This window comes from Effusibacillus sp. SKA8 (assembly GCF_058273125.1).
The window spans coordinates 1-57,671 of the sequence record NZ_JBZCSF010000002.1; the positions used below are offsets into that span (position 1 = coordinate 1).

General features: G+C 53.3%; 55 protein-coding genes, 3 tRNA genes and 1 pseudogene (1 of these 59 running past the window's edge). 12 read left to right on the top strand and 47 right to left on the bottom strand.

The genetic code is table 11. The annotated features are described in order from the left end of the window. The 3 genes and pseudogenes from AC4ED1_RS02220 to AC4ED1_RS02230 form a co-directional block, all read right to left on the bottom strand. The coding region (locus AC4ED1_RS02220; protein ID WP_490936080.1) for a hypothetical protein at positions 1 to 85 on the bottom strand (85 nt) is incomplete at its 3' end. Positions 86 to 126: 41 nt separating this feature from the next. Further along, entirely contained in the window at positions 127 to 411 is a 285-nt protein-coding gene (locus AC4ED1_RS02225) for a hypothetical protein (protein ID WP_490935781.1), read from the bottom strand. A 106-nt stretch (positions 412 to 517) separates the two neighbouring features. Then, positions 518 to 1,678: pseudogene (locus AC4ED1_RS02230) on the bottom strand (iron-containing alcohol dehydrogenase). Between the two features lie 212 nt (positions 1,679 to 1,890). Here AC4ED1_RS02230 and adhP point away from each other — a divergent pair. Beyond that, entirely contained in the window at positions 1,891 to 2,904 is a 1,014-nt protein-coding gene (adhP, locus tag AC4ED1_RS02235) for an alcohol dehydrogenase AdhP (protein ID WP_490935782.1), read from the top strand. Positions 2,905 to 3,064: 160 nt separating this feature from the next. On the opposite strand, the gene thpR is transcribed toward adhP, so the two are convergent. Beyond that, the gene (gene thpR / locus AC4ED1_RS02240; protein WP_490935783.1) at positions 3,065 to 3,619 is read right to left on the bottom strand and encodes an RNA 2',3'-cyclic phosphodiesterase; all 555 of its coding nucleotides are present in this window, start codon (positions 3,617 to 3,619) and stop codon (positions 3,065 to 3,067) included. Between the two features lie 244 nt (positions 3,620 to 3,863). Between thpR and AC4ED1_RS02245 the strand changes: the two genes are divergently transcribed. Next, positions 3,864 to 4,619 (top strand): tRNA threonylcarbamoyladenosine dehydratase, encoded by a 756-nt coding sequence (locus AC4ED1_RS02245; RefSeq protein WP_490935784.1) that lies wholly within the window; start codon positions 3,864 to 3,866, stop codon positions 4,617 to 4,619. An 88-nt stretch (positions 4,620 to 4,707) separates the two neighbouring features. Here the strand turns inward: AC4ED1_RS02245 and AC4ED1_RS02250 are convergent, their stop codons facing one another. Together AC4ED1_RS02250 and AC4ED1_RS02255 are read right to left on the bottom strand one after the other, a co-directional pair. Further along, a complete protein-coding gene (locus tag AC4ED1_RS02250; protein ID WP_490935785.1) occupies positions 4,708 to 5,040 on the bottom strand; it encodes a hypothetical protein in 333 nt (110 codons plus the stop codon). Between the two features lie 139 nt (positions 5,041 to 5,179). Next, the gene (locus AC4ED1_RS02255) at positions 5,180 to 6,286 is read right to left on the bottom strand and encodes a ParM/StbA family protein (protein WP_490935786.1); all 1,107 of its coding nucleotides are present in this window, start codon (positions 6,284 to 6,286) and stop codon (positions 5,180 to 5,182) included. 220 nt (positions 6,287 to 6,506) lie between these two features. Between AC4ED1_RS02255 and AC4ED1_RS02260 the strand changes: the two genes are divergently transcribed. The 5 genes from AC4ED1_RS02260 (at position 6,507) to queC (ending at position 9,826) form a co-directional block, all read left to right on the top strand. Then, positions 6,507 to 7,439: a M23 family metallopeptidase gene (locus AC4ED1_RS02260; protein WP_490935787.1), complete on the top strand. Its 933-nt coding sequence runs from the start codon at positions 6,507 to 6,509 to the stop codon at positions 7,437 to 7,439. A 13-nt stretch (positions 7,440 to 7,452) separates the two neighbouring features. Continuing rightward, positions 7,453 to 7,953 (top strand): bactofilin family protein, encoded by a 501-nt coding sequence (locus AC4ED1_RS02265; RefSeq protein WP_490935788.1) that lies wholly within the window; start codon positions 7,453 to 7,455, stop codon positions 7,951 to 7,953. A gap of 96 nt (positions 7,954 to 8,049) precedes the next feature. Further along, the gene (queD, locus tag AC4ED1_RS02270; RefSeq protein ID WP_490935789.1) at positions 8,050 to 8,475 is read left to right on the top strand and encodes a 6-carboxytetrahydropterin synthase QueD; all 426 of its coding nucleotides are present in this window, start codon (positions 8,050 to 8,052) and stop codon (positions 8,473 to 8,475) included. Next, positions 8,462 to 9,118, top strand: a complete 657-nt coding sequence (locus AC4ED1_RS02275) for a radical SAM protein (RefSeq protein ID WP_490935790.1) — start codon at positions 8,462 to 8,464, stop codon at positions 9,116 to 9,118. Before queD ends, AC4ED1_RS02275 begins: the two co-directional genes overlap by 14 nt. 3 nt (positions 9,119 to 9,121) lie before the next feature. Then, on the top strand, positions 9,122 to 9,826 hold the full coding sequence (queC, locus tag AC4ED1_RS02280; RefSeq protein WP_490935791.1) for a 7-cyano-7-deazaguanine synthase QueC: 705 nt from the start codon (positions 9,122 to 9,124) through the stop codon (positions 9,824 to 9,826). A 79-nt stretch (positions 9,827 to 9,905) separates the two neighbouring features. On the opposite strand, the gene murC is transcribed toward queC, so the two are convergent. The 5 genes from murC to AC4ED1_RS02305 form a co-directional block, all read right to left on the bottom strand. Further along, on the bottom strand, positions 9,906 to 11,249 hold the full coding sequence (gene murC / locus AC4ED1_RS02285; protein ID WP_490935792.1) for a UDP-N-acetylmuramate--L-alanine ligase: 1,344 nt from the start codon (positions 11,247 to 11,249) through the stop codon (positions 9,906 to 9,908). A gap of 321 nt (positions 11,250 to 11,570) precedes the next feature. After that, on the bottom strand, positions 11,571 to 12,854 hold the full coding sequence (gene yfmH / locus AC4ED1_RS02290) for an EF-P 5-aminopentanol modification-associated protein YfmH (protein ID WP_490935793.1): 1,284 nt from the start codon (positions 12,852 to 12,854) through the stop codon (positions 11,571 to 11,573). Beyond that, a complete protein-coding gene (gene yfmF / locus AC4ED1_RS02295) occupies positions 12,847 to 14,133 on the bottom strand; it encodes an EF-P 5-aminopentanol modification-associated protein YfmF (protein WP_490935794.1) in 1,287 nt (428 codons plus the stop codon). Before yfmF ends, yfmH begins: the two co-directional genes overlap by 8 nt. Before the next feature lie 222 nt (positions 14,134 to 14,355). After that, entirely contained in the window at positions 14,356 to 14,589 is a 234-nt protein-coding gene (locus AC4ED1_RS02300) for a hypothetical protein (RefSeq protein WP_490935795.1), read from the bottom strand. A gap of 353 nt (positions 14,590 to 14,942) precedes the next feature. Then, the gene (locus AC4ED1_RS02305) at positions 14,943 to 15,230 is read right to left on the bottom strand and encodes a hypothetical protein (protein WP_490935796.1); all 288 of its coding nucleotides are present in this window, start codon (positions 15,228 to 15,230) and stop codon (positions 14,943 to 14,945) included. Between the two features lie 218 nt (positions 15,231 to 15,448). Between AC4ED1_RS02305 and AC4ED1_RS02310 the strand changes: the two genes are divergently transcribed. Next, a complete protein-coding gene (locus tag AC4ED1_RS02310) occupies positions 15,449 to 16,369 on the top strand; it encodes a selenium metabolism-associated LysR family transcriptional regulator (RefSeq protein WP_490935797.1) in 921 nt (306 codons plus the stop codon). A 56-nt stretch (positions 16,370 to 16,425) separates the two neighbouring features. Here the strand turns inward: AC4ED1_RS02310 and AC4ED1_RS02315 are convergent. The 5 genes from AC4ED1_RS02315 to AC4ED1_RS02335 all read right to left on the bottom strand — a co-directional run bounded on the left by AC4ED1_RS02315 (position 16,426) and on the right by AC4ED1_RS02335 (position 19,222). Further along, positions 16,426 to 16,516, bottom strand: a tRNA-Ser gene (locus AC4ED1_RS02315). A gap of 86 nt (positions 16,517 to 16,602) precedes the next feature. Beyond that, positions 16,603 to 16,677, bottom strand: a tRNA-Val gene (locus tag AC4ED1_RS02320). A gap of 219 nt (positions 16,678 to 16,896) precedes the next feature. Then, positions 16,897 to 16,983, bottom strand: a tRNA-Leu gene (locus tag AC4ED1_RS02325). Between the two features lie 100 nt (positions 16,984 to 17,083). Continuing rightward, complete coding sequence (locus tag AC4ED1_RS02330; RefSeq protein WP_490935798.1) at positions 17,084 to 18,082, bottom strand: 2-hydroxyacid dehydrogenase; 999 nt, start codon at positions 18,080 to 18,082, stop codon at positions 17,084 to 17,086. 54 nt (positions 18,083 to 18,136) lie between these two features. After that, positions 18,137 to 19,222, bottom strand: a complete 1,086-nt coding sequence (locus tag AC4ED1_RS02335; RefSeq protein WP_490935799.1) for an HD-GYP domain-containing protein — start codon at positions 19,220 to 19,222, stop codon at positions 18,137 to 18,139. Between the two features lie 153 nt (positions 19,223 to 19,375). On the opposite strand from AC4ED1_RS02335, the gene AC4ED1_RS02340 reads away from it, so the two are divergent. Beyond that, on the top strand, positions 19,376 to 19,591 hold the full coding sequence (locus AC4ED1_RS02340; protein WP_490935800.1) for a hypothetical protein: 216 nt from the start codon (positions 19,376 to 19,378) through the stop codon (positions 19,589 to 19,591). Between the two features lie 43 nt (positions 19,592 to 19,634). Beyond that, positions 19,635 to 20,285, top strand: coding sequence for a hypothetical protein (locus tag AC4ED1_RS02345; RefSeq protein ID WP_490935801.1), 651 nt, complete (start codon positions 19,635 to 19,637; stop codon positions 20,283 to 20,285). A gap of 1 nt (position 20,286) precedes the next feature. Here the strand turns inward: AC4ED1_RS02345 and nfsA are convergent, their stop codons facing one another. The 10 genes from nfsA to AC4ED1_RS02395 form a co-directional block, all read right to left on the bottom strand. Next, positions 20,287 to 21,024 carry an oxygen-insensitive NADPH nitroreductase gene (nfsA, locus tag AC4ED1_RS02350; protein WP_490935802.1) on the bottom strand — a complete coding sequence of 246 codons (738 nt, stop codon included), beginning with the start codon at positions 21,022 to 21,024 and terminating at the stop codon, positions 20,287 to 20,289. 97 nt (positions 21,025 to 21,121) lie between these two features. Then, entirely contained in the window at positions 21,122 to 21,406 is a 285-nt protein-coding gene (locus tag AC4ED1_RS02355; RefSeq protein WP_490935803.1) for a hypothetical protein, read from the bottom strand. Between the two features lie 147 nt (positions 21,407 to 21,553). Continuing rightward, positions 21,554 to 24,859, bottom strand: coding sequence for a fused isobutyryl-CoA mutase/GTPase IcmF (gene icmF / locus AC4ED1_RS02360; protein ID WP_490935804.1), 3,306 nt, complete (start codon positions 24,857 to 24,859; stop codon positions 21,554 to 21,556). Positions 24,860 to 24,953: 94 nt separating this feature from the next. Continuing rightward, positions 24,954 to 25,601: a TetR/AcrR family transcriptional regulator gene (locus AC4ED1_RS02365; RefSeq protein ID WP_490936081.1), complete on the bottom strand. Its 648-nt coding sequence runs from the start codon at positions 25,599 to 25,601 to the stop codon at positions 24,954 to 24,956. Positions 25,602 to 25,846: 245 nt separating this feature from the next. Then, on the bottom strand, positions 25,847 to 26,059 hold the full coding sequence (locus AC4ED1_RS02370) for a YqgQ family protein (protein ID WP_490935805.1): 213 nt from the start codon (positions 26,057 to 26,059) through the stop codon (positions 25,847 to 25,849). A 135-nt stretch (positions 26,060 to 26,194) separates the two neighbouring features. After that, positions 26,195 to 26,896, bottom strand: a complete 702-nt coding sequence (locus tag AC4ED1_RS02375) for an ABC transporter ATP-binding protein (protein ID WP_490935806.1) — start codon at positions 26,894 to 26,896, stop codon at positions 26,195 to 26,197. Positions 26,897 to 26,902: 6 nt separating this feature from the next. Next, positions 26,903 to 27,676, bottom strand: a complete 774-nt coding sequence (locus AC4ED1_RS02380) for an ABC transporter ATP-binding protein (RefSeq protein WP_490935807.1) — start codon at positions 27,674 to 27,676, stop codon at positions 26,903 to 26,905. Then, positions 27,654 to 28,610 (bottom strand): branched-chain amino acid ABC transporter permease, encoded by a 957-nt coding sequence (locus tag AC4ED1_RS02385; RefSeq protein ID WP_490935808.1) that lies wholly within the window; start codon positions 28,608 to 28,610, stop codon positions 27,654 to 27,656. Before AC4ED1_RS02385 ends, AC4ED1_RS02380 begins: the two co-directional genes overlap by 23 nt. A 9-nt stretch (positions 28,611 to 28,619) precedes the next feature. Continuing rightward, the gene (locus tag AC4ED1_RS02390; RefSeq protein WP_490935809.1) at positions 28,620 to 29,522 is read right to left on the bottom strand and encodes a branched-chain amino acid ABC transporter permease; all 903 of its coding nucleotides are present in this window, start codon (positions 29,520 to 29,522) and stop codon (positions 28,620 to 28,622) included. A 63-nt stretch (positions 29,523 to 29,585) separates the two neighbouring features. Beyond that, positions 29,586 to 30,773 (bottom strand): ABC transporter substrate-binding protein, encoded by a 1,188-nt coding sequence (locus AC4ED1_RS02395; RefSeq protein ID WP_490935810.1) that lies wholly within the window; start codon positions 30,771 to 30,773, stop codon positions 29,586 to 29,588. 265 nt (positions 30,774 to 31,038) lie between these two features. Between AC4ED1_RS02395 and menA the strand changes: the two genes are divergently transcribed. Continuing rightward, a complete protein-coding gene (gene menA / locus AC4ED1_RS02400; RefSeq protein WP_490935811.1) occupies positions 31,039 to 31,944 on the top strand; it encodes a 1,4-dihydroxy-2-naphthoate octaprenyltransferase in 906 nt (301 codons plus the stop codon). 24 nt (positions 31,945 to 31,968) lie between these two features. Here the strand turns inward: menA and AC4ED1_RS02405 are convergent, their stop codons facing one another. From AC4ED1_RS02405 to AC4ED1_RS02475, 15 genes are all read right to left on the bottom strand, one after another. After that, complete coding sequence (locus AC4ED1_RS02405; protein WP_490935812.1) at positions 31,969 to 32,451, bottom strand: hypothetical protein; 483 nt, start codon at positions 32,449 to 32,451, stop codon at positions 31,969 to 31,971. 90 nt (positions 32,452 to 32,541) lie between these two features. Continuing rightward, entirely contained in the window at positions 32,542 to 34,314 is a 1,773-nt protein-coding gene (locus AC4ED1_RS02410; protein ID WP_490935813.1) for an acyl-CoA dehydrogenase FadE, read from the bottom strand. 16 nt (positions 34,315 to 34,330) lie between these two features. Then, the gene (locus AC4ED1_RS02415; protein WP_490935814.1) at positions 34,331 to 35,506 is read right to left on the bottom strand and encodes an acetyl-CoA C-acetyltransferase; all 1,176 of its coding nucleotides are present in this window, start codon (positions 35,504 to 35,506) and stop codon (positions 34,331 to 34,333) included. Positions 35,507 to 35,625: 119 nt separating this feature from the next. After that, positions 35,626 to 38,016: a 3-hydroxyacyl-CoA dehydrogenase/enoyl-CoA hydratase family protein gene (locus tag AC4ED1_RS02420; RefSeq protein WP_490935815.1), complete on the bottom strand. Its 2,391-nt coding sequence runs from the start codon at positions 38,014 to 38,016 to the stop codon at positions 35,626 to 35,628. 286 nt (positions 38,017 to 38,302) lie between these two features. Continuing rightward, positions 38,303 to 41,746 carry a pyruvate carboxylase gene (locus AC4ED1_RS02425; RefSeq protein WP_490935816.1) on the bottom strand — a complete coding sequence of 1,148 codons (3,444 nt, stop codon included), beginning with the start codon at positions 41,744 to 41,746 and terminating at the stop codon, positions 38,303 to 38,305. A 94-nt stretch (positions 41,747 to 41,840) separates the two neighbouring features. Next, a complete protein-coding gene (locus AC4ED1_RS02430) occupies positions 41,841 to 43,220 on the bottom strand; it encodes a glucose-6-phosphate isomerase (RefSeq protein ID WP_490935817.1) in 1,380 nt (459 codons plus the stop codon). 190 nt (positions 43,221 to 43,410) lie between these two features. After that, on the bottom strand, positions 43,411 to 43,830 hold the full coding sequence (arsC, locus tag AC4ED1_RS02435) for an arsenate reductase (thioredoxin) (protein WP_490935818.1): 420 nt from the start codon (positions 43,828 to 43,830) through the stop codon (positions 43,411 to 43,413). Positions 43,831 to 43,836: 6 nt separating this feature from the next. Next, positions 43,837 to 44,886 carry an ACR3 family arsenite efflux transporter gene (gene arsB / locus AC4ED1_RS02440; protein WP_490935819.1) on the bottom strand — a complete coding sequence of 350 codons (1,050 nt, stop codon included), beginning with the start codon at positions 44,884 to 44,886 and terminating at the stop codon, positions 43,837 to 43,839. Between the two features lie 22 nt (positions 44,887 to 44,908). Beyond that, entirely contained in the window at positions 44,909 to 45,232 is a 324-nt protein-coding gene (locus AC4ED1_RS02445; RefSeq protein ID WP_490935820.1) for an ArsR/SmtB family transcription factor, read from the bottom strand. 44 nt (positions 45,233 to 45,276) lie between these two features. Beyond that, the gene (locus AC4ED1_RS02450; protein ID WP_490935821.1) at positions 45,277 to 45,582 is read right to left on the bottom strand and encodes an AzlC family ABC transporter permease; all 306 of its coding nucleotides are present in this window, start codon (positions 45,580 to 45,582) and stop codon (positions 45,277 to 45,279) included. Continuing rightward, positions 45,560 to 47,371, bottom strand: a complete 1,812-nt coding sequence (locus AC4ED1_RS02455; RefSeq protein WP_490935822.1) for a GAF domain-containing protein — start codon at positions 47,369 to 47,371, stop codon at positions 45,560 to 45,562. The genes AC4ED1_RS02450 and AC4ED1_RS02455 overlap by 23 nt, the downstream gene beginning before the upstream one ends. 54 nt (positions 47,372 to 47,425) lie before the next feature. Continuing rightward, positions 47,426 to 49,003, bottom strand: a complete 1,578-nt coding sequence (locus tag AC4ED1_RS02460; RefSeq protein ID WP_490935823.1) for a flagellar assembly protein A — start codon at positions 49,001 to 49,003, stop codon at positions 47,426 to 47,428. A 139-nt stretch (positions 49,004 to 49,142) separates the two neighbouring features. Continuing rightward, positions 49,143 to 49,541 carry an adenosylmethionine decarboxylase gene (gene speD / locus AC4ED1_RS02465; RefSeq protein WP_490935824.1) on the bottom strand — a complete coding sequence of 133 codons (399 nt, stop codon included), beginning with the start codon at positions 49,539 to 49,541 and terminating at the stop codon, positions 49,143 to 49,145. Positions 49,542 to 49,960: 419 nt separating this feature from the next. Beyond that, a complete protein-coding gene (locus tag AC4ED1_RS02470) occupies positions 49,961 to 50,494 on the bottom strand; it encodes a PadR family transcriptional regulator (protein WP_490935825.1) in 534 nt (177 codons plus the stop codon). Positions 50,495 to 50,506: 12 nt separating this feature from the next. Next, entirely contained in the window at positions 50,507 to 52,036 is a 1,530-nt protein-coding gene (locus AC4ED1_RS02475) for an MDR family MFS transporter (protein WP_490935826.1), read from the bottom strand. Positions 52,037 to 52,216: 180 nt separating this feature from the next. Between AC4ED1_RS02475 and AC4ED1_RS02480 the strand changes: the two genes are divergently transcribed. Further along, complete coding sequence (locus AC4ED1_RS02480) at positions 52,217 to 52,414, top strand: cold shock domain-containing protein (RefSeq protein WP_490935827.1); 198 nt, start codon at positions 52,217 to 52,219, stop codon at positions 52,412 to 52,414. Between the two features lie 145 nt (positions 52,415 to 52,559). Here the strand turns inward: AC4ED1_RS02480 and AC4ED1_RS02485 are convergent, their stop codons facing one another. From AC4ED1_RS02485 to AC4ED1_RS02510, 6 genes are all read right to left on the bottom strand, one after another. Continuing rightward, a complete protein-coding gene (locus AC4ED1_RS02485; protein WP_490935828.1) occupies positions 52,560 to 53,462 on the bottom strand; it encodes a hypothetical protein in 903 nt (300 codons plus the stop codon). 190 nt (positions 53,463 to 53,652) lie between these two features. Continuing rightward, entirely contained in the window at positions 53,653 to 53,934 is a 282-nt protein-coding gene (locus AC4ED1_RS02490; protein WP_490935829.1) for a ferredoxin family protein, read from the bottom strand. Beyond that, positions 53,931 to 55,235, bottom strand: a complete 1,305-nt coding sequence (locus AC4ED1_RS02495) for an FAD-dependent oxidoreductase (protein WP_490935830.1) — start codon at positions 55,233 to 55,235, stop codon at positions 53,931 to 53,933. Before AC4ED1_RS02495 ends, AC4ED1_RS02490 begins: the two co-directional genes overlap by 4 nt. After that, complete coding sequence (locus AC4ED1_RS02500) at positions 55,232 to 56,338, bottom strand: electron transfer flavoprotein subunit alpha/FixB family protein (protein ID WP_490935831.1); 1,107 nt, start codon at positions 56,336 to 56,338, stop codon at positions 55,232 to 55,234. The genes AC4ED1_RS02495 and AC4ED1_RS02500 overlap by 4 nt, the downstream gene beginning before the upstream one ends. 17 nt (positions 56,339 to 56,355) lie before the next feature. After that, positions 56,356 to 57,201: an electron transfer flavoprotein subunit beta/FixA family protein gene (locus tag AC4ED1_RS02505; RefSeq protein WP_490935832.1), complete on the bottom strand. Its 846-nt coding sequence runs from the start codon at positions 57,199 to 57,201 to the stop codon at positions 56,356 to 56,358. Positions 57,202 to 57,443: 242 nt separating this feature from the next. Next, positions 57,444 to 57,671, bottom strand: partial view of a hypothetical protein gene (locus AC4ED1_RS02510; RefSeq protein ID WP_490935833.1) — the 3' portion only. It continues 201 nt past the right edge of the window; 228 of the gene's 429 nt are visible here — the last part of the coding sequence; its start codon lies off the right edge, out of view; its stop codon occupies positions 57,444 to 57,446.

Consider the following 57,671-nt stretch of genomic DNA (forward strand, 5'->3'; position numbering starts at 1 on the left):
TTTGGATAATTTTCTTGCTCCGCAAGCCGCATTGGTAAATATCGGCCAGCATTTTGCCGGGACGTCCCGTTTTGATTTCCCGCATGAGCAGTTGGACATTTCCCAAAATCGCAGTCAAGGGGCTGTTTAATTCATGGGCGATTCCCCCGCCATTTCTCCCAGGACGGTCAGTTTTGCCGATTGGATCAACTGGGCCTCGATTTTGACCTTTTCGCTGATATCCTTAAAAAGCAGGATGTTCTCGATCGAGACCCGCACATGTTCTCCGATGCCCTTGTAAAATTGGAGTTCTTTTTCGGGATACCCGACTTTATCCCGGTTCAAGAGAGTCAGAAAGCCGAACACTTTGCCCGCCTGATTCCGCAGGCAAACCGAGGTTCCGTGAGCGTCCGGCACCTCTTTTTGCAGCAATTGGTCGAATTCATTTCCTCCACCATATCGTTCAGTTCACTGTAATAGCTTCTGCGCGAAGAGTGGATGCCCGCCGGTTTGTCGATCAACTCCCGTTTGCCCCGCATCAGAATCCGCCCCCCAGCACTTTCCGGAACAACAGCTTCACCTCTTCCGCCGACATATCGCGCGGATTCGTGACCATACAAGCGTCGTGCACCGCATTGTGGCTCAGGAGATCGATTTGCTCTTCCTGCAGGCAGAGATTTTCCAGGGAACCGGGAATGTCGAGATCCCGCGCCAGATCTTTCACCGCTTTGATCGCCAATTTCGCCGCATCCGTCAGGCTGAGACCGTTCACGTCTTCGCCGAAAGCGGCGGCGATATTTTTGTACTTTTCGGGAGAGGCGATCAGATTGAACTCCAGCACATACGGCAGGAGGATCGCATTGAGTTCGCCATGCGGCAGGTCCAGCAAACCGCCCAACTGATGGGACATCGCATGCACCGCCCCTAAAATTGCGTTGGAGAAAGCGATTCCCGCCTACAGGCTGGCCATCGCCATCGCCTCTTTCGCTTCCCGGTTGTATTGACTTGCCACAGACGGTCTGAGATATTGGGCGATTAACCGGATCGCATTCAACGAGTGCCCTTCCGTCAGGGGGGTGGCTGCCAGCGAGATGTACGATTCGATTGCGTGCGTCAGGACATCCATTCCGGTATTCGCCGTCAACCGGCTGTCTTTTGTCATTAGCGTCCGGGGATCGATAATCGCAATATCCGGAATTAACGACTTGGAGACAATGGTCATTTTGACTTTCCGTGTGGAATCGACGATGATCGAGAACTGGGACACTTCAGAGCCGGAACCTGCGGTTGTCGGAGCCATTACCATCGGCGGAAGCGGACGTGCAACAAGATCCACTCCTTCGTATTGATGGATCGTTCCTCCGTTGGTCCCGAGCAGGGCGATCGACTTTGCCGCATCCATCGCGCTGCCTCCGCCGATCCCGATCACCGCGTTGCAACCGCTTTCACGATAGGCGGCAGCACCCGCATCCACTTCATAATCCTTCGGATTCGAAGTCACATCCGTCCATAGGTACCAGTCCAGCTTGCACTGTTTCAGGTAATGAACGGCTTGTTCCACCCAACCGGCGTTTACGATACCCGGATCGGAGACGACAAAGACCTTTTTTGCCCCCAACCGAAGCACGCTCTCCCCGATTTGACTCAGCGAATTGGTTCCGAAAATGATCTCCGGTGCCATGAATTTTGTAATCCCCACGGTTTCTCCTCCTCAGTTCTTACTTTACAGCGCCGGAAAAATTTGCTGAAGGCCGAAAAAACGTCCCATCAGCCGAATTTTCGTCGCAAAAGTCGTAAATTTGTCTTTCCAAAACGTTCACATATTGTTTTTCTACTCTTCTTAAAATTGGCACAAATTTTGCTAGCAGTAAATAAGCGGTTCAAAATTTTTTATCAAGGGGGAGCAGAAAAATGAAAGCTGCAGTTGTCAATCAGTTTCACCAACCGCTGGAAGTGAAGGAGGTGCCGATTCCGGAGATCGGCCACGGGGAGATCCTGGTCCGGATCAAAGCTTGCGGCGTTTGCCACACCGACCTGCACGCCGCGCACGGGGATTGGCCGGTCAAGCCCAAGCTGCCGTTGATTCCCGGCCATGAAGGAGTCGGGGTTGTGGAAAAAGTCGGTCCGGGCGTTACTTCGCTGAAAGTGGGAGACCGTGTCGGAATTCCGTGGCTTTACTCCGCTTGCGGCGAATGCGAGTACTGCCTGACCGGCTGGGAAACTCTCTGCAAAAACCAACTGAACGCCGGGTATTCGGTTGACGGCGGATACGCGGAATATTGCAAGGCGCCTGCCGCCTACGTGGCCAAGATTCCGGACGGATTGAGTTTTGAAGAAGCCGCTCCGATCTTCTGTGCCGGCGTCACCACCTACAAAGCCCTCAAGGTGGCGGATGCCAAATCGGGCGACTGGGTCGCGATCTACGGCATTGGCGGACTCGGCCATGTCGCGCTGCAATACGCAAAGGCAATGGGATTCAACGTAATCGCGGTTGACATCCAGGACGAAAAGCTGGAACTGGCAAAACGTTTGGGCGCCGATCTTGCTATTAACGGAAAATCGGTTGATCCCGCCGAGGAAATCCAGAAGCAAGTGGGCGGTGCCCAGTCGGCAGTCAGCGTCGCGGTAACCCCGAAAGCGTTCGAGCAGGCATACCGTTCCGTAAAACGCGGCGGTACCCTTGTGGTGGTAGGTCTTCCGACCGGGGAAATTCCGATTCCGATCTTTGACACCGTCTTGAACGGGGTTACGGTCAAAGGTTCGATTGTGGGCACCAGAAAAGACCTGCAGGAAGCCCTGGAATTCGCAGCCCGCGGCAAAGTCAAAACGATTATCGAGACCCATCCGCTGGAAAAGATCAACGAAGTTTTTGACCGTATGGAAAAGGGACAAATCAACGGCCGGATCGTTTTGATGCTGGAATGACAGACCGTTGGAGCCGGCAGATTGTGGGAGGAATCACCATGCGGCCGGGAAAAGGGCTCGGCGTCACGCATGTGTTGGACAACGGGCCGCATAAAACCGCAACTTATCAACAGGGGCTGTCCCATGACTTTGGGGACGGCCCCTCTTTCCCTCTTTTTTGTCAATCTTGCTCCAATAACACTTCATGCACCACCGGGTAGTGCGCCCCCGCCGGGTCCGGCACCGATTCGAACAGACAGATCCGGTCAACCCACCAAGTCGCATCCCGCAAGATTGCGCCCGCATCGACATTCACGCCGTGAAATGAGCTTATGTCTCCCGTTCGGGCCAGCGTAATATGCGGAATGAACTTGGGTTTGGCGAACTTCTCCGCTCCCAGCGGCCGAAACGCCCGCCGCAGTTCGCTTTGCAATGCGGCCAATTTTTCCATTTCCCCGTCCACGCCGCACCAGACAACCCGGGCGTTGGGGAACGCGCCGATTCCTTTTGCCGTCAATTCAAAACGCGAATAACGCGGCACGATTTCCTCCAGACAGCGAATTGCCTGCGCCAACCCGTCATGATCCAACCCGCCGAGAAAATGGGTCGTGATATGAAGCCGCTCCGGACCGTACCACCGCTTTACCGGAACCTGCGACGCAAGCAGCTTTTCAAGCATGGCCAGTTTTTCTCCAATCGGGATGGGCACCTGAATGCCCGCAAAAAAACGTCTCACTCGGGATCGCTCCGTTTGCTCGCTTCGGTCTTCCTGGCTGGGGTGTATTTTGGGCAATTGCGCCAGTTCGCTCCCTCTTCTCGGCGCATACAGTATACGTACATATTCAATTTATTTTGAGGGATACAGTCTCCCTTTCGCCTTGAGCCGCAGCAACGGTGGCAAAGGCTCTTTTTTTGTCCAGTCAGATTTATGGTATGATGGAGGTTGCAAACGCAATTCCGAACAAAAGGGGTACGGCTTTATGTTACACAGGTTTTCGCGAACGGAACTTGTCATTGGTCCGGAGGGGCTCGAAAAAATGAAAAATTCAACGGTCTGCGTTCTCGGCATGGGAGGCGTCGGCTCCTACGCGGCAGAAGCACTTGCGCGAACGGGAGTCGGGAAGCTGATTCTGGTCGACAAAGACGTGGTTGACATCACAAACATCAACCGGCAAATTCCCGCTCTCACCCATACGGTCGGCATGTCGAAAACAAAGGTGATGGCCGAACGGGTGAAACAAATCAACCCCGAGTGCGAGGTCGCCGCACTGGACATGTTTTTTAACGAGGAAACAAAGGAGGAAATCTTTTCCCACAAACCCGATTACGTTGTCGACGCGATCGACACCATCACCGCAAAAATCCTGCTGATCGTCGAATGCAAGCGGCGCCGCATTCCGATCGTCTCTTCGATGGGGGCGGCCAACAAAATCGACCCGACACGCTTCAGAGTCGTCGACATCTCGAAAACCCAAGTGGACCCGATTGCCAAAATCATCCGCCGCAAACTGAAAGATTACGGTATTACAAAAGGGGTTCCGGTAGTTTGTTCAACCGAACAGCCCGCCAAACCGCGGGAGGATGTCCGGCAGCAAATCGTTTCGCCGGAAGTGGAACAGGGCCACGCGCCCCGAAAAGCGAAACAGCCGCCCGCCTCGATCGCGTTTGTGCCGCCGGTCGCCGGGATGATCCTCGCTTCCGTCGTGGTGCGGGATCTGCTGGGGTACAAATTTTGAAGAGGGACCAACGCCGGGGCTGTCTGTCAAGACGCGGACGGCCCCCGGAATTGCCGGAACCTGCCGTCGCGGACAAGAAGTCGGCGGATCACTGTTTTGCCATTTCCAGTTCCTCTTCGATTGCCGCCAAGCGGTTCCGATGCGAATTCAAACGTTTTTCAGTTAATGTTTGCTGGGCTTCAATCCGTTCAACAGTCGATTTTACTTCAGAGATCTCGCGTTTGATTTCTCCGATTTCACGTTTCATTTCTCCCATCTCGCGTTTGATTTCTCCGATTTCACGTTTCATTTCTCCCATTTCACGTTTGATTTCTCCAATTTCGCGATTCACACGGGACAGGTCTTTGCGAATCTCGTCAAGCTGACTTGTAATTCCCTGGGCAAATTCGCCTAATACTTTTCGCAGCGTTTCCTCGTTCATACTGGACACACCCCGTTTCTGTTTCCTTTTTTTCAAGTATACCACAACCAGGATTTGTTGGGCTGCGGGACAGAAGAAAAACGAAACAGGTGCACCCGGTTTCTACGGTACACCTTTCTGTCTGAAAAAAACAGGAAATTTACCAGTTGATGCCGCCGTTGCGATTGATCATGTCTTCCACCAGGCCCTGATTCTTTAACATCTTCAGGTAACCGGCCGCGTTTTGCCATTCGCTGTCGCCAACAAAGCGCAACGGAAGTTTGCCGTTTGTAATCTCCTCGATGTAAGGCCGCAGAGCGGCGGCGCCGCCGCCCAACACGTAGAACGCTTGTGCATCCGGATATTTTGCCCACCGTTTGTGAATCAGGTCCACGACGCGAATCGCCGCACGCCGGAAATGCTCGTCGACGATTGGTTTGATGTCCGCCCGGCGTTCCCCCACCAGGTTGATCAGATAGCTCGCCTCACGGATGCGCTTGACCAGCTTCGCCCGGCTTTGAAAGTTGTAGCCAAATTTTTCGTACACATCCTGCCGGATGGCGTCCAGATAAGAAGCGATGCCGAAATATTCGCCGTGGCTGAAACGGTTGTCCGGCTGCAGCTTCTTCATGATCGGAAAATCGGTCGTCAAGGAGCCGATTTCACAGACTCCCACCGTTCCGTAGTAAGCCGTTTCATCCTTGACGCTAAGGTCGTCGTTGGTTGCGATGTTGAGAACCGCCGCCGCCCCTTCGATGCCAACCGTCACTTTTTTGATGATCACCCGCACCGTGCGCCCGCGGTATTTCGGAGTGGAAACGAATTTCACTTCATGTTCTCCCTCAAGCCGCTGGATCAGCGCCTCCTTGTACCTTGCAAACTGGCGGATCGGCAAGCCGGTGCCGACGACATACTCCGCCACCAACGGATTTTCCGCAAACGATTCGGAGCGGGACAAAGCCGCCACGGCAAGGGCAACCAGCGTCACGATCAACGCCTGCTCCGATTCCACTTTATTTTCGATCTCGCTCATTTCGAGGTTGTCTTCGTCTTCAACCGCCAATTCGCCGACAAAATAGTGCTTCCAGCCGCCTGTCAAAGAACGGCTGAACACTTCCACGTCAAGTGCTTCCAGGACGTTGTCCTCTTCTCGCAACAGATTCCTCGGGCTTCCCGGAGCCACGATATTGGGGATCGTCAACCGTCCGCCATCCATAACCAGTTTGATGCTGTCATTTCCGATATCGAGTCCTACGGACCTGACCACAAGATCACGTCTCCTTCACCCAATGTAAACCTGTCTCGCACGTCTCCGCACTTCGATCTCCTCAACATTATTCGACCGCAAATACGGAAATCCTTCCCGATTCGCAAAGAAAACCCATAGGCCTATAGTCCTGTTTTCACTTTCTGGCAGGAAAAAGTTGCTGCTTGTCGAATTAAACTAGTCGGGTCCTGACAAATTTTTCTCGAGGCAGTGGCAGAGCATGAAGAGACAACTTTGGAAACCGTTCACCCTCATGGTGGTTCCCCATTCGGGCAAAGAGGTGCGTTCACTGTCCATATCGAAATCCCTCATGATCGCTTTTGCGGCGATCGTTTTGGCATTTGGGGCGGGAGGAGGGTATTTTGTGTACAAATTTGCCGAATACCGCCGTTCCTCCCAAGAATTCGACGCTTACAAAGCGGAGACCGAACAAATCCGCCGGGAATACGATTCCATGGCGGGCACGGCAGAAACGGTCAAAAAAAAGCTGGAGGTTCTGCAACAGCTTGAAAACGACCTGCGTTCCAAAAACGGGCTGCCGCCGGTATCCGTCCCGCAAAACGGCGGCGACGGACAAGGCGGGGTGCTGCAGAGCCGCAGTGGCCTTAAACGGCAGCATCTGATTTTGAACAAGGAAGCGGTCGCAAAGCTCGAACAGGATGCGGATCAGCTGATTCAAAGCGTGCAGCAAACGGTGGACGCCGTCGACAGACAGGATGCAAAGCGCAAAGCGGAGGAACGGCAAAAGCAGGAACAAGTCGCCCACACGCCGGACGTTTGGCCGACGGGCTCCCGCACCGTCACATCCGATTTCGGATACCGGAAGGACCCGTTTGACGGAGTCTATTCCCTGCACACCGGCCTTGACATCGGCGGAAGCTACGGTTCTGCGGTCAACGCGACGGCAGATGGCATCGTAACGACTGCGGGCTGGGACGGCGGTTACGGAATCAGCGTTGTCATCGACCACGGCAACGGCATTCACACCCGGTACGGTCATCTGTCCGCAGTCGCGGTAAAAGTCGGGCAAACCGTGAAAAAAGGCGAGACAATCGGCCAAATGGGAAACACCGGCCGCAGTACGGGGACCCATCTGCATTACGAAGTGATCAGGAACGGGATTCCCGTTAATCCGATTCATTATCTCCCCTGAGGAGGAAGCGACCATGTTTAAAAAAGGATCGCCGGTCACCGGCGGAAAAGTGGATACGTTGATCGGCGCCGGCACCACAATCGAAGGAAAGGTGCAGGCGACCGGCATCCTCCGGGTGGAAGGCCGCATCCGCGGCGAAGTGGTGTCGGAAGGCGACGTCATCGTCGGCGAAAAAGGGGAAATCCGCGCCAACATCAAAGCGCGCCATGTTACGATCGCCGGCAAAGTCGCCGGCAACATCAGCGCTTCGGGGCGCATGCACCTGATGGCGACCGGTTCCCTGCAAGGCGATGTGGACGCGGTCACGGTGGCGATCGAGGAAGGGGCGTATTTCAAGGGAACTTGCCGGATGGCCGAATCCTCTTCCGGCAAGGACCGCTACAGCGAGCCGGAGCCGCCGAAACCCTTGCAGCCTTCCGAGTCGGTCACATCGGGCACCACAGCGTTTTTTCACTCTTACACCACCGACAAAAAAGAGAACATCCGTCCCTTGGCGGATGCCCCTCAATGGTAGGACTCTCGCGTTGAGAGTTCTTTGTTTTTGGGATATGATATAAAATGGATCAGCGTACCGGACGGACACAAATCCCGCCACGAGAGGAGGGGCACCATGAACCACTCGCAGCCTTACCACACGAAGCAAGTTTCCGTGACCAAACTCTTCACGTTCGACTCCGCCCACCGGCTGGATGACTATATCGGAAAATGCGCCAATCTGCACGGCCACACCTACAAACTGGAAGTGGAGGTCAAAGGGCGGACGGACCACCGCGGCATTGTCATCGATTTCATCGATCTCAAAAAAATTGTCAACGAGCAAATCATTGCCAAATACGACCACCAATTCTTGAACGACCTCATGCCGTTTCACACGACGGCGGAAAATATAGCCGTCTTCTTCTTCGAGATCATCGACACGTATCTGAAGCGGCTGGATTCCGCCCGAGACATCCGGTTGCAGCGGGTCCGGCTTTGGGAAACGCCTGCCTCCTACGCGGAGATCACGCGGGAGGAGTTTGAACGTGAAAGTGAATGAGATTTTTCTCTCGATCCAGGGGGAGTCGAGTTCCATCGGCCTGCCGACCGTGTTCGTCCGGTTTACCGGTTGCAACCTGCGCTGCACCTACTGCGACACCCAATATGCCTACTATGAGGGAGAGCCGGACACACCGGAAGGCATCATGGAGAAAATCCGCTCTTTCGGCGTCAAACGGGTCTGCCTGACGGGCGGGGAACCGTTGCTGCAACCCCGTGCGGAATTGCAGTGGCTTTTGGATCTGCTGGCAAACGAACAATATGAGGTATCGATCGAAACGGACGGCTCCATCGACATCTTCAAATTCCGCCTGCACGACCGGCAGCGCTTCATTCTCGACATGAAGGTCCCGTCTTCCGGCATGTCGGACAGAATGGATTTTGAGAATTTGCGGCGAGTCGTGCCGGAACGGGACGAGATCAAATTTGTCACGGGAAACCGGGAAGACTACGAATGGGCGAAGAACTTGATCCGGAAATACGATTTGGATCCCGGCAAGGGGTACCGCCTGATTTTTTCTCCCGTCTTCGGGGATCTGCCTTACCGGCAGTTGGTCGAATGGCTGTTGGAAGACCGGATCGACGCCCGGTTTCAGGTCCAACTGCACAAGATCGTCTGGGATCCGAATTTGCGAGGGGTGTAAACCATGTCGGAAGCGAAAAAAGCGGTCGTCATCTTATCCGGGGGCCTTGATTCCACCACCTGCATGGCGGTGGCGCGGGACGCGGGATACGAGGTGTGGCCGCTGACCTTTTTCTACGGCCAAAAGCATTCGATTGAATTGGAGTCGGCAAAGAGGGTCGCCGCCCATTACGGCTGTGAAAACCGCCATTTGATCGCGGATTTGAACGGCATCATCAGCGGTTCCGCCTTGACGGACGCAGACAAAGAAATCCCTGTCGGGCGAACGGAACAGGAGATCCGTTTCGGGATTCCGGCCACGTACGTGCCGGCCCGCAATATTATCTTTCTTTCGATCGCCCTCTCCTACGCCGAAGCGATGGGCGCGGAGGCGATCTATATCGGGGTGAACGCGCTGGATTATTCCGGGTACCCGGATTGCCGCCCCGAATTCATCCAGGCGTTTCAGGAAGTCATCAACAAAGGAACTGTGGCGGGCGCCCACGGACACGGCATCCGCATCGAAGTGCCATTGCAGAATCTGACAAAGGCGGAAATCGTCAAACTCGGCATAAAACTGAACGCTCCTCTGGAACTGACGCATTCCTGCTATCTGGGAACGGAACCGGCCTGCGGCGTTTGCGATTCCTGCCAGCTTCGCATCAGAGGTTTCAAGGAAGCGGGCGTGAAAGATCCGGTGAAATACGCGATCGAAATCGACTGGCCATGACGGAAACGCGGCGCTGCAATGGTTTCTGTCAACAAACCGACAAGCCTCCTGACCGCTCATCGGCAGGAGGCTTGTTCATTTACGAGGACAGCCTCAGCTTTTGCAGCACCTTTTCCCCTTCTTTGTAGATATCACCGGCTCCCATCGTCAGGAACACATGATCGTCGCTGACACGGCTCATTTCCTCAAGCCACTGAAGCAGTTCCGACTTGGGAATGTAAGTGACGCGCGGGTGATGTTTTTTCGTCTCTTCGACGAGGTCGGAGATATCGATCAATTTTTCTTTTTCCCGTTCGGAAGCGAAAATATCGGTCAAAACGACCAAATCGGCCGCTTGAAAGGATTGGGCAAACTCGCTTAACAGCCGTTTGGTTCTCGTATACGTATGCGGCTGGAAAATCGACACGACGTTTGCGTTTGGAAAATTTTCTTTCACCGCATGCAGAGTCACGCGAATTTCAGTCGGATGATGCGCATAGTCATCGTACACGAGATGTCTGTTGATTTGTCCTTTTAGTTCGAGGCGTCGTTTCACCCCGATGTAATGGAGCAGCGTTTCCTGCATAATCTGGAAAGGAATATTATAGTACAAGCCCACCGACACCATCGCCAAAGCGTTTTGAATATTGTGCTCTCCCAGGAGCGGAGTCGTCATGTCCCCCAGATGTTCTCCATGCACATACACTTTGAACTGGCCAGGGCCTTTTTTCACTGCGTAGATGTCGTTTTCCTCCGACAATCCATAAGTGATAATCCGGCAGGACGCCGACAGATTGCGGGCCAAATTGTCGCCGCAGACAATCAGGGCACCGTCTTCCGGAAGCCGGTTTGCGCACTCCTGGAACGCTTCAAACGTATCTTGTATGTCCTGATAATAATCCGGATGGTCAAAATCGATGTTGGTAACCACCATCACCTTTCCCTTATAATGCAGGAAATGACGTTTGTATTCACACGCTTCGACAACCAGTTGTCGGCCGTTGCCGGACCGGGCGTTATTTTTCAGGGTTTCGATGTAAGAGCCTACCACGATCGTCGGATCCATTCCGGCGTTGACCAGGAGAGACCCCACCAGTCCGGTAGTGGTTGTCTTTCCGTGGGTGCCCGTGACAAGTATCGATTCGTATTCATTTGTCAGTTCCCCGAGCAGCATCGGATATGTAAGTATCGGAATTTCAAGTTCCAGGGCTTTTCTGAGTTCCACATGGTTGTTTCCGTAAGCGGCGGATGCGCATACAATGTCGACGTTCCGGACGTTGTCCTCGTGAAAGGGGAGCGCTTCAATTCCCGCTGCCGACAACAATGTATCGGTAAAAAACGTTTCTGCCACGTCGCTGCCCGTTACAATGTGACCTTTGCGTTTGAAGATTTGAGCGAGCGAACTCATGCCTGAACCTTTTACGCCTGTAAAATGGATCCGCATTCCCTTGTCCTCCACCAATCCTAAATCTCTGTGTTTTGATCATCTCTGTACTTAGTTTGCCCTTCCCAAACCGAATTTACAAGGGTCTTTTTTCCCGAAGTCGAGGTTTGCCGGGTTCTTTGAGCCGGTAATTTATAGCAGAATCCGATTGGGTGTCCGCTCTTACAGTGCTCGAAGACTCTCTGGTATTTTGGGCCATGCCAGCCTTCTTCCGGGAAAATTCCCGCTCTTCCAATCCCTTGGCGACTGTCGGAATGTCCGAGATCATACCGCGGCGCCCCGCCCCTATATATTATACCGGACAGCCGTCCCTTGCTCCTCTTATTTCGGCAAAACGAGCGAAACAGTCTGCGCTTTCGGCTCGAAGTGCTCCGCCAAACGCCGGTTGACCTGCTCATGAGTCAGTCCTTGCAAAACCGAAACCGATTCGAAAAAGTCCGCGCCTTTAAACCTGTAGGCGGTGAAATTGCGTGCGATGTAACGCGGCGAATCCATCCCTTCAAGGAACTTGCCGATCATTTTTTTGCGGCTGACCTCGAACGCTCGCTGCGGGATGCCCTGTTGCCGCACTTTAGCCAGTTCCTGATTGACGATTTCCAGCAAGCGGTCCGGATCTTTCGAGTTGCCTCCGATAACGGAAAATCCGTAATCCGGCGTCACTTCATACTCCCAGGAAAAACCTTTGTCGATTAACCCTTCATTGAAGAGGCGGTTAAACAAATCGGCGCTTTTGGAAAACAGCGTGTCGAAACCGACAGCCGTCGCCAACTCCCGGACAAGCAGTTCCCGCCCCGATATGGCGGGATTCACTTCTTTAAATCCAAACAGGCAGCGCGGAATCGATACGGACAGTCTCACTTCCACCCTCGGCTGCGCCGCTGCCGCCGGTTCCCGCGGGAAAATGCGCTTGATTTCCGCTTGTGGGGAAAATGTTTTGCGGGCCTGATTGTCCGCTATCAATTTGACGACTTCCTCCGGGACGAACGGGCCAACCGCAAAAACCAGCATGTTGCCGGGGTGGTAAAACGTCCTGTAACAATCCATCAACGTTTCTTTTGTGATCTTGGAAATGCTCTCGACCGTTCCGGCGATGTCGATGCGAATCGGATGTTCTTTAAAAAGGCCCTGCAATACCCCGAAATAGGAACGCCAATCCGGGTCGTCATCGTACATGCGAATTTCCTGGCCGATAATCCCCTTTTCCTTTTCCACGTTTTCGTCGGTCAGATACGGGCTTTGGACAAAATCGATCAGCGTCTCCAGATTCTCGTTCAGGTAACCGGTGGCGGAGAACAGATAGGTTGTCATGTCAAAGGACGTGAACGCGTTGGCGGAAGCACCATATTTGGCAAAGCGTTGAAACACGTCCCCATCCGCTTCCTCGAACATCTTGTGTTCAAGAAAATGGGCGATTCCGTCCGGCACCGTGATCGGATTTGCTTGGCCGGGCACGATGAATGTCCTGTCGATGGAGCCGTATTTTGTGGTAAATGTTGCATATGCCTGATTGAATTCCGGTTTGGGCATAACGTAAATATTGAGACCGTTTTCCAACCGCTCGTGATAGAGGGTTTCCTGCAACTGTTCGTAACGGATTTCACGCATCGGCGGCTCCCCCTTCCTTGTCGCGCAAAAAATAGATCGTGTCAAGATGCACCCGGTCGGCAATCCGGACCACATCTTCCTTTGTTACTTTTTGCACAAGATCGATCAATTCTTCCATCGTCCATTGCCGTCCCGAGACAAGACCGCCGGTATGGAAATCGACCAGACCTTCCGGCGAATCCTGCAAGGTCCGGAACGAATTGACCAACCCGCTTTTTGTGAAAGCCAGCTCTTCGTCGCGGATCTGGCCCGACTTCATTTCTTCCAGTTGCCGCTTGATAATGGCAAGCGCCTTTTCGTAATGTTCAATCTGAATGCCGGACTGGATATACAACAGCCCCTTGTAAGATTCCAGCCGGCTCGACGCGTAGTAGGCAAGCGACGCCTTTTCCCGCACGTTCGTAAACAGTTTCGAATGGGGGAATCCGCCGAGAATTCCGTTATACACCAACAAAGCCGGATACATGTCATCGGCATGGGTGACTCCGGTACGCAAACCGATATTTAATTTCCCCTGGTTGACGTCAAGCCGTTCGACGATTTCCTTGACACGGCCCGGAACCACAGCGGTTTGTGTCGGCCGGAGATCGGTTTTGCGGACGCGGTCAGGCTTCAAATACTTTTGAACGAAAGCGATCACCGCATTGCGCTCCACGTTGCCAACCACATAGATATGCATCGGCGCGGCCGTTACCATATCGCGATAGGCAGCAAACAAAGTTTTGCCGTCGATCCGATCGAGGTCGGATTTGCGCCCGAGTTTCGGAATTGCGAACCGTTCGCCTTTTGTCATTTCCTCCAAGCAACGCTCGGCGGCATACATGATCTTGTCGTCGAGTACCGAGTCGATGCGCTTGGCGTGCTGTTCCTTTTCCTTTTCGACAAAATCGGGTTTAAAGCCGCCCGCTTCCTCGACGGGCCTGAACAATACGTCAGACAGCAAAGCGAACCCTTTTTCCAGGAGCGGTTCCGTGTGTGCCAGATATTTCTCGCTGACCGTCTTGAACTGGAACTCCACAATCTGCCGTTCCCCTTTTTTCGAAACGGCCCCGGCAAAAGCCGCCCCGTACAGATCGGCTAACGCAAGTTGAATCGATTCGGCGGTCGGATAATGCCGCGACCCGCGCATCAGGACATGGGGGATCATCGCCTGCTGTGTCGCTTTCCCTTCCTCCAAATCTGTATGAAACGTGACAACGATTGTATTCAACTTGAATTTGGCTGTCGGAAGAATGTGCAAATGGATTCCGCCGACGGTTTCCGAAACAAAAGTCTGCAATTGCCTACACCTGCCTCTGCAAGAAAATCGCACTTCCGCTTTTACAATGCTAGTATCGGGTTGTGTTTGCACGCAAATACGCAATCTGCGGATTTCCATTTTTAACCTCGTTTTTACTATACAACAATTGTCACCTGAAAATAAAGAAATCCGGCATTCGCCTGGGCCGCAAAATCAAAAACAAAAGCCCGCCGTTTGACGGCAGGCTCCAATTTCCGTATGTCAGCCGCGGCGCAATTGGCTTCTTACGGCCGCTTGCGCAATATCAAAGTCAACGCGTGTGATGATCGTCGACTCGCGGATCCAATTCTGCACTTCACGACTCATCGTTGGAGATACGTATTTGGGAGTTCCGTACTTTTCGACCAGTTCCCGCTTGGACATGGCATGTTTTTGCATGCAATGGTTATTGGTCAGGATCTCCATCAGTTCCCCACATACTGGACACTGAAACATAATCATTCCTCCTAATGGCCTGCCGCTCCAACGGAGCCGGCCGAATCAAGGTAGTTGGTCCCGGTCTTGCCTGTGGTGCTGTTTTACGATGAGATAAAATAAAAATATTTAATTGTTGCCTAAAAGTTTACTTTAAAATCCGCGTACGGGCAAGGGACTCTAGGCTGAATTTTACAAAAAACGAAACCTTTCAAGCGACGGTTCCTGGGACTTGGGACACACCTCCCGAGTCCTTCTCTGTTTACCGTATGAAAATGACGCCCGTCCCATTCCCTTCATCTGCCAACGCAAAAAAGAAAAAAGCGCCGAATCGCCTGTTTCGGAAAACGACGCGGCGCCGCCAAGTCATGAATTTATTTTTTCAATTTGGCCGGCAGATCCATCAGATACTTAATGAAAATTGCCGCCGCCGACGCGTAATACGCGATCGCCAGAAGCCATCCCGTCGGGTCGAGCGGCATCATGTAGGCAAGGATCAATAATGGCAGAACGCTGTGCAAAATGCCAGACCTCAGGAAGTTGGCGAATGTTTTGACATCAAAAGAATTCGACATGAGTGCGCGATACACGCCCAGCAGAACATTGAGTCCGATGGCAGCCAGCACCAGCCAGAGAGCATACAGCATATACCCGGATACCATGCAAAGTTCCTCCCTTTAAAAAATGCAAGTAGCTGCTTTGTTAACAATTTATGAACACAGGGGGGAATGTTCGATAGGCGATCGCGGATTTTTTAACTTGGCAATTCGTCAGCGGCTGATGAATTCCTGCATCTATAATTTGCGTGCTTGCATGTGCTTTCATCCCGAATGTAGTACAATGAAAAAAACGAGGCCGACGGATCGAGGTGCGTGCTCCCTTGCAATTTCAACTTTTGGTTTTCGTGACGGTTGTCGAGAAAAAAAACTTCTCCCGGGCGGCGGAGGCGTTGAATTTGACCCAGCCGGCCGTGTCGCAGCAGATTCATTCGCTGGAAGAAGATTACGGTGTAAAATTGTTTGAACGCAACAGCAAGCGGGTGGAGATGACGCGGGCCGGTGAAATTCTGTATCGCTACGCGGTGGAGATCCTGAAGCTGCACCAGGAAGCCCGGCAGGCGATCAGCGATCTGCTGGGGCGGGTTACAGGCAAACTGATCATCGGAGCTTCCTTGACGATCGGAGAATATGTGCTGCCGCGGCTGCTTTCCGTTTTCACCAAGCAATTTCCGGCCGTGGAAGTGGCGGTTTCGATCGGAAATACCGAAGTGATTGCCGACCATGCGCTGAGCAGCCGGATTGACGTCGGGCTGGTGGAAGGACCTGTCAGCCCGACCAATTTAATCATCACCCCATTTTTGGAAGATGAGATGGTGTTGATTGTGCCTGCGAACCACCGTTTGGCATCCAGCCGGGAGGCAGACGTATCCGACTTGGTCGACGAAATCTTTATCGTGCGGGAGGCAGGGTCGGGAACCAGGTTTGTGGTCGAGGAAGTGTTCCGGACACTGGACATCCGGCCGAAACGGGAAATCCAGTTCGGCTCCACCCAGGCCATCAAGGAAGCCGTAGAGGCGGGCCTTGGTGTGGCTTTCATATCCAAGTGGAGCATCCAAAAGGAGTTGAAGCTCGGCACGCTGTCCGCCATCAGGGTGAAAGGTCACTCTTTCCCGCGCCCCTTCTCCCTGATTTGGAAAAAAGAACAGTTCCAATCCCGGGCAATGAAAGAATTCGCGAAGTTGACTGTTTCCTCCGACTTCCTGTCTTCCTTGGAAGCTCCGGCCCAGGGATCCAGCCGGTAAAAAGCGTAAAAATGCAAAAGGAAAAGTACCCCGTATGCATGGGGTACTTTTCCTTTTGGCGGAGAGGGTGGGATTCGAACCCACGAGACGGTTTCCCGCCTACACGATTTCGAGTCGTGCTCCTTCGACCAGCTCGGACACCTCTCCACTTCCCGGAATGTGACATTACGCCCGATGTTATGCTGCCTAAGCGAACTCCAGACGCTTTTCAGGCCCAAAAATCCGGGAATGTATGGTGCGGCTAATAGGAATTGAACCTATGGCCCCCACCGTGTCAAGGTGGTGCTCTCCCTCTGAGCTATAGCCGCATCGTATTTCGTTGTCTCTTTTGCCAACTGCCGGTCAAGCCGTTCCGACAACGAAGATAATAGCATACAAAAGCACAGTACCGCAAGAGGAAATATCGCCCGTCCGTGCAAAATGCAAAGAAAAGTTTCTGAAAAGCACAAAAGCTCTCCGCGCTACCGCTGGTGCAGAACGGGGGAGAACTTTGACAGATAAAGCTCATTGAACGAACGCGCGAGCCATGGTGCGGTCGAGAGGACTCGAACCTCCACGGGGGTTAGCCCACTGGAACCTGAATCCAGCGCGTCTGCCAATTCCGCCACGACCGCCCGCAAAAACCTGACGGATGTCATCATACTACGATTTGGCCGGAATTTCAAGACGCCCACTGGCAGTATGCCGCTTCCGTAAAGACAATTTCTTGTATTTTCAATCCGTTTCGCCGTTTTGCGAATAGACCTGCGGATTCGCGCAGTACGGCACTCTTGCACCCGCCAAGCCCGCCGCAAGATTCTCGGCCGCTACCGTCGCCATTTTGATGCGGGTCGCGATACTGGCGCTTCCGATATGGGGGAGCGCCGTGACATTCGGCAGCGACAACAAAGGGTGATCCGGGCTGATCGGCTCCGCCTCGAACACATCAAGTCCGGCAGCCCATATCCTGCCTTGCTTCAGCGCGTTATACAATGCCTTTTCGTCCACGTTCCTGCCTCTGGACGTATTGATAAAAACCGCGTTGGGCTTCATCAAGGCCAACTCCCTTTCCCCGATCATCCGATGGGTATCCGGGGTGGAAGGGGTTAACAAAACGACGTAATCCGATTCCCGCAGCAAATCGTCAAGCGACCGGTACTCCGCATTCAACCGCGCCTCCACCTCCGGCCGACGGTTCCGGTTGTGATACAAAATTTTCATCGAGAAGCCGGCGGCTCTTTTTGCCACGCCTTCTCCGATTCTGCCCATGCCGACAATTCCGATCGTTGCACCGTAAACATCCTGACCGGTCAACAGCATCGGCCCCCAACTTTTCCACTTGCCGCCCCGGATAAAGTCAGCCGCTTCGACGATTCTGCGGGCGGTAGCCAGCAGCAAAGCAAACGTCAAATCGGCTGTCGTCTCCGTCAATACGTCCGGCGTGTGGCCAACGGGAATCCCTCTTGCCGTCGCCTCACGGATGTCGATATTGTCGAAACCGACCGCCATCGTGCTGACCACCCGCAAGAGAGGGGCATGAGCGAACACTTCCTTGTCGATTCTGTCGGTGACATTGGTGAAGACCGCAGTTGCGTCTTTTACCTGTTCCAGCAACACCTCCCGGGGAATCGGCTCTTCTTCCGAATCCCACAGATAAATCTCCCCATTTGTTTCCAGCATTTCTAGTGTCTGTTTCGGAATACGCCGCGTGACTACGATCTTGTCTTTTTTCATACTGCTTTCTCCCCGATCAGCCGATTTTTATTTCAACAGACAATTGCAAACATTTTATAGCGCATCTTCACATTCCGTAATCATGATCGACAGATGTGATGACAGATCCACCTCGTACGGGATGACATTTTCTCCTTTTGGGTTTTTGAGAACGCGGACAATCGGGCGGTGCGGGTGTTTGGAATTCACATCGACCACAATGCCGGTTTCGCCGGTGCTCAAAGTGACCATCATTCCGACAGGATAAATTACGATATGGTTGCGAAATGTCGTCATCAAGTCGATGTCATATTTATCGGAGGAAGCAAATAAAATATCCAGCGCCTCGTGGGGCAGGTACGCTTTGCGATAGACGCGGTTCGCGATCAAAGCGTCGTACGTGTCCGCCAAACCCACTATTTTTCCGTAATGATGGATTTCGTTTCCTTTTAGGCCACGGGGGTAACCCGAACCGTCGAGGCGTTCATGATGCTGCAGTGCGCAATGGGCGGACAAGAGAGGAATATCAGGCTGTTCCCGCAAAATGTCATATCCGAACGTCGTATGTTTCTTGATTTCTTCATATTCCTCCGGTGTCAGCTTACCGGGTTTTTCGAGAATCTCCAAAGAAATAAGCGTCTTTCCCACATCGTGGAGCATCGCACCAATCCCCAGTTCGATCAATTGGTTGCGGTTCAACCCCACCGCCATGCCAAGCGCCGCCGAATAGATCCCCACATTCACCGAATGGGTGTACAAATAGTTGCTGGTGGTGTAGATTCCCGACAAATGAATCATCAGCTTCTGCCTATTTTGCAACTCGTGCAAAATATCCTCAAAGGCCTTGCGGAACTCGGTTCCCAACTTCGACAGGGAAAAGGTCCGGTTCCATTTTTTCGACTCAATCATTCTGGAAAACGCGTTATACACGATTTGCGTCGCCCGCTGGCGAGCTTCGTCCGACACCAGTTCCTCGGCCACAATGTCGTCCGTCCGCGGATCCGATACATAAACCGTATGAACTCCCAACTCCTGCAGGCGTTTAATCATGCCAGCCGTTAATTCGACATTGGCGCCGACCAAAATCTGCCCTGTCTCGGTATATACGGGTCTGCCGAGTTTGTCACCCGGCTTCAGAAAAGCTGTCTGCGTAATGTGCATGCCGTGTCCACCTTCAAGTTGCTGAGATCAGGCTCCTCCTTTTTTCCACATATTCGACATCCTGTTCCCTTCTCCTGCAAAATTGGCACGCACATCTCCGCCACTCCGTTCATATGGATAACTAAAATTGAAGAAAAGAAGGGACAGGGGAATATGGCTGGCAAACCGCAGGCAAAAACAGGCGCCAAACCAGGAGCCAAGAAGAAAAAGAAAGCAGAAGCGGAACGCCAACCGCAAATGAAAATCGTGACCCTCGATGCTTGCGTCGCATGTACGACCCAGTGCCGGCGAGGGATCCGGTATATCGCAAAAATGAGCCAGCCCGGCGCGGTCGGATTCGGCGTTCCCTGCATTCTTACATTGAAATAAACATACGCTTACCGTATCATGGGTTCGAGGAGGGTCACAACCGATGTGGAAAACCATTCTCGACCTGTTTACATATCCCGGCAAGACCCTCGATCGGGTCCTCGCCGAAAAAAATTACATGCGTGCAAACGGCATCTTTTTTTTGACAATGGTGACAGTAAGCCTCTCCGCCGTTCTGTCGCTGTATCTGATGCAACAGGAAGCCGTTCCGGTCAGCCCGTGGTTGATCACATGCGTCGCCATCGGTCCCATCGGCGGGCTGTTATTCGCGCGGTTCCTGTTTCGGTCGCTTGTGAAACTCGGACTCTTGATCGTGGCAAACCGCAGTTATCCCCGGGACCCCGGTGAGCGGAGCGAGCGATCCCGCGAATTGTACCTGCTCTACCCGTATCACACGGCAGGTTTAATGATTCCCGCGATCCTGCTGCCCCTGGTGCTTGCGCCAACCGCCCACGATTCGCTTCACCTGCTGGCGAAACTGGTGCTGATCATCGGATTCGTACTGCTCTCTCTGGGCGTTTTCGCGTTTCAAATCACAGTTATGGTGTTAATTGTAAAGCGTGTGTACCGCGTTACGACGGCACAAGCCTTTTGGGGACCCTTGCTCGCCTACTTCCTGTTCGCGGTCCTGTTGGCGATTGTCGGCATTGCGGCCGCACTGGTGTTTTCGTTCAGCTTTCAACTGTTGGTCTGACTCAGTCAAAACAGAACCCCTGTTCTTCCAGAAAAGAACGCATGTGCGGCCGAACCGGCTGCCGGTACTTGTCGGCCACTTCTTTTGACCACGTTGTATCGCGCTTGCCTTTCGTCCGTTCCAGGTAATAGTCCCGCATAATCCGGTCGTATTTTTCGATGTGCCGCCTCACTTGACTCGTATCATACGCATTGTGATGGTAAATCGCTTCTGTGCCGAGGCGCGGCCGTATCCCCGGATCGTGCCCGGGAACTCCCACGCACATTCCAAAGACCGGGTACACCAGTTCGGGCAGTTTCAGCAATTTTGTCACTTCCCCGGGATTGTTGCGGATTCCCCCGATGTAGACGATTCCAAGCCCCATTGATTCCGCCGCGACCGCCGCATTTTGCGCGGCCAAGGCCACATCCACGGTCGCTACGATAAAATTTTCCAGCATCCCGTGCACCATTTCCGTTTCTTGCATGGAACACGCTTCCCGGAGACGGTACAGATCCGCGCACCAGACGAGAAACAGCGGACACTGTTCGACATAAGCCTGGTTGCCGACAAGGATCGCCAACTCTTTTTTGAGATCAGGATCGGTCACGCCAATCACGCTGTAAGCTTGTACATTGCTGGATGTCGACGCCATCTGCGCGGAGCGCACAATTGCCTCGATTTGTTCGGGAGCAAGCGGCTCGGTCTTATATGTGCGGATCGAACGGTGCCGCTGCAGCAGATCGATTGTCGGATTCATGTCGTCAAACCTCCTGTCTCGGATTCGTACCCAAGTCCTCCAAAAATGAATTGTATGTGTCCTGAATCACGTCTTCCACGTTGTATTGTTTGCCCGCTCATTTTGGATTTTGTTCGGCGGCTGCTTCCGGCCGGGCATCCAGACGGACCAATCGGTTTCCCTCCACGTATCCGGCCAGAGTGACGCCTTGCAAATCCTCGAGGCGACTCACCTGAAAACGGTTCAGCAGGTTCTGAATCAATTCCTGATTGGTTGAATGAATCAGGCAATAGTCGTATCGCCATCCGGATGTGGATCGTGCGTATACACGGTAGGAGACCGGTTCCCCGGTCGCTGAAAGTTCAGGGACGATCCGTTCAATCACAAGCAGGCGGAGCACCATGAACTTCATCCCCCTTCAGGATCCGCTAAACTATCCATCTTGTTCTCTTATTGTATAATTTTTTTAACGGAACAAAAAGGTGCCGAAAGCACTAATGTTTCCGTTAAACCTTAATAAGAAAAGCCCGCATGGCGCGGGCCGTTTGGCTTACAAATTTCGCCGGTACTGTCCCCCCACCTCGTACAGCGCCCGGGTAATCTGCCCCAACGAGCAGTATTTGACGGTTTCCATCAACTCTTCAAAAATGTTGCCGCCATCCTGCGCAACTTTCTGCAAACGCTTCAGCATCTCCGGCGCCTTGTCCCGGTGTTTCGCCTGAAATTCCCGCAGATTGGCGATCTGCAGTTCTTTCTCTTCCTTGGTCGCGCGGGCCAGTTCGATCTTCGGAGGCTCATAGTCTTCCGCCAGACTTGTCGGATTTTCGAAGGTATTCACCCCGATGATCGGCAGTTCTCCACTGTGCTTCAACTGCTCGTAATACATCGACTCTTCCTGGATTTTCCCGCGCTGGTACTGTGTCTCCATCGCACCCAGCACGCCGCCGCGGTCGTTGATCCGCTGAAACTCCGCCAATACCGCTTCTTCCACCAGATCGGTCAGCTCTTCAATGATAAACGATCCCTGCAGCGGATTTTCGTTTTTGGCCAATCCGAACTCCTTCGCGATAATCATCTGGATGGCCATTGCCCGCCGGACAGACTCTTCCGTCGGCGTCGTGATCGCCTCGTCATACGCGTTGGTGTGGAGGCTGTTGCAATTGTCGTAGATCGCAATCAGCGCTTGCAGCGTGGTGCGGATGTCGTTAAAGTCGATCTCCTGCGCATGCAGGGAACGCCCCGACGTTTGGATGTGGTACTTCAGCTTCTGCGAACGCTCGTTGCCGCCGTATTTGTATTTAATGACCGTCGCCCAGATGCGGCGTGCCACCCGGCCCATCACCGAATATTCCGGATCCATGCCGTTTGAGAAGAAGAACGACAGATTCGGCGCAAAATCGTCAATGTGCATGCCGCGGCTCAGGTAGTATTCGACGTACGTAAACGCATTGGACAGCGTAAAAGCCAACTGGGAGATCGGGTTCGCTCCCGCTTCCGCAATGTGATAGCCGGAAATCGAGACGGAATAGTAGTTGCGCACTTTGTGGTCGATAAAGTATTGCTGGATGTCTCCCATCATCCGCAGCGCGAACTCGGTGGAAAAGATACAGGTGTTCTGCCCCTGATCCTCCTTCAAAATATCCGCCTGGACGGTGCCGCGAACGTTCGACAGGGTATCGGCTTTGATCTTTTCGTACTCTTCGGTGCTCGGCTGCCGGCCGTTTTCCCGGGCGAACTTCTCGACCTGCTGGTCGATGGCGGTGTTCATATACATCGCCAGGATAATCGGAGCCGGCCCGTTGATCGTCATCGAAACCGAAGTCGACGGATGACAGAGATCAAACCCGGCGTAAAGTTTTTTCATATCATCAAGCGTGCAGACAGACACGCCCGATTCGCCGATTTTCCCGTAGATGTCCGGCCGGTAGTCCGGGTCGTGGCCGTACAGCGTCACCGAATCGAATGCGGTGGACAGCCGTTTGGCGCTGTCATTTTTGGACAGATAGTGAAAACGGCGGTTCGTCCGCTCCGGAGTTCCCTCGCCGGCAAACTGCCGCTTCGGATCTTCGCCTTCCCGTTTGAAGGGAAACACGCCGGCGGTGTACGGGAATTCGCCGGGAACGTTTTCTTTCAGGCTCCATTTCAGGATTTCGCCCCAATCCGCAAACTCGGGCAACGACACTTTCGGAATCCTCAACCCGGATAACGAGGTGGTGTACAGCTTGGTGCGGATCTCCTTGTCCCGCACCCTGGTTACGAATTCGTCCCGGCGGTACGCTTCCTTCAGCGCCGGCCAATTTTCCAGTATCCGTTTGCATTCCGGGTGCAGCTGGCCTTCAAAATGAGCGATCTGTTGATCGAGTGACCGCAGCAATCCGGCGTCCGCCCCGGCCTTGGCCAGCGTCTCTTTTGCGCCGTTTAACTGGTACAGTTTGCGGGCGATGGCGACTTGCTCGTCGGTAAATTTTTTGTAATTTCGCACCGTGTTGACGATCTCGGCGAGATACATCGTCCGCTCCGGCGGTACAATGTAGTTTTTCCGGCTTTTGGTCTCCGTGATTTCCAGCGAGGATTTCCAGTCGGTACCGCACTTGCGGTTAATCGTGTCGATCAGGGCGCGGTAAAACACGTTGGTTCCCGGATCGTTAAACTGGCTCGCAATGGTGCCGTACACCGGCAGTTCCTCGTCTTTGACATGGAACAGATTATGATTGCGCTGGTACTGCTTCCTGACGTCCCGCAGCGCATCCTCCGAGCCTTTCCGCTCAAATTTGTTGATGGCGATCAAATCCGCGTAATCGAGCATGTCGATTTTTTCAAGCTGGGAGGGGGCTCCGTATTCGGAAGTCATGACATAGACCGCAACATCGGACACTTCCGTGATTCCCGCATCTCCCTGGCCAATTCCCGACGTTTCCACAAGAATCAGGTCGAATCCGGCCGCCTTGACCACGTTGATCGCGTCGGCAATGGCGGAAGAAAGCTCCGTCCTGGACTTGCGGGTCGCCAGCGAACGCATGAACACCCGCGGACTGTTGATCGAATTCATCCGGATCCGGTCTCCCAGCAGCGCGCCACCGGACTTCTGCTTGGACGGATCAACCGACAGGATGGAGACCGTTTTGTCGGGAAAGTCATTCAGAAAACGGCGAACCAGTTCGTCCGTCAAAGAAGATTTTCCGGCGCCACCGGTTCCCGTGATCCCGACGACGGGAACGTTGCAGACTCTCTCTTTTACGGCAGACAGAACCGCTTCGGCTGCAGGCGCGGATTGCGTGACGCCTTGCCCCGACAGCGGAGCCCTGTCCGCGTCGCCGTCCTTCGCCCTGACCGCTTCTTCCGCCAGTGTAATCAACCGGGCAATCGCCCGCGTGTTTTTCTCCCGCAGCCGCTCGACTTCGTCACGCAGTTCGCGGACTGTCGGAAAATCGCTCAACTGCAGCATGTGGTTGATAATTCCCTGCAGTCCCATGCGCCGCCCGTCGTCGGGCGAATAGATTTTGGCGATGCCGTACGCTTCCAGCTCGCGGATCTCGTCGGGTACGATCACCCCGCCGCCGCCGCCGAAGATCTTAATGTGGCCAGCCCCTTTTTCCTGCAGCAGATCATACATGTACTTAAAATATTCCATATGTCCGCCCTGGTAGGAACTGACCGCAATGCCTTGAACGTCTTCCTGGATCGCCGCGTTGACGACTTCTTCGACGGAGCGGTTGTGTCCGAGATGAATCACTTCCGCTCCCGAAGCCTGCAGGATCCGCCGCATGATATTGATCGAAGCGTCGTGTCCGTCAAACAGGCTGGATGCGGTGACAAAACGGATTTTGTACTTCGGACGATAAACGGTTGTTTCCATAAAACTCCCTCCTGTTTCAACCGAACGATCGGTTGTGAAATGCCGTTGCTTTGCCTTTCAGCGGCCGGCCGCGAGCAGTGCAAACGCCTCAAAGTCAGTTCAGTACATTCCCGTTAACGGGCTGCATCCCCTTCAGGATTAAAGAGGTTTGATGTTCGATATATTCCTCCAACGTGTAGTGTCGGCTGAGGACCCAGCGCCGGAATGCCCACATCTGCCCCAACACGACAATGTTGTGCGCCATCAGCTTGACGTATCCCGGCTCAAGGGACAGCGAGCCATCCTTGATTCCGCGCTCCAAAATCCGTTCAAAGCGGCTGGTGATTTCGTCTTCTTTTGCCAGGACGTAGCGCAGCATGTCGGGCGGAAGGGATTTCATCTCCTGATAGAGCATGAGTACGTGATCCTGCATGCCATCCATCACGCGAAAGAAGTCGCGGATCGCGTTGACCAGCGTTTCCCGCCCCGTCCGGCCATGCGTCATTTCTTCGTCCAGTTTTTGCTCCACGTCGGAGTGAATAAAGTCGCAGACCAGATACAAAACGTCTTCCTTCGACTGGATATACTCGTAAAGCGTTCCGATCCCAAGTCCGCTTTCCCGGGCGATCTCGCGGGTCGTCGTCTTGTGAAACCCCTTTTCGATAAACAAATCGACGGCGGCCCGTATAATCTGCCCCCTGCGAATTTTCACAAGTTCCTGATCCTTCACCAGAGAAGGTATCGGTTTCGTTTTGTTGGTCACTCGAACTCCCTCTTCCCGTCTCGACGATTTTGCAGTCAAAAAGGTTTCTCCCGCGTCGAATCAACGCCGCACCATTTCGACCGAGCGCTCGTTCAGGTCGATGATATAATAGTACTCCCTCTCCCGAACATCCGTCAATCATTTTTTCGAACATAAAGTATCTTGCCGGAAAAAGCACGCTGCCAAGAATCGAAACACTTCGTTTCGACAGGGTACTTTCCCATTGCCCAAATTTGTTTTCGGATTCATTTCCGGGATTTTCGCCTCCAATGCCGGGACATCACTTGTTTAATGATCATGTGTGCTCTCATGTACTCTTCATCCTCAATCAACTTCATCTCATACAGGTCTTCGAGTTCCGATTCCATCAAAGCGGCGTCGTCGAGTTCATTGCCCGTATACACGAAAATCCCGAATCGCTTCAGCAACTCCCGGACTTCATACAGAGATGTTTGCATGTTTCCTTGTCCTTTCGTTTCGACCCCTAGTTGTACACATGTCGATAGGATAAAATTTGGGTTTATAAAAAATACCCTGCACGCAGCAGAGCATTTTCCCGGGACAATTGGCAACCGTTGGCCGCAAACACGGTCTCAGGCTCCCAGATACGCTTGTTTGACTTCTTCCGATTCCGCCAATTCCGCGGCGTTTCCGGACAGAACGATCTTGCCCGTCTCCAATACATAGGCGCGATGGGCAATCTTCAACGCTTGATTGGCATTCTGCTCCACGAGCAGGACGGTTGTGCCCGCTTGGTTAATCTCCCGAATGATCCGGAAGATCTCCTGCACCAGGAGCGGAGCCAACCCCATCGACGGTTCGTCAAGCAAAAGGAGTTTCGGTCGCGCCATCAACGCCCGGCCGATGGCCAGCATCTGCTGTTCGCCGCCCGACAAGGTTCCCGCCTGCTGTTTCCTTCGTTCCAACAAACGCGGAAACCGCTCGTACACTTTTTCCAGATCCGTTTTGATTTCCTTGTCGCTGCGCAGGAACGCTCCCAGTTCAAGATTCTCCTCCACCGACATGTTGGCAAACACGCGCCGTCCCTCGGGACAATGAATCAAACCCGCTTTTACGATCAACTGTGCCGGATTTCCCGCAATCGGTTTTCCCAAAAATTCGATCGTCCCCGCCTTCGGCTTCAAAAGACCGGACAATGTCTTCAACAGTGTGGATTTGCCGGCGCCGTTCGCGCCGATCAAAGTCACGATCTCGCCCTGGCTGACCGTCAGGCTGACCCCTTTCAGCGCATGAATCGCCCCATAATACACGTTCAGATTCTCCACCTTCAGCATTCGGGCCTACACCTCCTGTCCCAGGTACGCTTCAATCACTTTCGGATCGGACTTGATTTCGGCCGGCGTTCCGTGGGCGATCAACAGCCCGCGGTCCAACACATAAATCCGTTCGCAAACTCCCATCACCAGCGACATGTCATGTTCGATCAGCAGAATCGTCAGATCGAACTCCTGCTGGATCCAGCGGATCAAATTCATCAAATTCTGGGTTTCCTGCGGGTTCATGCCGGCAGCCGGTTCGTCCAGCAGCAGCAGTTTCGGCCGCGCGGCCAATGCGCGGGCAATCTCCAGCCGGCGCTGTTCCCCGTATGGCAAGTTTTTCGCAAGCTCGTCTTTTTTGCCGTCCAACTTGAAGATCTTCAAAAACTCGAGCGCCTTTTCGGCAATCTCCGCTTCGCCTTTGAAATGGGCCGGCAGCCGCAAAATGGACGAGAAAACGGAATGTTTCGCATGTTGGTGATAGGCGACCTTGACATTGTCTATGACCGACAGATCGCCGAACAGACGGATGTTCTGGAAAGTCCGGGCAATTCCCCTTTGGGTGATTTGGTAAGGCTTGAGTCCTCCGACAGACTCGCCGTTCAGGATGATTTTCCCTTCCGAAGGCTCATATACGCCGGTCAAAAGATTGAATACCGTCGTTTTGCCGGCGCCGTTCGGCCCGATCAACCCGACCAGTTCCCCTTTGCGGATTTGCATTGAAACATCGGATACCGCTTTTAACCCTCCGAAGGAACGGCTCACCTGTTGAACATCAAGCAGAAGTGGTTGTGTCATGGTGATCCCTCCGCTTTGTCAGAAAGCTGAACGAGAACTCGCGCGTTCCCATGATTCCGCTCGGCCGGAAGATCATGATCAGAATCAGCAGCGCCGAATAGATGATCATCCGGAGTTCCGGGTAATCCGCCAGCAGGGTGAACAACATCGTCAGCACAATCGCGCCGACAATCGCCCCCGATGTGCTGCCCAATCCCCCGAGTACGACAATCACGAGGATTTCAAACGACTTGATAAAATTGAAACTACCCGGGGTGATAATGTAGAACATATGAGCGGACAGTCCGCCCGCCACACCGGCAAAAAAGGCGCCAATCACAAACGCCATCACTTTGTACTTCGTGGTATTGATCCCCATCGCCTCGGCCGCAATCTCGTTCTCGCGGACGGAGATACAAGCCCGTCCGTGGGTGGAATTGACAAAGTTATTGATGACAACAACCGTAACAAGCGTCCAGACAAAGACCCAGGTCCAATCGGTTTCTTTCGGGATGCCGCTCAAACCGGCCGCGCCGCCGACGTACTCGGTGTTGATCCAGACAATCCGGATGATTTCACCGAAACCGAGAGTGGCAATCGCAAGGTAGTCGCCTTTTAAGCGCAGCGACGGAATCCCGATCACCAGACCTGCCGTCGCGGCCGCCAGCCCGCCAAGAATCAAAGCCGCTACGAACGGCATACGATAGTCCAATGTCAGAATCGCCGAGATGTAAGCCCCGATCGACATAAAGCCGGCGTGTCCGATGGAGAACTGCCCGGTGAACCCGTTGATCAGGTTCAGGGAGACCCCCAGGATGATATTGATGCAAATCAATATCAATGTCGTTTCGGTTTGATCACTCAGTACGCCGGTTTGCAGCAACACCTGGCACAACGCGTAAATCAGGATACTGACAACGATTCCGATCCAGAAACTCTTGTTTTGTACGCGCACGGGTGCCACCTACACTTTCTCGCGAACATTTTTGCCAAACAAGCCGGAAGGTTTAAAGATCAGGATCAATATCAGGATGGCAAACGCCACTCCGTCACGCCACAACGAATATCCGAAGGAAGACACTCCGGTCTCGATCACACCCAGCAACAAGCCGCCGACCATCGCCCCCGGAATGATGCCGATTCCGCCGAGAACTGCCGCGATAAACGCTTTTAGGCCGGGGATCACGCCCATGAACGGGTCGACCGAGTTGTAGGTCATGCCAAAAATCACGCCGGCTGCCGCCGCCAGCGCGGAGCCAATCGCAAAGGTTGCGGAAATCGTCGTGTCGACGTTGATTCCCATCAGGCGGGCCGCTTCCAGATCGTAAGACACCGCACGCATGGCCTTCCCGATTTTCGTCCGGTGAACAATGAATTGCAAAATCAACATCAAACCGATTGTAACCAACAAAATCATGATTTGGTTGGAGTCAATCTGAATCCCCCAAATATTGTACTTCGTTTTTTCGATGATTTCCGGGAACCCTTTGACCTGCGGCCCCACGAAAAAGACGCCGCTGTATTCAAGCAGGAAGGAGACGCCGATGGCGGTAATCAAAGCGGCAATGCGGGTTGCATTTCGCAGCGGTTTATAAGCGGTGCGTTCGATTACGACCCCCAGCACGGCGCTTGCCGCCATCGCCACCAGCAAGGCGATCAGAAAAATCCCGATTTTGCTTTGCATCCCTTCCGCCTCAAGCGCCTGTACGGTGAACAGCCCGACAAACGCCCCGACCATGAACACGTCGCCGTGGGCAAAGTTGATCAGCTTGATGATTCCGTATACCATCGTGTATCCAAGTGCGATGAGAGCGTAGATGCTACCGACCGATATTCCGTTGATGAGCTGCTGGACAACGTAGTCCATACGGGCCCCTACCCCTCTTTCTTGTCAGTATAAACGGGGGACACAGGGTCCCCCGCCTTCCTCCTAAGGATTGACCTTCGTTTTGAACGTTTGCTTGCCGTCCTTCATTTCGATAATAACGGCGGATTTGACAGGATTATGTTTCTCGTCAAAGGTGATTACACCGGAAGCGCCTTTGTAATCCTTGATCGAAGCCAACGCATCCTTGATCTTGACGGGATCCGTGCTGTTCGCTTTCTTGATCGCTTCCGCAATCAGCTTCACGCTGTCGTAGCCGAGAATTGCGAATCCATCCGGCGTCTTGTTGTACTCCTTCTTAAACGCTTCAACAAACGACTGCACTTCAGGCGTTTTGTCGTCTGCCGCATAGTGATTGGTAAAGAAAGTGTTGTTCAGGTTGTCGTTGCCCGCAATTTTGCCCAGTTCCGGGCTGTCCCAGCCGTCGCCGCCAAGGAACGGCACCTTGATTCCCAATTCACGGCCTTGCTTGACAATCTTGCCCACTTCTTCATAGTAACCCGGCACATAGACCACATCCGGATTCTTGTCTTTCATGCGGGTCAATACCGCTTTGAAGTCGGTGTCACGTTTCTGGTAGTTCTCTTCCGCCACAATCTGGCCGCCGTTTTTGGTGAACTGTTCTTTAAAAGATTTCGCCAAACCTTTGGAATAATCGTTGGAAGAGTCAACGTAAATCGCCGCAGTTTTCGCTTTCAGGTCGTTTGACGCGAATTTGGCCGCCACAGTGCCTTGGAACGGGTCGATGAAGCAGGCGCGGAAAGCGAATTCGTTGACCTTGCCGCTTCTTTCGTCAACCGTAACTTTTTCGGCAGTACCCGACGGCGAAATGAACGGCACCTTTTTCGCGGTTACTTCCGGAATCATGGCAACCGACTTACCGGAGGTCGCCGCCCCAACGATCGCAACCACATTTTGTGAAAGCAGTTTTTGCGCGGCGCGGATCGATTCCTCGTCCTTGGAAGCGTTGTCCGCTTCAATCAATTCCAACTTTTTCCCCAACACTCCGCCTGCCTCGTTGATTTGCTTGACGGCGAGTTTCGCTCCGTCGCGGGCGGAAGAACCGTAGGACGCCACGTCACCGGTCAATTCCAGATTGGCGCCGATTTTGATGGTGTCCCCGGTGGCGGCTCCCCCGTTCGTGTTATTTGCCGCCGGCTTGTTGCCACACCCTGTAAGCGTGCCGAGCGCCAGGGTCATAATGGCTGTTGCAGCAATCCATTTTTTCTTCAAATTTGACTACCCCTTTCATCGTTTGGTCTTTCTCTGATCCTGCCAGTAAAAATCTCAATTATCCTAGGATTCATAGTACATGATCGGCGAAAAACAATCACCTTTTATTTTTTTCTATTATTAGAATTTAGAGTCAAAATTCACTTTAAATCTTACGATTGCTCATAAAGGAAACTGATCGGTTTAAAATTCAAAAAAGAGAATTGTATGAGGAGATTGTACATAGTATGATGGGGTTAGGACGGCTTGGAAAGGATGTCTGGTTTTGGAGAATCGACAGGTCAATCGGTTTCAGGTCTGGTTTCAGGCGGTTCGTTTCCCTTCGATGACCGCGAGTTTGATTCCCGTCATGTTGGGGGGCGCTTTTGCCGTAATGGATCGTGCCTTCCAAAGCATCCCGTTTTTGCTGGCTTTGCTTGGCAGTATGCTGATCCAAGCCGGGACGAACTTGTTTAACGATTACTTCGATTACAGATCCGGCGTGGACCGACCCGGTTCGCTGTCGCAAAGCGTTATCCAACAAGGATGGCTGACTGCCGCCCAAATGTACCGGGGCGGCATTGTCTGTTTTGCCCTTGCCGGCGGGATCGGCCTTTATCTGGCGGCTAAGGTTGGCAACGCGGTATTGGGGTTCGGATTACTCGGATTTTTTCTCGGATATTTTTATACAGGCGGGCCGTTTCCGTTCGCGTACCGCGCGCTGGGTGAATTGGTCGTTCTGTTGACAATGGGGCCACTGTTGGTGCTGGCCACTTACTTCGTGCAGGTGGGAATGCTCCGCTGGACCGTGTTTTTGGGGGCCGTGCCCGTCGGTCTATTGGCAACCGTCATCCTTCACGCCAACAATTTGCGGGACAGGGAACTCGACCCGGCAACGGGCAAGACCACATGGGCCAACCTGCTCTCCGAAAAAGGGGCCAAACAGGTATTGGCCGCACTCGTCGCGCTGGCGTATGTGATTCAGACAATACTGGTGGCCACCGGCATGCTGCCCACACTCTCCCTGATTAGCCTCTTGTCTCTCCCGCTGGCCATCACGGTCATTCGCCGGACCTGGCAAAGCACAACCCCGCTCGAAATGAATCTGGTACTGGGACTCGCCGTGTTGCTGCATCTTCTGTATGGAATGGCTTATACGCTGGGGCTGTTCAGTTCGGTGCTGTTAACGTAAAAATTTGGAAAACCGCTGAAGGATTCAGCGGTTTTTTTGCAGCTTTTTGCGATCCGGTTCCGACAGCAACGACAAGTACTGTTCAGGAATCGGCTCGCCTTTTTTCAACAGTTCCAGCACTTCGACCAAATATTGATAGGATTGTCCGTTGTACACCGTTTGCCCGTTTGGCGGCACAGCTTTCGGCAACTGCGGTTGGCGTTCCCGCCCTTGCATGGAAAGTTCCTTGTCCGGCGCTTTGGATTCACCATCCGGCGGTTGTTGCGAAGGGGCTTCCGCCGACTGCTTCGGCGCACCCTCGGAAGACCGCCCTTCGGCGGCCGCCTGCGTCTCTGCTTCCCCCAGCACCACATACGCGGTGCCCAGCACGGTGACTACGGAGAAACAAGACTGGACAATCCAGATTTTGGTTATTCCGTTTTTCCCTTCAGATCGCATCTGGATGAACGTCACCGTCATCGATACGATCATCAAAACGATTGCGACCAACAGCAGGATCGGCAACATGGAAAGATCACCACGAACGAAACGAATTTTTTCGGGTATGATTTCGGGTATGATTATTATTCGCCGGCGTTCTTTCCGATTCCTGCCCCGTCAGTTCACATATTTTTCGGCTTCGATCACCTTCGCCGCAATCTCGCGCTTCAGCGCCACCGTGTTGACCGGGTTGTAACGGACGAGTTTCTTGAAAATCGCCAACTGGGTCCGCAGCATGTCGCCTTCTTCCATAGCCGCCAGGGTTTCGCGGCCCAGCCCCTCGATCCGCCCAAACGCTTCGTTGGTGTAAACGCGGGTCATGGCCACCTTCAGCCGCGCCGCTTCCGCATCTTTGGCAAGCGCCTTTTTGGCGCGAAGCAACGCCGATTCGATCACGTAAATTTCAATCATCATATCCGCCAAATTAGCAAGGATTTCCTGCTCTTGCTCGATCTTTTGCTGATACTTCTGAACCGCCAGCCCTCCCACCATGAGAAACGCTTTGCGGGCCTGTTCCAGCATCAATTCTTCCGCTCCAAGCGGAGATTCGTCCGGCATCTGCGGCGTCAGGCTCATCAGTTCCGACTGCAGTTTTTGGGCGGCCTGCAGCAACGGAATGTCGCCCTTCATCGCTTTTCGGAGCAACTGGCCGGGAATCAACAGGCGGTTGATTTCGTTCGTCCCTTCAAAAATCCGGTTGATTCTCGAATCCCGGTACATCTGCTCAATCGGATACTCCTGAATGAAGCCGGCGCCGCCGTGGATCTGAACACCCTCATCCACAACGCTGTCCAGCGCCTCGGAGCCAAACACCTTGGCGATCGAACATTCGATTGCGTACTCCTCGATCAGTTTCGCTGCGGTTCGCCCTTTATCGTCGGGATCGGCAAAATCGGCAAACGCGTCTTCATAAAGCCCGCCGATGCGATAGATCAGCGATTCCAGCACGTAGGTTTTGATGTTCATGTCGGCCAATTTTGCGCCAATCAACGGAAACGAAGAGATGGGACGGCCGAACTGTCGGCGTTCGTTGGCATATTGCGCAGACAGTTCGATCGCCTGCTTGCAGGAACCGACACACCCGTTGCCCAGCTTGTAACGTCCGAGGTTCAGAATGTTGAAAGCGATAACGTGCCCGCGGCCTGCTTCCCCCAACAGGTTCTCAACCGGCACCCGGACGTCTTCCAGCATCAATTGGCGGGTGGAAGAACCTTTGATCCCCATTTTCTTCTCCTCGACGCCGGTGGACACCCCCGGAAACGTCCTCTCCACGATAAAAGCGGAGAACTTCTCGCCGTCAATCTTCGCGTATACCACGAACACATCGGCAAAACCGGCATTTGTAATGAATTGCTTGGTGCCGTTCAAAATGTAATGGCTGCCGTCTGCGGACAGTCTGGCGGTGGTTTTGGCGGCCAGCGCGTCAGAGCCGGAACCCGGCTCGGTCAACGCGTAAGCGGCAATCCATTCCCCGGTCGCCAATTTCGGAAGGTACTTCGCTTTTTGTTCCTTCGTGCCGAAATAGACGATCGGCAACGACCCAATCCCGACATGGGCGCCATGGGAAAGGGCAAACGAACCGGCGCGGACAAAGTTTTCGGTGATCAGGCTGGAGGAGATTTTGTCGAGGCTGAGTCCGCCGTACTCCTCCGGCACGTCAGCGCCCAAAAGCCCCAGTTCCCCCGCTTTCTTCAGAAGTTTGACCGTCAATTCAAGGTCCAATTGTTCAAGTTTTTCCCGGTGCGGTGCGACTTCCCCCGCGATAAAATCCGCCGTGGTTTTCGCGATCATTTTCTGTTCGTCGCTGAAATCTTCCGGTGTGAACACGTCGTTTGCGTTCGTTTGTTCGATGATGAAACTGCCGCCCTTGATTCTGTTTTTGGTTGTCATGATAATGACCCCTCCTTTACACGATTTCGAATACGCCTGCAGCGCCCATTCCGCCGCCGATGCACATCGACACAACCCCGTATCTGCCGCCCCGGCGGCGCAATTCGTTGATCAGGGACACGGTTAGCTTCGTTCCGGTGCATCCGAGCGGATGCCCAAGCGCAATCGCTCCGCCGTTGACGTTCACTTTCTCCACATCCAATTCCAGATGGCGGATGACGTAAACCGCCTGCGAAGCAAACGCTTCGTTGATTTCAAACAGATCGACATCCTCTTTCGAAATCCCCGCCAGCTTCAACGCTTTCGGAATCGCGGCAATCGGCCCCACGCCCATGATGTCCGGGTCGACCCCGCCGACCGCAAAGGAACGGAACACCGCCAGCGGTTTCAGGCCAAGCGAGACCGCTTTTTCGGCCGACATCACCATTACGGCCGCCGCACCGTCGGACGTCTGGGAAGAATTCCCCGCCGTGACGGACCCCTGCACGTGAAAAACGGGCTTCAGCTTGGCAAGCGTGTCCATGGTTGTCTCAGGGCGAACTCCTTCATCGGTGTCGAAGATGAACTCTTTTACCGCAACCTTTCCGTCTTCGAACGATTTGATCCGCACCTTGACCGGGATGATCTCGTCTTTGAACAATCCGTCCCGGATCGCAGCCGCCGCCCGCTGGTGAGAACGAACCGCAAACGCGTCCTGGTCTTCCCGGGTTACGTTGAAGCGCCTCGCCACTTGCTCGGCGGTATGCCCCATCGACATGTAGATCTCCGGCTTGTGTTCCGCAAGCCACGGATTCGGCGCCAGCTTGTAGCCGGTCATCGGCACGTGGCTCATGCTTTCGACGCCGCCGGCCACGATCACTTCCGCCTGCCCGATCATGATTTGCTGGGCAGCCAGCGCAATCGCCTGCAGCCCTGACGAACAAAAGCGGTTCACCGTCATGCCGGATACCGGATTTGGCAGTCCGGCCCGCTGCGCCACAATGCGTCCGAGGTTCATGCCTTGTTCGCCTTCGGGCATCGCGCACCCGATGATCACATCTTCGATTTCCGCGGGGTCCAGGCCCGGGGTGCGGCGAACCAGTTCCCCGACCACCATGCCGCCCAGATCTTCCGGACGCATTTGTCGAAGCGAACCTTTGGGCGCTTTGCCGACCGCGGTCCGGACACCCGCAACAATTACCGCTTCTCTCATTCCGTTCCCTCCCGAAATTGCCCACGAAAGTGAAGTCCTACACTGAAGCTTACCAAGATTACTTTCGCAAAGGCTCAATAAACCGGTTCAAACGACGCACCGGCACTGCCGTTTCAACGCTAGTTGCGCAAAGGTTTGCCTTTGCTCAGCATGTGCTGCATCCGTTCCTGCGTCTTCGGTTCTCCGCACAAACTCAAAAACGCTTCCCGTTCGAGATCAAGCAAGTATTCTTCGGTCACCCACGTATTTGCCGGCACCCGGCCGCCCGCCAACACAAAAGCGATTTTCTCCGCGATCTTCAGATCGTGCTCGGAGATGTAACCGGATTGTTTCATCGTCCAAGCGCCGATCTTCATCACCGCGTATCCGGGTTCCCCCACCACCCGGATACTCTTCTTGCGCGGCGCTCTGTAACCGGCGTCGGCCAACGCAAGCGCCGTTTGTTTCGCGTCGTAAATCAAATGGTCGGTGTTGACCGTCACGCCGTCTTCCCGCCGCAGATACCCCAATTTTTTCGCATCGTGGCCGGAAGTCGACACCTTCGCCATGGCGATCGTCTCGAACGTTTTGTTGACCAACGGCTGCAGGTCGACTTCTTTTTGGTCCTGAACGGCTTCAATGTTGCGAAGCAGCAATTCTTTGTTGCCGCCGCCGCCCGGAAGCAGGCCGACACCCACTTCCACCAGACCGATGTAGCTCTCCGCCGCCGCCCGGATGCGGTCGGCAGGGAAACAGACCTCGATTCCCCCCCCGAGCGTCATGCCAAAAGGTGCAGCCACAACCGGTTTGTCGAGGTATTTCAGACGCATCAGCGTGTCCTGAAATTGTTTGACGGTCCAGTTGATGTCGTCCCAATTCTCTTCCTGCGCTTCCAGCAGGAGCATCATCAGGTTGGCTCCGACGCAAAAATTCTTCGCCTGGTTGCCGATCACCAACCCCCGCCAGTTTTGCGCCACTTCATCGCAGGCCTGATGGATCATCAGCGTGATGTCAGTGCCGATCGCCTGATTGGGCGAATGGAATTCGAGGCAGGCAATTCCGTCGCCGATGTCGATCAAAGAAGCCCCCGGGTTGGACTTGATGGTTTTCCCCTGCTCTTTCAACGCTTTCAGGTCGATGATTTCTTTCTTTTCTTCGATCCCTTTGTAGTCGCCCTTCAAAGTATAGAAAAACTTCACGCCGGCATCCTTGCTGTAAAAAGACGTTTTGCCGGAAGCGAGCATCTCTTCCACCCATGCGGGAATTGGCTCCCCTTCTTCCTTCATGCGGGCGACCGATTTTTCAAGACCGATCGCATCCCAAGTTTCAAACGGCCCCATTTGCCAGTTGAAGCCCCACTTCATCGCTTTGTCGACACTGACAATGTCGTCGGCGATCTCGGCGATCCGTTCCGCCGTGTAGAGCAGTACCCGTTTTAAAACTCCCCAGGCAAACAGGCTCGCTTTGTCATGCCCGTAGACGAGAGTACACAGTTTGTCGCGGAGGCCGCTCTGCATTTTTGCCGCTTCCAACGAAGCGAAGTTCGGTTTCGCTTTTGGGCGGTATTCCAAGGTGTTATAATCAAGAACGAGGATCTCCTTGCCTTGTTTTACGTAAAAACCTTGTTTGCTCTTTTCTCCGAGCCAGCCGCGCTTAACCATCTCCCGCATGAAATCGGGAACGACGAATGTGGCTTTTTCATGCGGATCCATCACATTTGCGTGGACGTTGTTGGCTACATGCACAAAGGTATCAAGACCGACTAGATCGAGCGTTCGGAAGGTTGCAGACTTGGGGCGGCCCATCGCGGGTCCCGTGATCGCGTCGACCTCGTCAATCCCAAGGCCCTTTTCCAGCATCTCTTGCACCGTTACCATGAGCCCGTAGGTACCGATCCGGTTTGCGATAAAATTGACGGTGTCTTTGCAGACAACAACGCCTTTTCCGAGAACGCGTTCACCAAATTCCGCCATGAATCGCACCAATTCCGGCATTGTATCGCTGCAGGGAATCACTTCAAGCAGTTTCATGTAGCGCACCGGGTTGAAAAAGTGGGTGCCGATAAAATGTCGGCGGAATTCAAGACTCCTCCCCTCCGACATGCGGTTGACGGAAACGCCCGATGTGTTTGTGGAGACAATGATTCCCGGTTTCCATACTTGCTCGATTTTCGCGAACAACTGCTGTTTTACGGCCAGATTCTCGACGACGACTTCGATGATCCAGTCCACTTCCGACAGAACTGACAAGTCGTCCTCAATGTTGCCGGGAGTGATAAGTTCCGCGTTCTCCGGAACATACAGCGAAGCAGGCTTTGCTTTCCGCAATCCTTCTTTCGCCCGAAGCGCAAGACGGTTGCGAACCAGCGGATGTTCCAATGTCAGCCCAGTTCGCGCCTCTTCCTCGGTCAGCTCATTGGGAACAATATCCAATAGATAGCAGGGAATTCCCACATTGGCCAGATGCGCCGCTATCCCGGACCCCATCACACCCGCTCCGATAACCGCCGCTTTCTTAATCTGAAATTCCATCCCCAAACCTCCTTCTCGACTCTCCCCGCGTGAGTGCGCTTCTCAGCGTATCGCTTCATGTGTATGGAGCAAGACTGGGCTTTATACCCCCCTGTATCCAACCGAACGGTTGGGAGGATAACTTTTTGACTGAACGGTCATTCATATCATAACACATCCCTTGTTGTCAGTAAATACTGAAAGTATGAATTGTTTTTTAAAAAAAGAAACACATGAGCGGCGGGGCTCCCAGGGCGGAAGAACTTGCAACCCGCTCCGGAGATGCCGTCCATGTGTTTCTTTCGGGTTATTCCAGTACAATCAGCAAATCACCTGTCAGGATTCCTTCTCCTTCTTTTACGAGAATCTCCTTGACATATCCGTCAACCGGCGACTGCACATGCGTTTCCATTTTCATTGCTTCTGTAATGATTAAATGTTCGCCTTTCTTGACTTTGTCGCCCTGTTCAACCAGCACTTTTACAACTTTCCCCGACATCACCGCGCCGATCTCTTTCACGTTATTCTGATCGGCTTTCCTCCGTGCAGCGGGCGCCGCTTGGATTGACTCGTCACGCACTGTGACTTCGCGCGGCTGGCCGTTTAATTCAAAATAAACGGTCCGGAGCCCGTCAGGTCCAACCGGTCCGACAGAGATCAACTTGATGATCAGCGTTTTTCCGGATTCAATGTCGACCCTGATTTCCTCGCCAGGATACATTCCGTAGAAAAATGTCGGCGTATCAAGTACGGTGACCTGATGATATTCGTCAAAATGAGCCATCATCTCAAGAAACACCTGCGGATACAGCGCGTAGGACACGAGATCGCGGTCTTTAAGCGGATGGCCCACTTTTTCGGCAAGCGTCTTGCGCAATTCGTCAAAATCAACCGGCGGCAGCATTTCGCCCGGCCGGCCGGCAAGCGGCTCCCTTCCCTTCAGCACAATTTGCTGCAGTCGTTTCGGAAAACCGCCCGGCGGCTGTCCCATATACCCCATGAAGAAGTCCACAACAGAGGCCGGGAAATCCAGTACATCGCCGCGCTTGTAGAGGTCTTCCTCCGTCAGATTGTTTTGCACCATAAACAAGGCAAAATCGCCCACCATCTTGGAAGAAGGGGTAACTTTCACAATATCGCCCAAAATCCGGTTGACTTCCGCATATGCTTTCTTTACTTCCGGCCAGCGTTCGCCAAGACCAAGCGATTCCGCCTGCTGCCGGAGGTTCGTGTATTGGCCGCCCGGCATCTCGTGCATGTATACATCAGCGGTGCTTGCCGCCAATCCCCGTTCAAACGGCCGATAATACTCGCGCACCACTTCCCAGTAATCGCTCAACTGCTGCAAGTCCTCAAACATCAGGCCGGTCGCCCGTTCAGTCCGGTCAAGCGCCGCCACCAGCGCATTGAGACTGGGTTGCGAGGTCAAACCGGACATGGAACTGATCGCGCAATCCACAATATCGACTCCCGCCTCGGACGCCATCAGCAGAGTCGCACCGCCGTTTCCGCTTGTATCGTGGGTGTGCAGATGGATCGGAATCCCGATCTCCTGCTTCAACGCTTTCACCAGCCGATAGGCGGCATACGGCTTGAGCAGCCCCGCCATGTCCTTGATGCCGAGGATGTTGGCCCCCGCTTTTTCCAATTGCTTCGCCAGATCAATATAGTACTGCAAACTGTACTTATCCCGTTTCGGATCGAGAATGTCGCCCGTATAACAGATCGCGGCTTCCGCCACCTTGCCGGTCGAGCGAACCGTATCAATTGCCACCTGCATGCCCGGCAGCCAGTTTAAGCTGTCAAAAATACGGAAGACGTCAATTCCCGACTTGGCCGCTTCCTCAATGAATTTCTGCACTACATTGTCAGGATAGTTGCTGTATCCAACCGCATTCGACCCGCGAATCAGCATCTGGAACAGCAGATTCGGGATTTTCGCACGCAGCTTGTCCAGCCTTTCCCAGGGATCTTCTTTTAAGAAACGCATCGCCACGTCAAATGTGGCGCCGCCCCACATTTCCAACGAAAACAGGCCGGCCCCGATTTTCGCGGTGGCTTCCGCAATCTGCAGAAAATCGTATGTGCGTGCCCGAGTGGCAAATAATGACTGGTGTGCGTCGCGGAACGTCGTGTCGGTAACCAGCAATCGTTTTTGTTCCAATACCCACCTGGAAAGTCCGTCCGGTCCCAGTTGATCCAGAATTTGCTTGGTTCCCTCAGGCGTGGCTTGATCAAAGGGGAATTTGGGAATGACCGGAGTCCGCAAAGCGGGCTTTTTCTCTTTTTTTGTCATGCCCGGCCCCGGATTGACTGTCGATTTGGCGATAAAGCTCAACAGTTTCGTTCCGCGGTCAAGCCGTTTTTTGAAATTGAACAGCTCCGGCCGGCTTTCGATAAAGGAAGTGTCGTACTCACCCGTCAGAAAATCGGGATGTGACACCACGTTTTCCAGGAACTGCAGATTGGTTTTCACGCCACGGATGCGAAACTCCATCAACGAACGCAGCATTTTCGCCGCCGCGCTTTTAAAATCGAGCGCCCAACTGGAAACTTTAACCAACATCGAATCGTAATACGGCAAAATCCGCGCCCCGCTGTATCCGTTCCCGCCATCCAGCCTGATACCAAACCCGGCTGCCGAACGATAGGCAAGAATCCGGCCCGTATCCGGCATAAAATTATTCTCCGGATCTTCCGTCGTAACCCGGCATTGAATGGCGTAACCACGCCGCGTGACAGACTGCTGGGAGGGGATGCCGATCTCGGGAGATGAAAGCAAATGCCCTGCCGCAACCAGAATTTGCGACCGCACCAGATCAATTCCCGTGATCAACTCCGTAATCGTATGCTCGACCTGGATACGCGGGTTCACTTCAATAAAATAAAACTGTCTGTCGGGGGTTAACAAAAACTCGACCGTTCCCGCATTCTTGTAACCGACTTTGCGCATCAGCCGCACGGCCGCATCACAAATCGCTGAGCGCAAGCCTTCGTCCAGCATCGACGGCGCAACTTCCACCACTTTCTGGTGCCGGCGCTGAATGGAACAGTCGCGTTCGAACAAATGCACGATATTGCCCGCTTTGTCGCCGAGAATCTGAACTTCGATATGCTTTGGCTTTTCCAGAAATTTTTCCAGGTACACGCTTCCGTTGCCGAACGACGCTTTGGCCTCGGAACTCGCCCGCGCAAACGCCTCCTCCAGATCCTTGCCGTCCCGAACGACGCGCATTCCGCGTCCGCCGCCGCCGGAAACCGCTTTGACGATCAACGGAAACCCATGCTCCTCCGCAAAGGCCCGCGCTTCGTCAAGCGATCGGACCGGTTCCTCCGTCCCCGGAATCACAGGCACTCCCGCTTCAATCGCCACCCGTCGGGCGGACACTTTATCTCCAAACATTTCCAGATGTTCAGGGTCCGGACCGATAAAGACAATCCCGCTTTGTTCGCACGCGCGGGCAAAATCGGCGTTCTCTGAAAGAAACCCGTACCCCGGGTGAATGGCATCGCAGTCATTGCGTTTTGCAATTTCAATAATTCCCTCAATGTCGAGGTACGCTTCCACCGGTCCTTTGTCCTCACCGACCAGATACGCCTCGTCCGCCTTGTAGCGGTGAAGGGACAGGCTGTCCTCTTTCGAGTAAATCGCGACGGTTCGAATTCCCAATTCCGTGCAGGTGCGGAGAATGCGAATGGCAATTTCCCCGCGGTTTGCAACCAAAATCTTGTTGAAAGTGCTTGCGGTCATTCATGCAGCCTCCCATAGACAATTTTTCACACCCATGTGTTATCTTATCTTACTTTTGCCAATAAATAAATGTAGCCGTGCCGTTTTCACTTGATCACTTCAGCGTTTCCTCCCCTTGTGAGAATCCCAGACGGCTCTCCAGCGCTTCCCGTTCCTTTTCAAAGCCGGGCTTGCCCAACAGCGCAAACATGTTCTTCTTGTATGCCTCCACCCCCGGCTGATCAAAGGGGTTGACCCCCAGCAGATAACCGCTGATTCCACAGGCTTTTTCAAAAAAATACACCATTTGCCCAAAATAGTAGGGAGTGAGTTGCGGAACCCGAATGAGCAGGTTGGGAACTCCTCCGTCGGCATGTGCCAGCAGGGTTCCTTCCATGGCCCGCCTGTTGATGAAATGCAGACTCTTTCCGGCAAGAAAATCAAGCCCGTCCAGATTCTCCTTGTCCCGCTGAATCACCAACTCAGTTCGGACCCGCTCCACATGAATCACCGTTTCAAACAGGTTGCGCAGCCCGTCCTGGATATATTGACCCATGGAGTGCAGGTCGGTGGTAAAGTTCACGGCAGCCGGGAATATTCCTTTCTGATCCTTTCCTTCGCTTTCGCCGAACAATTGCTTCCACCATTCCGCAAAATACTGCAGTGAAGGTTCGTAATTGACCAGGAGTTCCACCGTTTTGCCCCTGCGGTAAAAAAGATTCCGCAGCGCGGCATACTGATAACACGGGTTATTCTCAAGCGAAACGGCGGAATACAACCTGTGTCCCGCCTGGGAGCCGGCCATGATCTCGTCAATGTCCACCCCGGCAACCGCAACCGGCAGCAGCCCCACAGCCGTCAGCACAGAGTATCTGCCGCCAATGTCATCCGGAATCGAAAAGATTTCGTACCCTTCTTCCTTTGCCAATTGTTGCAGCGCTCCGCGGTTCCTGTCGGTGGTGGCAAAGATTCTCTCCTTCGCTCCGTCCTTCCCGTATTTTTTCTCCATGTATTCCCGCAAAATGCGAAAAGCAACGGCGGGTTCAGTGGTGGTTCCCGATTTGGAGATTACGTTTACGGAGATCCGCTTTCCGTCCAGGATCTCCAGCAAATCGGCGATATAGGCGGAACTGAGATGGTGGCCGACGAAATAGATTTCAGGCGCTTTTCTCCTGGCCGGGAGCAGCTGGTTATAAAAGGTGTGGGTCAGCATCTCCAGTGCCGCTCTCGCTCCCAGGTACGAACCGCCTATGCCTACGACCAAGAGCGCATCGGATTGCTCCTTGATTTTCCGAGCCGCCCGCTTGATCGCCGAATACTCCTCCCGGTCATAGTGAATCGGCCAGTCCACCCATCCCACAAAATCGTTTCCCGCTCCCGTTTTTCGGTGAAGCATCTCATGGGCCCTGGAAACATCGGGCTGCAGATCCAAAACCTCTTCGGGGTGGATAAAAGCCAGCGATTTGGAGTAATCAAACGTTATCATGCCGGACATGGATTTGCCCTCCCGCATTTAAAATCGGTACCGATCAAGTCCGAATCTCCGTGAAACTCCCTGTACAGAAAAGCTGTTTTAGCCGGTTGCAATCATCAATCTTTATTTTACCATAGAGCAAATGAGTGGACGCTATTTGCCTTCTGCCGGGCGTACCACAAAAACACCGCCCCTGACGGAGCGGCATCGATCACACAAGCATCTCTTCAAAAAACGCTTTGACCTTGTCGCGAATCGCATCTCTCACTTCGCGGAATTTCACCTGGATTTCCTCTTCGGTTCCGGTCGCTTTCGCGGGATCCTCGAACCCCCAGTGAAGTCGTTTGACGTGCGGCGGAGTAACGGGACATTTGTCGTTGGCATCCCCACAGAGGGTGATCACGTAATCCGCTTTGTTCAGGATTTCGGGATCAATCAAATCGGAAGTCTGGTCTGAAATGTCGATCCCCGCTTCTTTCATGGCTGCGACGGCACGGGGATTTAACCCATGGGTTTCAATCCCCGCACTGTACACCTCCGCTTTGCCTTTGCCGAAATGTTTGCCCCACCCTTCGGCCATCTGGCTGCGGCAGGAGTTGCCGGTGCACAGGAAATAGACGATTTTCTTCAAATACTCTCATCCTCTCGCAAAATATTTCTTTTGCAGCCGCAAAGCGACATTGACCAGAGCGATCATCACCGGCACTTCGACCAGCGGGCCAATGACCGCGGCAAAAGCCGCGCCGGAGTTGATCCCGAACACCCCCACCGCAACCGCGATGGCCAACTCAAAATTGTTGCTGGCGGCGGTAAAGGAAAGCGTCGTAGTCACCGGGTAATGGGCTCCCGCCCGTTTGCCCATATAAAAAGACACCAGGAACATCACCACAAAGTAAATCAGCAGCGGAACCGCAATCCGGATCACGTCGAGCGGCAAACGAACGATCACGTCTCCCTTGAGGGAAAACATCACAATGATCGTAAACAGCAGAGAGAACAAAGTGACGGGACTGATTTTCGGAATAAAGGACGTTTCATACCAGGAGCGCCCTTTCAATTTCACAAGCGAGTAACGGGTGATCATGCCGGCAAGAAAGGGAATGCCCAGATAGACAAGAACGCTTTTTGCCACTTCCGCAATGGTAATGTCGATCACCATCCCCTGCAAGCCGAACCATCCCGGCAAAACCGTCACAAAAACATACGCATAAACCGAGTAGAACAGGACCTGGAAAATCGAATTGAATGCCACCAAGCCCGCCGCGTATTCGGTATCCCCTTTTGACAGATCGTTCCAGACAATGACCATCGCAATGCAACGGGCCAGCCCGATCATGATCAATCCGACCATATATTCGGGGTACCCTCGCAAGAAGACAATGGCCAGGACAAACATCAAAACCGGACCGATCACCCAGTTTTGCAGCAGGGACAGCCCCAGTATCTTTCCGTTGCGAAAGACCCTCCCCAATTCTTCATACCGCACCTTGGCCAGGGGCGGATACATCATCAGGATCAAGCCGATGGCGATGGGAACGGAAGTCGTCCCCACCTGGAACCAGTTCAGAACAGTCACAAAATCCGGAAACAGTAAACCCGCCCCGATTCCGGCCGCCATCGCAGCGAAAATCCACAAGGTCAAATAACGGTCCAGAAACGATAACCTAGACCCGATTTTTTCAGTCACTTGCCATTCTCCCCTTCCAAATTTACTCGCATGTCACCAACAACCCTTTTGCTTCCAGTTCCCTCAGTTGCGCCGATAAGTCCGGCAAATTCCCCAAAGCGAAGCGGATTGATTCCAACCGTTCGCGGTTTAGCGAATAGAACACCCATTGCCCTCTGCGCGATTCCCGTACCAGCTCCGCGCTTTTCAGGCGGCTGAGATGCTTGGAAATCGCCGGCTGTGAAATGTTAAAAATCGGAACAAGCTCACAAACGCAACAGTCCCGGACGTTTAGCAGCGCGACGATTTTTAAGCGGGTGGGGTCGCCCAGGGCTTTGAAAGCAGCCGCCAGTTTTTCGGTTTCCATTGTCACCACCTCCAAAACCATATTATAATATAGTTATATGGTAATTATACGATAAAAAAACACCGGCGGCAATTCCTGCAAATATCTTTTCCCGGCATCGACCTTGCAAACCGGACGGAGTGAACCGCGAACGTCTCGCCCGTCAACTGGAAGGAAAAAGCGGCCAAATCCCGCACGCGCCATTTTTTCAAATACGGCGACAGCACAGCCGACATAAGGAGGTGGCGAAGATTCACGATAAACGTTGTAGCGATGATGGAAGCCGCCGGGATACCCGCTCCGAACATCCCTGCGGCGATCAGTTGCGCGGAACGAAACGAGGGAAAATCAATCAAACTGGTAATGAACAATGTCGTCCGGTCCGAGCTCGGCGGGCAACTCCTTGTAACCCGGAAGCTTCACCCGGTCGTGGCAGAAGACAAACACGTACTGGTCGACCGTATAGAACTCCAAATTTTCCAATTCCCCGACATCCGGTTCTTGAAACGGGTGTTTGTCCGTTTTCTTGTAATACAAAAAAAAGTCGATTTGAAAGCGATCCCGGTTTCTCATCTTTTCCCGCCACGCTTCCAGAAACCGCAAACGCGGATCTTCGATGGAACGCCGCTTGACGGCGGCCGTAACGTTCATATGATGTAGGACAGGTGAGATGTTTTTCGTGACCGTGTCAATCAAAAGGATCTCTTCTTCCTTTAAACTTTCTCTCGTTGCCAACACAACCAGATACCCTTCCGGCATTGCGTCCTCGTCGGCGCGGAACTGGCTGAATGCCACCGGCGAGATCACAAGGCAGTTGGTATCCCCGAAAGCGGCGACCAACTGCGGGTCGTCAAAAAATTTGGCAACTCCGCCGACAGTGAAATCGTACAGGGTGTCGCCCAAAAACGTGCCCCGCCATGCATCGTTTGGCGAAAAGCGTTTGTCAAGCAGTTCCGCTCCTATACAATGTTGAATCGTATAAACGCCGTCTTGCAGAAAGCAGAGAAACGCTTTTTGTATGCCGAAAGAAAGCTTCAGTGTTTTCAAGGTCAAATGACAAATTTCTTCCGGCGTCGAACAATGATTGAGATTGTTCACCAACCGGTTGAGGGTTGCAAGCGTTTTGTATTTCTGTTCGACAGCCGCTTTCTGGAGGTGGATTTGTTCAAACAACAACGCGTTTGTCAGCGCGATATAGGTGGCGGAAGCCAACGATTCGATCAACTCGAAACTCGACTCGTCATAAGGGGTGTCGTTTACCGATTCGCTGAGGGTGACAAAGCCGAGAATCCGGTCTTTGACGATCAGAACGATGTATTTCGCATCAAGAAGCGCAAACTCCTCCCAATTCTCAAAAATCGATTTTATAATGTCCCGATCCCTGTCGATTTCCAGCACAATTTTGTTATGTGCATACCGTTCGGTAAGCAGTTTAAACTCGGCGTATCGTTTGGTGTAGGACAACACGTTCCGATACCCTTTGATTTTGATCGTTTTCGTCAATTCGTCGTAGATTCCCAAAGAAGTCACTTTGCTGCACGAAACCTCGCCAAACACGTCAATCGCGGTGGCATACAGTTTGTCCGGCGCCATTTCGGACAACAGAGCTTTCGTACTCTGATTGATGGCGAACAGGCTGAAGATCTTTCGGTCGAGTTTTAAGTTGGCTTCTTTCAGATCTTCAAAATGCTTGCTGTTTTCAAGGGAATTGTTGAACAAGAGCATCAATTTGTTGGAAATCTCGTAATCGTCTTCGTCAAAATCGCCCATCGCTTTCCCGTCGGAGATGATAAACCCGTACAGTTCGCTGTGGATGAGCAGCGGAATGACAAGCTTCATGGCGAGTTGACAGACATCGTGTTCGTCAAAAAAACGCTCGAATTTACTTTTTACGATCTGCCCGTGAAGGGTGGGAAGGGTCTGCAACTTTGGCGAATTTTTGATGCGGTAATCGGAAAAATGATAAATTCGCTTGTTGCGGACCACGTATTCGTCGCCTTGCTTGACAAACAGCAGGGAAGCGTGCAAGGTCAGCACTTCGTTCGCAAATTCAAAAGCGAAGTCGGCGAGTTGGTCAAGGCTGAATTTCTGGGTAAACACCTCAATGGCGTTCAACAGCGCTTCATATCGGAACAGCTTGTTCGTTATGTCGAACGACACCGGCAATCCCCCCTTCCGCTTCCGGTTTCCCTTTGCACACCTTCCGGTTATAGGTTATTCAAAAAACAACTGGTGGTCCCGCACATAAAATGTACCGTTGGTGATCTTGTCGATCCGTTTTTGATTGTTTTTGATTCGCAACAACGTTTGCGGGAACGCCCCCTGTACGATGGACACCTCGCCATCCCCTTTCGTTTCCAGCAGAACCATCAGGCCTTTGCGCCGGTTTTCCAATTCGTAAAGCTGGTCGAGCAATTCGTCATGCTTTTTTGCATAGAAAAAGTATTCGTCCAAATCCGTCGGACTCAACTTGTCTCTGATGCTTTCGTATACTTCCAGTTCCCGCTTGATGCTCTCGACTTCAGACAGCTTTCTTTTATATTCCCCGAGCAGTTCCTCCAACTGTTTGTGCAGTTCCACCCTGTCAAATCCCTGCACATTGACCGGTGTGAAGCGTTCGTTTTCGTTTCCGATGTAAGCCGCGACAACTTTCGCTTCGGCATGGGTTTCGCCGCCGATAATTTTGCCTCTTGTCTTGTCGAGGATGATATTTTTCGAATAGAGGTTGCTTCCAATCGCGTACAGGCCGATGTTGATATCGCCGCCGGCGTTGATGGTGCAGTCGTTTGCGTGCTTGACGTACACGTTTTTGTTCGCTTGAATGAAAGCTTTGTTTTTGCCGAAAACCCCGCCTTTAATGAAGACGTTTCCGGACAGGGAAACGATTTTGTCAACCGCCCCGATTCCCATTTCGCTTAAAACGCAAATGTCTTTTTCCGCCACGACGCTGAAACCGTCCTGCACCGTTCCCTTTACGGTAACATACCCCTTGTATTCGATGTTTCCCGTTTTCGTTCCCACGTCGCCATCGATGATATAATGTTCCATTACGCTGACTTTGCCGTTCTTAAATTCCAACGCACCGTCAAACAAGGCCCGCAGCACGATCTTGCCGCCTTCTTGCACTTCAACGACGGATTTCGGGTCGTATTTGAGCCGTTTGTCCTTCCCCCTCTTGGCGGGCAGAATCGCGCCCGTCACCGTCCGGCCTGGAATCCCCTCCGTCGGCGGGATTTTTTCGCCAAGCCAGTCCCACTGTTTCACCTGGTCGATAAAATTCAGTTCATACAAGTCAACACGACCGTTACTCAAAATTTTCGGTTTTTTCTCAGACGGTTGGATATATCGGATTTGTGCGTCCTCGCCATGAACGGGCGGGATTCCGCAGGCCACCACAATTTCGGTCTTGGTTTGCAGCCGGTTCAGCAAAACGTCGGTGAGAATTCCTTCCCTGACACAGTTGACTTCCAAAGCTTCGATGATTTCGGACCGGACGGCGTCCGGGTTGGATTGCAGCTCTTCGTCCGTGATGTTGAGCCTTACGGTTGCTTGCATCTGGTCGGCGGAAACGGTAACGGAAACCCGCGGTTTGTAAAATCCGATGCCGACTTTTTCCCGGTTGGCTTGTCGGAAAGCGTTTGCCACATTTTTGAAATCATTGATCGCGATTCTCGGATCCCGCTCAATGATGTCGTTTAATTCCCGCAGCACAAAGCCGGGTTTAAACACAGAAATGTAGAGCTGATCGTTTTCAACGGTAAGTGTGAAAAAATCGTTTTTAAAGACTTCCATACGAGTCAACTCCGCAGAAAAAAATGCATTCCAATAGATATATATACGTCGTTTTGGCCGCTCCTCCCTGCAAAACCGAAGCTGCACCGAAATAATTTTCAATTGCAAGTCCATTAAAAAAAGCCTGCATTCGCAGGCATTATTTCACGGCTGCTGCAACAGGCTCTACGACCTCAATCGGCCCTTCACCGCGCTTCAGCATTTTCGGATACCATTTTTCGGGTTTCAGTACGGAAATCATGTAATCCATTGCGATTTGCGGATCCACGGTTTCACCGCAGGTGTAGCAATCAAGCGCGGCAAAACCTTTTTCCGGATACGTGTGAATCGAAATGTGACTCTCCGAAAGCAATACCAGTACAGTTGCCCCTTGCGGCTCAAATTGTTTGGATTGAACGGACAACACCGTTGCACCGCATTTCTCCGCAGCTTGTACCATCATGTTTTCCAAAAACTTGGCGTCATTGAGCATGTTAAAGTCAGCACCCCACGTGTCGACAGCAACATGTCTCCCGAAAGTTGAGTACTCTTGGGTCATGAGCTTTCGGCCCCCTTCCTAAACGAAAAATTGTGGTACTTGATTTTTCGCTAGGACCTACGTCATTCACCACGGGGGAAAGTTAGTCCGGAGAGGTCCTAACCCTTTAAGTGAATCCTGGTTCCTATCCGCTTTTCAGTCCATTATGATTTCAACGAAGAATAAAATATCACAGATCGAACGAGGTTTCAATACTTTTTACAAGTTTTTTGTTCACTGCAGAAGACCTTTTTTAGTAGGATTTTTCCGCGGGAAAACGGCTGATTCCGACCTCTCCTTTGAGACGCCATGACCCTATCGGGTCCTTCATACGATATGAAATTCGCTCGGATTTGGTACCGGTCAAAACACCCAACTGACATTGAACAGGGGCGCGAATGCATGGATAACGCAAGCCCGGAGAGCGCACAATCGTACGGTTACAGTCGTCCGGCTTGCACGCCGGAGAGAAGCTCTTCCAGCCACGCCAACTCCGTTTCGCTATGCATCAGCGCATTCTTGACGAGCATGACCACCCCGAAGGGATGGTCCGGCGCCTTACACCGGTAAAGCCCCCGTAAAAATTCCACCCGCTCCCTGACCGCCGCAAGCCGTTCCGCAATCGCTTCCGCCACTTTGCCGGCTTCGGCCAAATGGGCGTTCATCAAGGCAGGGTACCAGGGGTGGAACAATTTGGCGTCCTGACGGAACGCTTTGTTGATCAATTTTTGAAACTCGGCACGCCCTGCATCGGTGATGCGGTAAACCCTTTTTTCCGGACGGCGCTCTTCCTGGGTCACTTCTTTCACTTCAATCCAGCCGTTTTTCTCCATCTGCTCGAAGGCGTAGTAGAGAGTGCCGTAATTGACCTTGATGTAGCCGTGCACCTGCCGCGCTTTCAAAATCTGCAAAACTTCATACGGATGCAGATCCCGCTCAAACAGCAACCCCAAAATCAACAATCGCAATTCCAAGATCCTCGCCCCTTACAAGTTGCCGTCCGGTACAGGTTGCGGCTGAGCCGTGCGCTTGCGCATTTCCAGTCTCGATTTTCCCAGGAAAAGCGCCGTCAAAAGACCGGTAACCGCCGCTGCCAAACCGAAAAGGAAGACGGAAGAGATCGCATCCGCCAATGTTCCCTGCATGACCGACAACACGTCGGCCGGGATCCGGACGCGCACATCAGGCTGCAGCAGCGCCTGCGGGTCTTTCAGAAACGCCCCTGCAAAAGGAAAATTCGCCAGTTTGCCGGCCAACGCGGACGTCATATGATGGGTGACGATCGCTCCCATGACGGCGACACCGACCGTTCCGCCGATGGAGCGGAAGAACGCGACGCTTGAAGTTGCGACACCGCGCTGGGTCATCTCTACCACTCCCTGCACAGCCGTCGTCGTAACCGGCATCAATGGCCCAATTCCCAGTCCGAGCAGAATCATATAGAACGTTACTTCCAGCGAGGAGGAATGCACATCCAGGCGCGTCAGCAGGAAAGAGCCGGCCGCTGTGACCGCCATCGCCGCCAGCGTAATGGTGCGGTAGGTGAACTTGCGCATCGCAAAACCGCCGATCATCGAACCCGCCACCACAGCCAGCATCATCGGGGTCAGAATATTCCCGGCGTTCTTGGCGCTTCCGCCCAAGACGCCCTGCACAAACAGCGGAATGTAAGACGCTCCCCCCATCATCGCGATCCCCTGCAGGAAGACGACGGCGCTCATGACGGCAATTACCCGTTTTCTGAACAGTGAGAGCGGCAGCATCGGTTCCGCCGCTTTCCGTTCCGCCAGCAGGAACAGGATCAAAAACAGGAGGGATGCGCCAAACAATCCGAGCACCTGCCACGATGTCCAAGCGTACTCTTTCCCGCCGAACACAAGGGCGAGCAGCAAAGTGACAATCGAGACCGCCATCGAGCCGGCCCCCAGAAAGTCGATTTTCGGCCTGTACCCTACCACCCTGGTTTCCACCAGCGAGAACAACAGAATCCCGAACGACAGGATGCCAAGCGGCAGATTGATGTAGAAAATCCAGTGCCAGGAGATCGAGTCGGTGATGTAAGCGCCGATCGTCGGCCCGAACACGGAGGAAATCCCGAATACGGAACCGAAAATCCCCTGCATTTTCCCGCGCTTCTCAGGCGGAAAAATCTCGAAGATGATCGTAAACGCCACCGGCATCAGCGCGCCGGCCCCAATCCCCTGAACGCCGCGGTACAGCACGAGCTGCATCATGGTGTCAGCCGTGCCGCACAGGGCGGAACCCGCCATAAAAATCGCCAAGCCAAGCAGGAAAAACCGTTTTCTTCCATACAGATCGGAAAGTTTGCCGACGATTGGCATTACGGTCGTGCTTGTAAGCATATACGCCGTAAAAACCCAAGAGTAGATGTCCATTCCTTTCAGTTCCGCCACAATGGTCGGCATGGCGGTCGCCACGATCGTCTGGTCCAGCGCAGCCAGCAGCATACCCAGCATAATGGCGGCCACTGTCCATCCCACATGTATTTTTTTCATGACACCCTCCTGCTCATGTTTAGATTACTCTAATTATAATACTCAAATTATAGCTATGCGCAACCGACCATTTTTTAGAAAAATTTTGTTTGATTTTCCTGTTTTTTTCTGCTAGACTCAAGAAAAGGTCCTGAAGGGCCAGTTTTCAGCTTTCCGAAAGCTTTAGGAGGTATTTGGTTCATGCAAGGGATTGTAAAATGGTTCAGCGCAGAAAAAGGGTATGGTTTCATCCAGCGTGAAGACGGTGACGACGTGTTCGTCCACTTCTCCGCGATCCAGTCTGAAGGCTTCAAGACCCTGGAAGAAGGCCAAAAAGTCGAATTCGAAATCGTTGAAGGTGCGCGTGGACCACAGGCTGCCAACGTGGTGAAACTCTAATTTTGCCGATCATCCCCGGTCCTGAAACTGAAACACCGGTTTCTTGACCGGGTTTTTTTGATTTGACCCAAATCATGCCGGGTGTACCACAGCAACAAGCCGGTCCGAACGGACCGGCTTACGTCTTCTTTCGTCTCTTCTCTTCCTATTCTTTTTCCTCGAACGAACCAAGCGGAATTTCAAACATCTTGACCACCGTTTTCCCCTGCTCCTGCGCCCCTGCAGCGAACAAGAACAGTTTTCCGTCCGGCCCGATCGCATGCTCGATATTCTTTACGTCATATCCCGGCTGCAGGTCCAGATGGATGCCATACGTTTTCCCTTTGACCGTCTTGTCCCCTTTCGCTTTTACCGCTTTCAGGTTGACCGCCTGATCCAGTCTGGGTTCCAGCTCGAACAAGTAGCTGCCGTAGGCAAAGTCCGCTTTTTCATAGAACTTTTTCTTGACCTTCCCGTCGGTCAGCAGATAGTCGTGGTTCTTGATATCGAAGATATATCCTTCTTCGGTGTACATGTAGCCTTCCTGCGTATGCACGACGGTCTCTTTGTCGGGAAGCTTGAACTCGTCCAACACGGCGCGTGTCCGGTCCAATTCCGACTTGTCCACTTCCGAGTAATGAAAACTTTCGGTGTTGAATTTAATCGCCGAATTCCCTTTAAACCCGATGTAGAGAATCTTCTGATTGAGAAGCGCCTTTTTCAGCTTGTAACCGGGAAAAGACTCCTGTTTGACCGTTCCGTCTTTCGCAAAAATCGCCAAGCGAACGGCCCCGTCGTTCTCCTCGTATACAAAAATCGGCCGTCCGTCGGTCGTCACAAACGCGTAACGCTGCAACCCGGGATTAAACGACGCTTTCATCTCCGCCAGCACTTTGCCTTTAAGGGGGTTGGAACTCGTATGTTTCAAAATGTCGTCAAACGTCGTTTGAGAAGCCGGTTGCGGCACGGGATCGGATTTGAGAAGCCCGGGGGTCCATGCGCTCGGAGGCTGGCAACCGGCAACGCCGAACGCAACAATCGCCAGAATCAGAATTTTTCTTGCTTTCACATGATCACCTCGGGGGATTCCAGCATGCTACTTTTACTCTAGCACAACAACCGGCAGGGAACCACACAAAACATCCCGATGGGATAGATCCGGTTTGTGGCGGACGGGGGTGTCGAGACTGCGGTTGACGGGAACAAAAAGGGGCTGTCCCAAAAGTCAAAAAATGACTTGTAGGACAGCCCTTTTTTAATCACCCGAACTTGTACGTGATGCCGTGCCCGCCTTTCGGATAGACCCACTCGATATTGTAAGCGGGACAGCCGATGCGGCAGGTGCCGCATTCGATACAGTTTTCGAAGGCCACCGACGTGTGATCGCCTTCCCATTCGTAGACGTCCGCCGGGCAGAAGTGCGTGCACTCCTTCGTGGGACACTTCATGCACACTGCCTGATCCTTGATGATCAGATGCGATTTTTCGTCAACCTTGTAGCGGATGGTAAACAGTTTTTCTTCAATGGTTGCTGCGCTCATCCGTTAATCGCCCTCCATCCCTTGTATCCGAGTTTCAAGAGATCCCATGAACCGCCGGCAGCTTCTTTCAGGCGCTTGATCGCATGGCGCTGTTTTTCCGCTTTCGGCACGCCGTTGACGAGCAGCATTTCGTAAGCGGCGTCGTTGAGCGCGCGCGGCAAGTTTTCAAACAGAACCTTCGGATCCATTTCATTCAGGAGACCGTGCAGTCCCTGATACTTCTTGAGATCTTTATGGATAAACGACTCTTTGACTTTTGCGTCGTACAGGTTCAGGGTTTGACGCGAGAAGTCGCCGCGCTTCTTTGCCTCGATGATCGCCTCTCCGGCAAACCGCCCGGATGTCATCGCCAGGTTGGTGCCTTCGCGGTGCACGAAGTTGACCAGTTGGGCGGCGTCCCCGCAGATCACCCATCCGTCTCCGGACAGTGGTGGCACGGCGCTCAATCCGCCTTCCGGAATCAAGTGGCCGGCATACTCTTTCGTTTCCCCGCCCTGGATCAATTTGCGGATCATCGGGTGCTGCTTGACGCCTTCCAGCAACTCATAAGGTTTGACTTTATGCTTCTTGAGATCGGATACCATCACGCCGATCCCAAGCGAGATCGATTCTTTGTTGGTGTAGAGGAACCCGAGGCCCGTCATTCCTTTGGACGTTTCGCCGACGAACTCGATGGTAACGCCTTCGTCCCCTTCCAAATTGAAGCGGTCCATGATTTTTTCTTTCGGCAGGAAAATTTGCTCCTTCACCGCAAGGGACACTTGATCGGGCTGCCATTCCTTGTGAACGCCGAGGGATTTCCCAAGCAACGAGTTGACGCCGTCCGCGATGACGACAACATCGGCATAGAGATCCCCTTCGTCGCGGTCTGTCCGGACACCGACCACTTTGTCGCCCTCGCGGATCAAATCGGTTACGACCGTTTCATAAACCGGAATCGCTCCCGCCGCTTCCGCTTTCGAAGCAAACCACTGGTCAAAATTCACGCGCATCCCGGTCCAGCAGTTATACGGCTCCTTGAACGCTTCGTTGCGATGCCCGAACGTCACCACCGACTCCGGGCCGAGCACCCAAAGTCTTTGCTCAACAATATGCCGTTCAAGGGGCGCTTCCTTCCAAAATTCCGGCACGATGTCTTCCAACTGCTTCCGGTAGAGCACTCCGCCGAACACGTTCTTTGCCCCGGGGAACTCTCCGCGTTCAATCATGACGACCGACAGTCCCGCTCTTGCCATCGTCAACGCGGCAGCCGCTCCGGCCGGTCCCGCCCCCACCACGATCGCATCGAATTTGTTCGTCATACGCGAACCCCTCCTTCCTCATTCACGGCTGGTTTGTTGGCTGCATCCTTGAGAAAAGAGACGCCTTTCTTCTTCCGGACCTCTTCAAGAATCGCCGGTACGACCTGAAACAAGTCTCCCACTATACCGTAATGGGCGACTTTGAAAATCGGTGCGTCGGGATCGCGGTTGATCGCCACGATCAAATCGGAATTCTGCATGCCGACGGTATGCTGAACCGCTCCCGAGATTCCGATTGCAAAATACAGCTTCGGACGAACCGTGTAACCCGTTTGTCCGACTTGATGTTCATGCTTGATCCAGCCGGCATCCACCGCGGCGCGGGACGCTCCCACAACGCCACCCAATTCGTCGGCCAGTTCTTTCAACATGGTAAACGCTTCCGGACCGCCAAGCCCCCGTCCGCCCGCCACGATAATCTCCGCTTCCTCCAGGTTGACCTTTGATTTTTCCTGGATGAAATCAAGGACTTTCGCCGCGATGTCCTCTTCTTTGATCTGAAAATCGATATGCACGATTTCGCCCTTGCGGGACGGATCTTTCGGCAGCGCTTCAAATACCCCCGCCCGGGCGGTTGCCATCTGCGGACGGTATTTTTTGCAGAGGATCGTCGCCATCATCTTTTCCGAGAACGCAGGGCGGGAAGCCAGCAACAAACGGCTTGGATGCGGCTCCACGTCAAGTTCGGTGGTGTCCGCCGTAAGTCCCGTCGGCAAATGGGTCGCGATGGCGCCCGCCAGGTCGCGCCCGGTGGCGGTCGCCCCGAACAGGACGATTTCCGGTTTTACTTCATGGATCACCTTCATTGTGGCGCGGGAATAAGGATAGGTTCTGTAATCCTTCAATTCCGGCGCATCGCACACAAAGACGCGGTCGGCGCCGTATGCGATGGCCTCTTCGGCCAAGTGGCCCACATTGTGGCCGATCACCAACGCCATCAGCTCGGTTTCCAGTTTGTCGGCCAGCTTCTTGCCTTGACCGAGAAGCTGCCAACCGACTTTTTTCGCGATGCCTTCCCGGTGCTCGATATAAATCATTACGCCGCGATATTCCGACCAATCCGGCATGTCGTCGACAGGTTGCTTTTTGATCTCTTCCGTCATCCGTTTCGCCTCCTATCTCATTGCGCCTGCTGATTCCAACCGAAACGCGCCGGAAGGTCAGTCTGCCAAAGTTTGTCAACCAATGTGGCCGCTTTCACCTGAACGTCGTCGCCTTCGATCATCTCGGTGTTAACCGCCTTTTGCTCCGGCACCCACGATCTGCCAACGACCGTCGGGGACCCTTTCAGACCGATTTTGTTCCGGTCGAGATTGGGGAAATCCTGTGTGGTCCAGACGACCGGTTTGAACTGGGCCGCCCGCAGCATGCCCGGTAAGGAAGCGCGGCGAACTTTGTTCATTTCTTTCAAAGCGGTCATCAGAACGGGCAGCTTGGTTTCCACCACTTCCACTCCGTCCTCCAGATGGCGATGGACCGTAATGCGGCGTTTTTCCATATCAACGCCTACCACTTTTTGCACATAGGTTAATTGTTCCACATCAAGCCGGCAGGCGATGCCGGGGCCCACTTGGCCGGTGTCGCCGTCAAGCGTCTGTTTTCCTGTGAAGATGATATCCACCGGTCCCCATGTTTCCGCCACTTTCTTAATCGCCTCGGCCAAAACATAGGAGGTCGCCAGCGTATCCGCACCGGCAAACGCCCTGTCCGTCACAAGAACGGCGTCATCCGCACCCAGCGAAACGCACTGTTTCAAGGCTTTTTCCGCAGGGGGCGGGCCCATGCTGACCACCGTGATCCGACCCCCGTATTTTTCACGCAATACAAGCGCTTCCTCCAGCCCGTGCAGGTCATAGAAATTGACAATGGCAGGCACACCGGTCCGGATCAACGTGTTGGTCTTCGGATCGATCCGAATCTCCCGGCTGTCTGGAACCTGCTTTACACACACCACAATGTGCAGCATCCCCTTCGTCCTCCCCTTCATGAATTAAGGAAAAATCGTGCCCAGACTCCTACTTCTATTTTATTGTGAAAATATGAACATTTGTCAACTAACAATTCTATTTATTTTTAATTATGAAAAAATATCGGCTATTATATTGTACTATTTCTAAACAAGATCCAAAACAACAGGTTCCCGAATCCCCGCATTTTTTGATTCGGGAAAATCCGCCAAACCGACCGGAGGTTTCCGTGCGGGCGGTTTCATTCGTTTTGCCAGCCAATCGTCTGCTGCGCCTCCAGCTCGATCCGCCGCAAGAGTTCCTGCCGCATCGACTGCCAGAAGGAACTGGGGGTGCCGGCATTCAGCATCTTGCTTTTCATAACGTCCAGCGAATTTTGCAATTGCTCAATTTTTGTCTGGATGACTTGCCCCAACGCCCCCAGGTCGGATTGGTACATTTGACAAAACAACTCCGTTTCCGCGCTGTC

Excerpts from the sequence above, each read along its gene's own strand:
- adhP (WP_490935782.1), top strand. The coding sequence starts at position 1,891 with ATGAAAGCTGCAGTTGTCAATCAGTTTCACCAACCGCTGGAAGTGAAG.
- AC4ED1_RS02245 (WP_490935784.1), top strand. The coding sequence starts at position 3,864 with ATGTTACACAGGTTTTCGCGAACGGAACTTGTCATTGGTCCGGAGGGG.
- AC4ED1_RS02250 (WP_490935785.1), bottom strand. The coding sequence starts at position 5,040 with ATGAACGAGGAAACGCTGCGAAAAGTATTAGGCGAATTTGCCCAGGGA.
- AC4ED1_RS02260 (WP_490935787.1), top strand. The coding sequence starts at position 6,507 with ATGAAGAGACAACTTTGGAAACCGTTCACCCTCATGGTGGTTCCCCAT.
- AC4ED1_RS02265 (WP_490935788.1), top strand. The coding sequence starts at position 7,453 with ATGTTTAAAAAAGGATCGCCGGTCACCGGCGGAAAAGTGGATACGTTG.
- queD (WP_490935789.1), top strand. The coding sequence starts at position 8,050 with ATGAACCACTCGCAGCCTTACCACACGAAGCAAGTTTCCGTGACCAAA.
- queC (WP_490935791.1), top strand. The coding sequence starts at position 9,122 with ATGTCGGAAGCGAAAAAAGCGGTCGTCATCTTATCCGGGGGCCTTGAT.
- murC (WP_490935792.1), bottom strand. The coding sequence starts at position 11,249 with ATGCGGATCCATTTTACAGGCGTAAAAGGTTCAGGCATGAGTTCGCTC.
- yfmH (WP_490935793.1), bottom strand. The coding sequence starts at position 12,854 with ATGCGTGAAATCCGTTACGAACAGTTGCAGGAAACCCTCTATCACGAG.
- AC4ED1_RS02300 (WP_490935795.1), bottom strand. The coding sequence starts at position 14,589 with ATGTTTCAGTGTCCAGTATGTGGGGAACTGATGGAGATCCTGACCAAT.
- AC4ED1_RS02305 (WP_490935796.1), bottom strand. The coding sequence starts at position 15,230 with ATGGTATCCGGGTATATGCTGTATGCTCTCTGGCTGGTGCTGGCTGCC.
- AC4ED1_RS02330 (WP_490935798.1), bottom strand. The coding sequence starts at position 18,082 with ATGAAAAAAGACAAGATCGTAGTCACGCGGCGTATTCCGAAACAGACA.
- AC4ED1_RS02335 (WP_490935799.1), bottom strand. The coding sequence starts at position 19,222 with ATGCACATTACGCAGACAGCTTTTCTGAAGCCGGGTGACAAACTCGGC.
- AC4ED1_RS02340 (WP_490935800.1), top strand. The coding sequence starts at position 19,376 with ATGGCTGGCAAACCGCAGGCAAAAACAGGCGCCAAACCAGGAGCCAAG.
- AC4ED1_RS02345 (WP_490935801.1), top strand. The coding sequence starts at position 19,635 with ATGTGGAAAACCATTCTCGACCTGTTTACATATCCCGGCAAGACCCTC.
- nfsA (WP_490935802.1), bottom strand. The coding sequence starts at position 21,024 with ATGAATCCGACAATCGATCTGCTGCAGCGGCACCGTTCGATCCGCACA.
- AC4ED1_RS02355 (WP_490935803.1), bottom strand. The coding sequence starts at position 21,406 with ATGGTGCTCCGCCTGCTTGTGATTGAACGGATCGTCCCTGAACTTTCA.
- icmF (WP_490935804.1), bottom strand. The coding sequence starts at position 24,859 with ATGGAAACAACCGTTTATCGTCCGAAGTACAAAATCCGTTTTGTCACC.
- AC4ED1_RS02370 (WP_490935805.1), bottom strand. The coding sequence starts at position 26,059 with ATGCAAACATCTCTGTATGAAGTCCGGGAGTTGCTGAAGCGATTCGGG.
- AC4ED1_RS02375 (WP_490935806.1), bottom strand. The coding sequence starts at position 26,896 with ATGCTGAAGGTGGAGAATCTGAACGTGTATTATGGGGCGATTCATGCG.
- AC4ED1_RS02380 (WP_490935807.1), bottom strand. The coding sequence starts at position 27,676 with ATGACACAACCACTTCTGCTTGATGTTCAACAGGTGAGCCGTTCCTTC.
- AC4ED1_RS02390 (WP_490935809.1), bottom strand. The coding sequence starts at position 29,522 with ATGGACTACGTTGTCCAGCAGCTCATCAACGGAATATCGGTCGGTAGC.
- AC4ED1_RS02405 (WP_490935812.1), bottom strand. The coding sequence starts at position 32,451 with ATGTTGCCGATCCTGCTGTTGGTCGCAATCGTTTTGATGATCGTATCG.
- AC4ED1_RS02410 (WP_490935813.1), bottom strand. The coding sequence starts at position 34,314 with ATGACAACCAAAAACAGAATCAAGGGCGGCAGTTTCATCATCGAACAA.
- AC4ED1_RS02415 (WP_490935814.1), bottom strand. The coding sequence starts at position 35,506 with ATGAGAGAAGCGGTAATTGTTGCGGGTGTCCGGACCGCGGTCGGCAAA.
- AC4ED1_RS02420 (WP_490935815.1), bottom strand. The coding sequence starts at position 38,016 with ATGGAATTTCAGATTAAGAAAGCGGCGGTTATCGGAGCGGGTGTGATG.
- AC4ED1_RS02425 (WP_490935816.1), bottom strand. The coding sequence starts at position 41,746 with ATGACCGCAAGCACTTTCAACAAGATTTTGGTTGCAAACCGCGGGGAA.
- AC4ED1_RS02430 (WP_490935817.1), bottom strand. The coding sequence starts at position 43,220 with ATGTCCGGCATGATAACGTTTGATTACTCCAAATCGCTGGCTTTTATC.
- AC4ED1_RS02445 (WP_490935820.1), bottom strand. The coding sequence starts at position 45,232 with ATGGAAACCGAAAAACTGGCGGCTGCTTTCAAAGCCCTGGGCGACCCC.
- AC4ED1_RS02460 (WP_490935823.1), bottom strand. The coding sequence starts at position 49,003 with ATGGAAGTCTTTAAAAACGATTTTTTCACACTTACCGTTGAAAACGAT.
- speD (WP_490935824.1), bottom strand. The coding sequence starts at position 49,541 with ATGACCCAAGAGTACTCAACTTTCGGGAGACATGTTGCTGTCGACACG.
- AC4ED1_RS02475 (WP_490935826.1), bottom strand. The coding sequence starts at position 52,036 with ATGAAAAAAATACATGTGGGATGGACAGTGGCCGCCATTATGCTGGGT.
- AC4ED1_RS02480 (WP_490935827.1), top strand. The coding sequence starts at position 52,217 with ATGCAAGGGATTGTAAAATGGTTCAGCGCAGAAAAAGGGTATGGTTTC.
- AC4ED1_RS02490 (WP_490935829.1), bottom strand. The coding sequence starts at position 53,934 with ATGAGCGCAGCAACCATTGAAGAAAAACTGTTTACCATCCGCTACAAG.
- AC4ED1_RS02495 (WP_490935830.1), bottom strand. The coding sequence starts at position 55,235 with ATGACGAACAAATTCGATGCGATCGTGGTGGGGGCGGGACCGGCCGGA.
- AC4ED1_RS02500 (WP_490935831.1), bottom strand. The coding sequence starts at position 56,338 with ATGACGGAAGAGATCAAAAAGCAACCTGTCGACGACATGCCGGATTGG.
- AC4ED1_RS02505 (WP_490935832.1), bottom strand. The coding sequence starts at position 57,201 with ATGCTGCACATTGTGGTGTGTGTAAAGCAGGTTCCAGACAGCCGGGAG.